The sequence below is a fragment of the Anaeromyxobacter sp. genome (genome assembly GCA_016718565.1).
GTDB lineage: Bacteria > Myxococcota > Myxococcia > Myxococcales > Anaeromyxobacteraceae > JADKCZ01.
Window position 1 is genome coordinate 170777 of the sequence record JADKCZ010000005.1, and the last position, 56057, is coordinate 226833.

Here is a 56057-nt window from a genome sequence, read left to right on the forward strand (position 1 = left end):
CTCCACCACCGCGCTGCTGGGCGCGGCGGCGAGCCACTCCGACCTGCGCCTCTTCCACCTCGAGGAGATCGGCCCGCACTACGCCCGCACCCTGCGCGAGTGGCGGACCCGGCTGGTGGCCCGCTGGGCCGAGGCGAGGGCGCAGGGGCGCGACGAGCGGTTCCTGCGCGGCTTCGAGTACTACCTGGCCAGCTGCGAGGCCGGCTACGCCACCCGCTACCTGGGCAACGTGCAGCTGCTGTTCGCCAGGCCCGAGGCCACCCGGGCGCCCATCGTCCCGCCGCTGGACGGCTGAGGCGCGGGCGGCGGGTCCGGGCCGGAGGGGACCTGGCGCCCCGCCCCCGGCCGCACCCCTCCGCTTGCCGGGCCCGCCTCCCACATGGGAATGTGCCTGCGCCCGCCGGGGGACCCGCATGCGCATCGTCGAGACCACCCAGTACTGGAACGAGTCCCACTACTTCGAGGAGCGCGTCCGGAACGCGCTGCGCTACGCGGACCTGCTGGTGATCTCGGAGGCCGAGGACGCCTTCTCGCAGAAGGCCTCCCGCCCGTTCGAGGTGCCGGGCCTGCTGGCCCGGCTGCCGGCCGAGCTCCGCCCGCGCGTCCTCTTCGACCCGGTGGACCTGAAGCCGCACGCCCACCTGGGCCACTTCGAGCGCGAGGCGGTGGTCCGCAACTCGGCCTTCAGGCGGCTCAGGCGCGAGGGGCTGGTGCGGCCCGAGGACCTGGTGCTGGTGCAGGACTTCGACGAGTTCTTCGACCCGGCCTGCCGCGAGGCGCTGGTGCGCCACTTCGACCGCTGGTGGCGCCCCTACGTGCACCTCACCTACCGGTGCACCTACTACTTCCTCGACAACCAGATCGTGGCGCCGGCCAACCACCGGCGCTGGCGCCACCAGGTGGCGTTCCGCGCCAGCTACGGGGCGCGCGACGGCTTCTGCATCCACCGGCTCCGCACCGGGCGGCGCTGGCGGCGGACCAGCCAGGTGATGGGCTGGCACCACTCCTACCTCGGCTCCTTCGACTTCATCGCGGCCAAGGTGCGGGCCTTCGCCCACGCCGACGACCGCTTCCTGAAGGACCTGCCGGACTCGGCGCTGGCCGAGCGGATCGCCCGGGGCGAGGACCTCTTCGGCCGCGCCTTCAGGTTCCAGGTGCTGGCCGACTACGCGGCGGTGGGGATCCCCGACCTGGCCGGCCGCCGCGACCTGTGCGCGCCGACCCGTCCTGCCGACGCGGCGCGCCTGCCGGCCTGAGCGATGGCGGGAGCCCCCGCCACGGGCGCGGGGGCTGGCCGCGGCCCGGCGCGCGGCCGCGCCCAGGCTCACCCGGCGCGGGCCGGCCCCGTCGACGGCTGGCCGGAGCGGGCCGCGGCGACGTGGGGCGCCCAGAAGGCCAGGTGCCGCCGCTTGTACCAGCCGTGCGCCGCCATGGGCAGCCGCTGGCCGGCCAGCTCGAAGAGCCGGGCCGGGTTGATGTCGAAGGCGAAGGCCAGCGCCTCCTGGGCCGAGGGCGTCCGGTGGGGGTGGCCCCTCCTGGAGGGCTCGATCGACCAGAAGACGTCCTCGTGGAAGTGGTGCGTCCCCTGGTTGGCCAGGTAGTGCCGGATGGCGTCGGCCATCACCACCGAGAGGTGGTGGTGGGTGGCGGTCTTGCGCAGCGAGAAGCCGCCGTTGCCCACCCGGTCGCGCGTCTCGTGGCTGCGGACCTTGCCCCTCCCGCCGGGCAGGAGCCGGGCGGCCAGGCCCTTGAGCCGGTGCACCTGCGCGCTCAGCGCGCTGCCGGAGATCCAGGGGGCGCCCACGTAGTCGTAGCCGCGCTCCACCCAGGCGGCCAGGTCGTCGTGGAAGACGAACACGTCGAGCTGGCACACCAGCAGGTACTCGCTCTCCAGGAACCGCTGGTAGAAGCCGGTGGAGAGGAGCAGGCGGTTGTAGCCCTGGATGGACCTGAAGTAGTCCGGCGCGAAGGTCTCGACGGCGGCGAACGGGTAGCGCGCCTCGAGCGCGCCGGTGTCGAGCCCCTCCGGCTTCACCATGACGAGGTGGTGGCCGCCGAGCACGCGGAAGGTGGAGTCGAGCGAGACCTGCTCCTCCTCGTCGAGGGTGGGCCGGTAGACCGGCACGGCGATGGTGAGCCGCTGGCGCGGCAGGCCGGCCGGGCCAGGGCTCACGGGGCGACCGCCGGGGCGGGCGCCGTCCCCGCGGGGGGAGCGCCCGGCGCCGGGGCCGCCGCGCCCCGCCCGAAGAGCTTGAGGATGCGGGGCGCCGCCGCCGAGAAGCGGGCGTCGCCGTCCGGCAGGGGCCGGTCGAACGGATCGGTGATGGTCACCCCGCCCAGCCCGGCGTCCATGCCGTAGAAGGAGACCTTGAGGTCCTTGCCGATGGCGGCGTAGCGCGGCTCCCAGCCGAGCGACGCGAGGACGAAGCGGTCCTGCGGGGCGTCGAACATCGAGACGCCGTCGGAGTAGAGCGCCGGCGGGTGGCGGTCGCCCAGCAGCGAGAGCAGGGTCGGCACCACGTCGGCGTGGCTGGTGGGGGCGTCGCGCCGGCCCACCGGCACCCCGTCGCCCAGCACCACCATGGGCACGTGCAGCTGCTGCACGGTCAGCGCCGAGCCATGGCCCAGGTGCCCCTGCTCGCGCATCTCCTCGGCGTGGTCGCCCGTCACCATGACCAGCGGCCGCCGGCCGCGCGCCTGCTCCATCCAGGTGAGGAACTCGTCGAGCTTCCAGTCGGCCTCGAAGACGGCGTTGCGGGCCCGCGCCAGGATCAGCTCGCCCGGGGCGCCGCTGCCCTTCAGGACCCCCTCACCGTCCCACACCGGCGAGAACCTCGCCGAGCGCGGCGGGTACGAGTAGTTGAAGTGGGGCCCGACGAAGAAGAGGAACAGGAAGACCGGCTGGTCGCCCACGGTGGAGACGAAGCGCCTGGCCTCGTCCAGCATGGCGCCGTCCTTCTGCTCGCCGGTGAGGCCGGCCGGCCAGTCGGTCTCCAGCGACTGCTGCACGTCGCCGAAGACCTGCTCGCGCAGCCCCATCCAGTCCACCGAGGAGGCCGCCAGGAAGCGCGAGGCGTAGCCGTTGCGGGTGAAGGCCGGGAAGAGCTCGGGCCGCCGCCCCGAGGCGATGACCGCGTCGAGCTTGTGGGCCTGCAGGCCGAAGAGCAGCCCGAAGACGGTGAAGTAGGTGGAGGAGGAGAGGGCGTAGTGGCGCTCGAAGACGGTGCCGCCGGCCTGGGCGCGGGCCAGCAGGCGCGGCATCACCTCCGGCACCAGCGAGTCGGCGCGGGTGGACTCCAGCAGCACGAAGACCACGTCGGGCCGCCGCTCGAAGACGATCTGGGCGGGGGGCACGCCGGGCGGGAGCTTGAGGGCGCTCTCGCCCGCCACCCCCTTGAGCGGGCTGGAGAGGGCCTGGCGCCCGGTGATCCGCTCCCACGCCGCGCTCATGCGGACCGGCACCTGCAGCGGCAGCACCTGGCCGGCCGCGAAGACCCCCGGGCCGCCGAAGAAGGCCAGGCTGGCCACGTAGGTGCGCTCGACCCCGGCCAGCAGCAGCAGCGCCAGCGCCACCCGCCAGGCGCGCTGGCGCCCGGCGAAGCGGCCCAGGAACCAGCGCCCACCCACCAGCTCGAGGGCCAGCCAGCCCAGGCTCTGCCCCGCCAGCACCAGCACGTCGGACACCGGGATGCCGGTCTCGGCCAGGGCGCCGGGCTGCACCGCCACCCGCAGGAAGAAGCCGTTGATGTGGAACCCGACCGACGCGTAGGTCCGGGCGTCCACCGCCAGGATCACCGTGGCCAGCCCGGTGGAGAGCGGCACCGCCCAGCGGTAGGCGCGCGGCCAGAAGGAGAGCGGCAGGGTGATGACCCAGAGCGCCAGCGCCAGCAGCGCCGCCTGGGCCGGGAAGGTGGGCCACAGGCTGACCGCGTACCAGGTCGGCAGCCCGCGCAGCGCGTGGCCGATGGAGCCGGCGAAGAGGCCCAGGGTGACCGGCACGTGCAGCAGGCCCCACAGGAGGGCCGGCCAGCGCAGCGCGCCCGGCTCGTCGGAGGAGGGGCGCAGGGGGGTGAGGTACGTCATCGGGGCGGACCCTACACAACGAGGGCGGCTCGTGGCCACCCTTAGGGGGGCGCGCGCTGGTGACGTCCCAGGCGGGCCCGACTTGCGGACGGGGGGTTCGGGGTCCACTGTTTGACTACACGCGCCCACCGCGGAGCCAGGGCACGCCACGCCTCCGCGACCATCAGGATCCTCATCATGGCCACCCAGCCCCAGCTCCAGTCGCCCCGCCCCCGCCTGGGCGACGTCCTCGTCGGCGCCAAGCTCATCACCCGGGAGCAGCTCGACCTGGCGCTGCGCGAGCAGTCGTCGTGGGGTGGCCGGCTCGGCCAGAACCTGCTCTCGCTCGGCTTCATCGACGAGGAGCGGCTCACCGCCGCCGTGGCCGCCCACCTCGGCCTGCCCACCGTGGACCTGGACCGCGCCCAGCTGCCGCCGGAGGTGAACCGGCTGCTGCCGCTCGAGCTGTGCGAGCGGTACGGCCTCATGCCGCTGGGCGCCCGGCCCCGCGAGGGCAAGCTCTGGCTGGCCTGCTTCGACCCCACCCACCAGGAGGCGCAGGCGGCGGTGCGGCGCGCCAGCGGCCTCATCCCGGTGATCCACGTGGCCACCGCGTCGTCGGTGGATCGCGCCATCCGCAAGTACTTCTACGGCGAGGCCACCCCCACGCCGTCGCCGGGCAGCCCGCTCTTCACGGTGACCCGCAACACCATGGAGACGCCGCTGGAGGCGGCGCCGCACCGCGACCTCCTGGCGCGGGTGGCCGACCTCGAGGCGCAGGTGGCGCGGCTCACCTCGCTGGTGGAGTCGATCTCGAACCGGCTGCCGGGCTAGGTCGACGCCGGCCCCGGCAGCGGCGCGCCGGCGCGCCTGCGGGCGGGCGGTGGTGCCGGCCAGCCAGCGCGGCGGCCACCGCCCGGCAGGTCGCTCAGTTCCTGCGGACGTTCGGGTTCGGCATGGTCCGCAGCATGTCCTGGGTGCGGGCGCGGTCCTGGTCCGCCTTGTCCTTGGGCCGGCAGACCTGCTCCGGGATGTTCGAGCCGATGGGGCGCTCGTAGTAGCAGACCCAGTCGTCGCCCTTCTTCTTCTTGGCCTGGGCGGCCGGATCGGCGGCGACCGCGCCGTCGGCGGCAGCCACCTGGGGGGGCGGCGGGCGGGCGGGCGAGCCGGCGCCCGAGGTGGTGGCGCAGGCCGCCAGGACGGCCAGGGCGGCGAAGGCGACGAGGGCACGCAGCATGACGACCTCCAGGTCGACGGCCGCGCCCCCGTCCACGACGGTGGACCGATCAGGCGCGGCGGTGAGGCCGAAAAGCGTAGCGCACTCCGGCCCGAAAGCCACGCCGCCCGGCGGCGCGCGGCCGGGCGGCCCCCGCCGGGGGCCACATCCCCTACAATCCCCCGGCGTGCCCCCACCCGAACGGATCTTCGCGGCCTGCGCCCCTGGGCTCGAGCCGGTGCTGACGGCCGAGCTCACCGCGCTCGGCCTCGAGGCCCGTCCGCTCTCGGGCGGCGTGGAGGCCACCGGCGAGGCGGCCGCGGCGGTGGCCTGCCTCGGCTCGCGGGTGGCCGACGCGGTCCGGCTGCGCGCCTTCGACGGCCCGGTGGCCGACCTCGGCAGTGCCCGCGCCGAGGCGGCGGCGCGCTACGGCGCCGCGGCCGAGCTGCTGGTGCGGCGCGACGGCGGGCGGGCCACCCTGTCGGTGGAGGCGGCCGGCGCGCCGCTCTACAAGCGCGGCTGGCGCGCCCGCGTCGGCGCCGCCCCCCTGCGCGAGACGCTGGCGGCCGGCCTCCTGCTGGCCTGCGACTTCACCGGCGACCGGCCCTTCCTGGACCCCATGTGCGGCTCGGGCACCCTGGCCATCGAGGCGGCGCTGCTGGCGGGCCGCCGCGCCCCCGGGCTGGGCCGCACCTTCGCCTTCGAGGGCTTCCCCGGCCACGACCGGCGCGCCACCGAGCAGGTGCGCGCCCGCCTGGCCGCGCAGGCCCGGCCCATCACCTGCGCCATCCACGCCTCCGACCGGAACATGGGGGCGCTCCGGCTGGCCATGAAGAACGCCGCCGCCGCCGGCGTGGAGGCGGCCATCCGCTTCACCCGCGCCGACGCCGCCGAGGTGGAGCCGCCGCCCGGCGGGCCAGGGCTGTGCCTGGTGAACCCGCCCTACGGGGTGCGCCTCGACGACGACGCCGCCGCGGCCTGGCGCGCGCTGGGCCTGCTGCGCCAGCGGCTGGGCGGGTGGGAGGTGGCCGCCATCGGGCCCGACCGCGGCTTCGAGCAGCTCCTCTCCGAGGCGCCCGCGGCGGCGCTGGAGGTCCAGAACGGCGGCATCCGCTGCCGCCTGCTCCGCTGGAGGTCCGCCGGTGCACCCTGACGACCACCTCCCCCTGGCCCTGCTGGTGGTGGCCGCCGGCGCCACCGCGCTCTCCGGCGTCGGCCCCACCGACCGCGCCACCTGGCTCATGGAGGTGGCGCCCACGCTCGTGGCCCTGCCGCTGCTCCTCGGCACCTACCGGCGCCTCCGGCTCACCTCGCTGCTCTACGTGGCGCTCTGCGCCCACGCCTGCATCCTGGCGCTGGGCGGCCACTACACCTACGCCGAGGTGCCGCTCGGCTTCTGGGTGCGCGACGCCTTCGGGCTGGCCCGCAACCACTACGACCGGCTCGGCCACCTGGCGCAGGGCTTCGTGCCGGCGCTGGTGGCGCGCGAGCTCCTGCTGCGCACCTCGCCGCTCCGGGCCGGGCGCTGGCTCTTCGCGCTGGTCACCCTGAGCTGCCTCGGCATCTCCGCCTGCTACGAGCTCCTCGAGTGGTGGGCCGCGCTGGCGCTCGGCCAGGGGGCCGAGGCCTTCCTCGGCACCCAGGGCGACCCCTGGGACACCCAGTGGGACATGTTCCTGGCCGGCGTGGGGGCGGTGCTGGCGCAGGTGGCGCTGGCTGGCTGGCAGGACCGGCAGGTGGCGCGCCTGACCCGCTCGCCTGACCAGCGCTCGCCTGACCCTGGGTAGTCGCATTCGGCCGTGTTCCCGGGCGGTTGCCTGGTGCGGCCCAGCCTCCCCGGACCTGGGCCCCCCAGCGTCACGGGCCGCGCCGGACCACCCCGCCCCGGCGGGCCTCCCCGTCACGCACTCGTCGCAGCGCCGCCCTCGCCGCGACACCGGCCCCTGCCAAGCTCGCGCTCGCGATGGAAGCCCTCCGAGACCTGAGCCCGCTGCCCCGCCTGGACGCGGACGTGGCGGCCACCCCCGACGGCGACGACTCGCCTGCCGGCGACTGGTTCACGCGGCTCCTCGAGTGGGACGAGGCCACCCTCCTCGCGGCGCGCCGCTGGCGCACCCCGGGGCGGACCCTGGCCGCGCGCCTGCTCACCCGGCTCGGGGACGCCTCGAGCTGGACGGTCATCGGGCTCGGCTTCTTCGCGACCTCCACCACCACCGGCACCACCCTCGGCCTCAGGCTGGCCGTCGGCGCCGGCCTGGGCACCCTGCTCTCGCAGGCGCTCAAGCGGACCCTCACCCGGACCCGCCCCGACCTCGCCATCGACGGCTTCGAGCCGCTGGCCCGCAACCCCGATCGCTTCAGCTTCCCCTCCGGCCACACCACCGCCGCCTTCGCGGTGGCGGCCGCCTTCGCCGGCGCCCCCTTCGGCCTCGGGCCGGCGGCGCTGGCCCTGGCGCTCGGCATCGCCGCCTCGCGCGTCTACCTGGGCGCCCACTACCCGCTCGACGTGGCGGCCGGCGCCCTGCTCGGCACGCTCTCCGGGCTGGTGGCGCACCTGGTCGGCTGACCGGTGACCCGGCACCCCGACCTCGACGCCCACGGCGACGTGGGGGCCCTGCCCTTCCGCCTCACCGGCGCGGTGCGCCGCGCCCTGGCGGCGCACGCCCGGCTGGCCTTCGTGACCCGCCTGCTCCGGCACGCCGCCGCCCAGGCCGAGCAGCCGGCGCTCGACCCGCTGGACCTCTCGGCCGAGCGCGAGGCCGCCGGGCTGGACGACGCCACCCTCGACGACGTGGTGGCCGGCTGCCGCCTGGTCGACGGCGCCTTCCGCCTGCCGCAGGCGGCGCGCCTCCTCCGGCTCCTCATCGAGGCCGTGGAGGCGCTGGTGGTGCCGCTGGCCGTGGCCGACGCCGAGGGCCGGCGTGGCGGGGCCACCGCCTTCCACGAGCGGTCGCGCGCGCTGCTCGACTCCCTGCCGGCCCTGGAGGGCGACCTGGTCCCGGAGCGCTGGCTGGAGCTGCTCTCCGGCGACGGGCCCGAGGGGCTGCCCCGCCTGGCCGCCGACCTGCGCACCGCGCTCGAGGTGCTGCAGCGCTCGCTGGCCCAGGAGGACGTGGCCGGCGCCACCGCCTTCGGCCTGGAGGGCGAGGACCGGGGACACCTGGCGGCCTTCATGGCCGGGCTCAACCGGACCGCGCCGCTCAAGCTCGACCAGCCGGGCCTGGCCACCCTGGCCTCCCGGAGCGGCGGCGACCTCTTCGTGCAGGTGGAGGTGGTGCCGGACGAGCCGCACGTCCTCACCGTGCAGGTCGACGGGCTCACCTGCCACCTCGCCTACCTCGACCCGCACCTGCAGCGCGTCCGCTTCTTCCAGGGGCTGCTGGCCTCGCACGGGCTGGCCTGGACCGAGACCCGCGCCCGCGAGGCGCGCGGCGCCGACGGGCGGGAGACCCAGTACCACGCGGGCGCCCGGCTCACGCTGCCGGACGAGGCGGCCCTGGCCCGCTTCCTCGAGGCGCTGGGCAGCCGGCTGGTCTTCCTCATCGACTGGAACCGGGCCCGCAAGCGGCTGCGCAGCTTCGTGGACGGCCCGGCCAGCCTGGACCTGCTGCGCTGGGCCGCCGACCAGGGCGTGGGCCACCGCGCCTTCCTGGCGCTGGGCGGCGAGCGGCTGGTCTACGAGGCCATCGAGGGGGCCTCCCCCACGCCGGTGCGCTACGGCCAGCGGCTCGACGAGCTGCTGGGGCGCGAGGCGGCGGTGGACTTCCTGCGCTTCGTCTTCCGGGCCGCCTCCGACGGGCTGCAGCGCGGCCGCTCCGAGCGGTTCATCCGCGACGAGATCCGGGCCGATCTGCTGGGCCGCTTCGAGACCCTGGAGCACGGGGTGCTGGCGCTGGCCTCCGAGCACGCCCTGCTGGTGGCCGAGTTGGCCGGCGCGGTGCGCGACACCCTGGCCTTCGAGGCCGGCGCCGATCCGGCCCTGGCGCGCCGCGCCGCCGACTGGGAGTCCCGCGCCGACGGGCTGGTGGAGCGGGTGCGCACCCTGGCGCGGCGCTCCCCCCGCGCCAAGCTCTACGCCCGCCTGCTCGGCGAGGCCGACGACGTGGCCGACGACCTCGAGGAGGCGGCCTTCCTGCTCACCCTGCCCCCGGCGCGCGCCGGCGGGCCGGCCCGCGACGCCCTGCGCCCCCTGGCGGCCCACCTGGTGGCCGGCGCCGCGGCCTGGAGCGAGTGCCTGCGCGCCTCGGCCCACGTCACCCGCGGCGGCGCGCGGGAGGACCTGCAGACCTTCCTGGAGGCGGTCGACCGGCTGGTGACCCTGGAGCACCAGACCGACGAGGCGGAGCGGGCGGTGACCGGCCTGCTCTTCGGCGAGGGCGTCGAGCCCCGCCAGCTGGTGCTCTTCCTCCGGGTCGGGCAGGCGCTGGAGCAGGCCGCCGACGCGCTGGCCCGCGGCGCCCTGCTGCTGCGCGACCACTTCCTCACCGAGGTGATGACGGGCTGAGGCCGGGCCGACCCGCCGGCCGCCCCGGCGAGTTCGCAGGATCGTCGCACGCCGCACGCGGGATCGTCGCGCGGCCCGGGCAGCCTGGCGCCATGGCCCACGCGCTCGCGCTCACCCTCCTCGCCGCCGCCGGCCTGGGGACGGCCCTGCTGCTCCTGCAGCTGGCCGCCCTGCGCCGCCACTTCCGGATCCCCGCCGCGGCACCGCGCGGGCGGCCCGGCGTCTCGGTCCTCAAGCCCCTGTGCGGCGTGGACGACGACCTGGCGGCGAACCTGGAGTGCTTCGCGGCGCTCGACTGGCCCGACTACGAGGTGCTGCTGGGCGTGCGCGGCCCGGAGGACGCGGCCTGCCCGGTGGCGCGCCGGCTGGTGGCCCGCCACCCCGGGCGCTTCCGGCTGGTCTTCCAGCGCGGCGAGCCCGGGCAGAACCCCAAGGTGAACCAGCTCATCACGCTGGCGCGCGCGGCCCGCCACCCCATCCTGGTGGTCTCCGACTCCAACGTGCGGGTCGAGCCGGGCTACCTGGCCGAGATCGCCGCCTTGCTCGAGGACCCCGGCGTCGGGCTGGTCACCCACGCCATCGTGGGCGTGGGCGAGCGCCGCCTCGGCTCCCTCTTCGACGCCCTGCACCTGGCCGGCAGCGTGGCGCCGGGCGTGGTGGCGGCGCAGGCGCTGGCCGGCCAGGACATCGTGGTGGGCAAGTCGATGGCCTTCCGCCGCGAGGACCTGGCGGCGCTGGGCGGCTTCGAGGCGGCCAAGGACGTGCTGGCCGAGGACTTCGTGCTGGGGCGCCGGGTCTCGCAGGTGCTGGGCAAGCGGGTGGCGCTGGGCCACCGCCCCATCCAGAACGTCAGCGTGGGGCGCGGGGTGGGCGACTTCCTGGGCCGCTACGGCCGCTGGGCGGTGCTGCACCGCACCGTCACCGGGCGGCTGGTCCACCTCTCGCAGGCCTGCCTGAACCCGGTGCTGCTGGGCGCCGCGGCGGTGGCGGCCGATCCGGGGGCGGCCACCCTGCTGGCCTTCGGCGGGGTCTGCGCCGCCAAGATGGCCATCGACGGCGCCTGCGGCCGGGTGCTGCGGCCGGGCGGCTTCCGGCTGGGCCAGCTCGGGCTGGTGCCGGTCAAGGACCTGGTCTACGGGCTGGCCTGGGCGCGCGGCCTGGTCCGCAGCAGCGTCACCTGGCGGGGCACCCGCATCCGCGTCCGCGCCGGCACGCGCATCGAGGCGGCGGGCCTCGAGGCCGGGGCCGAGGCGCTCGACCCGGCGCCGCGCGCCTCATGACCCACTGGCGCGCCCAGGCGGCGCCCCTGGTGGTGGCGGCCGAGATGGGCTACGGCCACCTCAGGGCGGCGCTCCCCCTGGCCGACGCGCTGGGCGTGCCGCTCCTCCTGGCGGACCGGGCGCCCCTGGCCGGGCCGCAGGAGCAGGCCCAGTGGGACCGGGTGCGCGGGGCCTACGAGCTCACCTCGCGCCTCTCCCAGCTGCCGCTGGCCGGCGGCCCGCTGCGGTGGGCGCTGGACCAGCTGACCGGCATCCCGGGCCGCTACGCCGAGGCCGACCTGACCGGCCCCACCGGCGGCCTGCGGCTGGTGGAGCGGCTGGCCCGGCGCGGCCTGGGCGACGGCCTGGTGACCGCGCTGCGCGAGAGCGGGCGGCCGCTCCTCACCACCTTCTACGTGCCGGCCCTGGTGGCCGACCGCGCCGGGCTGGAGAGCGACCTGTGGTGCGTGGTCACCGACACCGACGCCAACCGGGTCTGGGCGCCCGTCGACGCCGCGGCCACCCGGCTGCGCTACCTGGTGCCCACGCCGGACGTGGGCCGCCGGCTGCGGCAGTTCGGCGTGCCGCCCGACCGCATCCACTTCACCGGCTTCCCCCTGCCCCACGAGCTGGTGGGGGGCCCGTCCTACCCGGCGCTGCGCCGCAACCTGGCCGGGCGGCTGGTGCGGCTCGACCCGCACCGGGCCTTCCGCCGCGAGGTGGGCGACGACGTGGCCGCCTTCCTGGGGCCGCTCCCGGCCGCGGAGGAGGGCCGGCCCCCGCTGCTCACCTTCGCGGTGGGCGGCGCCGGCGCCCAGGCCGAGCTGGCCAGGCGGTTCCTGCCGTCGCTGCGCCCGGCGGTGGTGGAGGGGCGGCTCCGGCTGGCCCTGGTGGCCGGGGTGCGCGGGCCGGCGCGCGACGCGCTGCTCGAGGCGGTGGACCACGCGCGGCTGGGCGCCGCGGTGGGCTTCGGGATCGAGCTGCTGCACGACCCCGACCTGGCCACCTACGTGCGCCGCATGAACGAGCTGCTGGCCCGCACCGACGTGCTCTGGACCAAGCCGAGCGAGCTCACCTTCTACGCCGCCCTCGGCCTGCCCATCGTCTGCGCCCCGCCGGTGGGCGTGCACGAGCGGCGCAACCGGCGCTGGGTGCGGGAGAGCGGCGCCGGGTTCAAGCAGCGCGCCCCGGAGCGGGCCGGGGCCTGGCTGCTCGACCTGGTGGCCGAGGGGCAGCTGGCCGCGGCCGCCTGGTCGGGCTACGTCCGCCTGCCCAAGGGCGGGCTCTACCGCATCCTGGAGACGGTGCGCGGGCGCGCCGAGGCGGGGGAGGCGGCCCGCGCCCTGGGGTGAGCGGCGCCGGCCCTCACCCCCGCGCCAGCGCCGCCAGCGCCAGCCCCTCGAAGAGCAGGTGGGCCGCCAGGTGGCAGGTCAGGTCGGCGTGGTCCAGCGCCGGGCAGACCTCCACCAGATCCATGCCGACCAGCCGCACCCCGGCCAGGCCGCGCAGGAGCGCCAGCAGCTCGCGCGAGGTGAGCCCGCCGGGCACCGGGGTGCCGGTGCCCGGGGCGAAGGCCGGATCGAGGACGTCCACGTCGAGCGACAGGTAGAGCGGCCGGTCGCCCACCGCCTGCCGCACGGCCCGCGCCACCGCGTCGGCGCCCGCGGCCGCCAGCTGGTCCGGCGTCACCAGGCTGGCGCCGTGCTCGGCGCCGAGGTCGCCGTCGCCGGCCGTGCCCCAGGGGCCGCGGATCCCCACCTGGTGCAGCTGCCCGGGCAGGACCAGCCCCTCCTCGACGGCGTGGCGGAAGGGGGTGCCGTGGTGGAAGGCCTCGCCCCAGACCTCCGGGCCGCTGGTGTCGAGGTGGGCGTCGAGGTGCAGCACCGCCACCGGCCCGTGGCGGCGCGCCACCGCCCGCAGCGCCGGCAGCGCGATGGAGTGGTCGCCGCCCACCAGGAAGGGCACCGCGCCGGCGCCCACCACCCGCGCCACCTCGGCCTCGACGCGGGCGCGCACCGCCGCCCCGTCGAAGGGCGGGAAGACCACGTTGCCGCCGTCCACCGCGGCCAGCCGCTCGAAGACCATCAGCTGGTGCAGCGGGTGCCAGCCCTGCACGAAGGCGCTGACCCGCCGGACGTGGAAGGGGGCGAAGCGGGCCCCGGGCGAGGCGGTGGTGCCGCCGTCGTAGGGCACGCCGAGCAGCACCGCGCCGGTGCCCTCCGGCAGGGGCGCCGGGCGGGCCACCGCCGGCAGGCGGAAGAACGGGACCTGGCCGTGGGCCAGGTACTCCAGGGCCGCCTGCTGGCTCACGGCAACCCCTCCAGCAGCGCCGCCACCCGGGCTCGCACCTCGGCGGCCACCTCGGCCGCGTCGGCGTGGCTGGTGGCCAGCACCGGCTCGCCGAAGCGCAGCGCCACCCGCGAGGCGCCGCGCGCCGCCAGGCGGAGGTAGTGCGGGAGGAAGGTGGCGTCGCCGGTCCAGGCCAGCTCGGCCGGCTGGTAGCGCAGCGCCACCGGCACGGCCGGCACGCCCAGCCGGGCCGCCAGCCCGAAGAGCCCCTTGTGGAAGCGCAGCACGCCGGCGCCGTCGGTGGTGGTCCCCTCGGGGAAGTTGAGCACCGGCAGGCCGGCGGCGAGCGCCACCTCCACCTGGCGCAGCACCCGGAGGCCCGAGCCCTGGTCGCCGCGGGCGTGGAAGATCACCCCCAGCAGCCCGGCCAGCCCGCCCACCAGCGGCCAGCCGCGCACGTCCAGCTTGGAGATGGGCGCGCAGGGCACGCTGGCCGCCACCACCAGCGGGTCGAGCCAGCTGACGTGGTTGCAGGCCAGCAGGAGCGGCCCGGGCGGCAGGCCACCCTGCACGTCCACCGCCACCCCGTGCAGCCGCAGCGCCGCCCGGCAGCCGTCGCGCAGCACCCGGGCCCGCTGGCGCGCCGGCGAGGGGACCGTCAGGCCGGCCCGCAGCGCCAGCCGGTCGGTGGCCCCGCCCCGCCCCACCCCGCGGGCGCGCGCCGCCACCAGGGCCGCGGTGGCGCCGGTGGCCGCCAGGCGCGCCCCGGCCCGCACCACCCCCACCCCGCCGGCCGCGGCCGCCGCCAGCGCCGACATCAGGCCACTCCCTGCAGCGGCTCGCGGTCCACCAGGCCGAGCTTCTCCATCCGGCCGCGCAGCCGCTCGAAGCCGCCCCGGTCGATGCGCGACACCAGCCGCCGGTCGCCGGGGCCGTAGAAGTCGTCGCGGAAGCCCTGCTCGGTGGCCCCCAGGGCGGCGTGCAGGGAGCGGGCCTGCAGGTTGTCCTCCTTGACGGTGAACCAGACCGAGTCCACCCGGTCGAGCAGGGCCGCGGTGAGCGCCCGCAGGAGCTGCAGCGCCACCCGCGACCCCTGGCGGCCAGGGGCCACCGCCAGCGTGGTGCAGTAGGCCTCGCGCCCCTTGAGGAAGCAGAGCACGTAGCCCACGATGCGGCCGCCCTCCAGGGCGGCGAAGCAGCTGTCGGGGAAGAACTCGCAGCAGAGCCGCACGTAGTAGGCGCCCAGCACCCCCTCGCCGGCGGCGCCGAAGACCTCCTCCTCGATCGACATGAGCGCGGCGAAGTCGTCCTGGCGAAGCTGCCTGATCTCGCGGTGGGCCATGGGGTTCCTCCTCGGGTGTGAGGGGAGCGTGCCGCCCCGGCGTGACGGGGCGGTCGCGGCCAGGCGACGGGTCGGTGGCGCCGTCACAGTTCACCCGGCCGAGCGGCGGCGGTCGCCGGGCCGTCACCGGCGGCGTGTTGACTGCCGCGCGAGCCAAGGAGGCGAACGCGTGCACGGCACCCTGGTCCACCTCTCCGATCTGCACCTCGGCCGCGGGCCGGCCGAGGCCGTCGCGCTGCGCCACATGGTGAGCGCCATCCTGGCGGCGCGGGTGGACCAGGTGGTGGTCACCGGCGACGTCACCGACCACGGCCGCCTCGACGAGCTGGCCACCTTCCGGCGGCTCACCGCCCCCATCGCCGACCGGCTCACGGTGGTGCCGGGCAACCACGACCGGCTCGGCGAGGACGCCGGCCGGCGGCTCATGAGCGGCCGGGTGGCGGTGGAGCGGCGCCCCGGGCTGCACCTGGTCCGCCTCGACTCCACCGCGCCGCACAACCGGCGGCTGCTCGACAGCCACGGCCTGGTGACCGCGGCCGACCTCGACGCGGTGGAGGCGGCGCTCTCCGGGGCCGGGCCCCGCGACCTGGTGGCGGTGCTGCTGCACCACCACGTCCACCCCCTGCCGGGCGACGACCTGTGGGAGCGGCTGGCCGGCCTGGTGGGCCTGCCCTGGACCGCCGAGCTGTGCGCCGGCGCGGCCCTGCTGTCCCGCCTGCGCGGGCGCTGCGACCTGGTGCTGCACGGCCACCGCCACGTGCCGGCCGAGCGGCTCCTCGACCCCGGCGCGGCCCGCCCGCTGCGGGTGGCCAACGCCGGCTGCACCCCGGCGCTGGGGCGGGCCCGCCTCTTCGTGCACGCGGACGGGCGGCTCACCGGCGAGGGCTGGCTCACCGCCGGCGCGGCCCGGCCGGCCGTCACGCCGGTGCAGGCCGCCGCGGCGGACCTGGGGGCGGACGTGGCGGCGGCGGCCTAGCTGCGGCCCCTGGTCGGGCCGCTCCGGCGGCGGCGCCACCCGCAGCGCCGGTGGCCCGGGCGCCGGCCGCCCGCGGGTGGCCAGCTCCACCAGCTCCTGCTGGCTGCGCACCATCCCGGGCGCCGGCGGATCGCGCAGGTAGCGGCCGTCGGCCTGCAGCCGCCGGGCGCGCGCCGTGTCCTTGAGCGCCAGCCCGAGCACCTCGTCCACCAGGCGCGCCTTCAGCTCCGGCGCCTCCACCGGGAACATGACCTCGACGCGGGTGTTGAAGTTGCGCGGCATCCAGTCGGCGCTGGAGAGGAAGCACTGGGCCTCCGGCCCCACCCCGAAGGCGAAGACCCGGCTGTGCTCCAGGAAGCGGTCCACCACCGAGACCACCCGGATGCGCTCGGAGAGCCCGGGCACCCCGGGCTTGAGGCAGCAGATGCCGCGGATCAGGAGGTCGATCTCCACCCCGGCCCTGGAGGCCGCGTAGAGGGCGCGGATCACCGGCGGGTCCACCAGCGCGTTCATCTTGGCCACGATGCGGCAGGGCTCGCCGCGCTCGGCCTTGGCCCGCTCGCGGTCGATGAGCCTGAGGATGCGATCCTGCATGTCGCCCGGCGCCACCACCAGCTTGTTCCAGCGGGGCGGCTCGGCGTAGCCGGTCAGCACGTCGAACAGGTCGGCCACGTCCTCGCAGAGCCCGGAGTCCACCGAGAAGAGCGACAGGTCGGTGTAGCCGCGGGCGGTCTGCGGGTTGTAGTTGCCGGTGCCCAGGTGCACGTAGCGGCGCAGCCTGCCGCCCTCGCGCCGCACCACCAGGGCCATCTTGCAGTGGGTCTTCAGCCCGGGCACGCCGTACACCACGTGCACGCCGGAGTCGGCCAGCTTGCGGGCCCAGCGGATGTTGCGGTCCTCGTCGAAGCGGGCCTTCAGCTCCACCAGCGCCGTCACCTGCTTGCCCTCCTCGGCGGCGTGGGAGAGCGCCCGCACGAAGGGCGAGTCGCCGCCGGTGCGGTACATGGTCTGCTTGATGGCGATGACGTCCGGGTCGTCGGCCGCCTCCTCGATGAAGCGCACCACCGGGTCGAAGCTCTCGTAGGGGTGGTGCAGCAGCTGGTCGCCGCGGGCCACCGCCTCGATGACCGGGGTCTCCTCGTCGAAGGCCGGCGGCACCACCGGGGCGTGCGGCGGCACCCTGAGCTCGGGGCGCAGGTCGGCGTCGGCCAGGGCCGCCACGTCCTGCATCTCCAGCGGGCCGGTCACCGGGTAGACGTCGGAGGGGCCCAGGGTCAGCTCGTCGGTGAGCCGGGCCACCAGCACGTCGGGCGCGCCCGCCCCCACCTCCAGCCGCACCGCCGCGCCGCGGTCGCGCTTGCGCAGCTCGTCCTGCACGGTGGAGAGCAGGTCCTCCGACTCCTCGTCGTCGATGTCGAGGTCCCAGTTGCGGGTCACCCGGAAGATGGCCCGGTGCACCACCGCGAACCCCGGGAAGAGCTCGCCGGCGTGGTCGGCGATGATCTCGTCGAGCAGCCCGTGGGCCAGCCCGGCCGCGCTGGGCAGCTTCACCAGGCGCGGCAGCACCGCCGGCACCTGCACCACCGCCAGCAGCTCCTCGGCGCCCTTGGTCTTGCGGCGGCCGCCGCGGCGCAGCAGCAGCGCCACGTTGAGCGACTTGTTCTTGAGCTGCGGGAAGGGGTGGCCCTGGTCCACCGCCAGCGGCGTGAGGGCCGGGCGGATCTGGGCGTTGAAGTGGGCCCGGGCCGCCGCCACCTGGTCCGGCGTGAAGTCCTTGGGCGCCGGCAGGAAGAGCCCGGCCTCGGCCAGGCGGGGCAGGAGGTCGTCCCGCCAGGTGGCGCACTGCCGGTCGATGAGGGCGTGGGCCTTCGCCGAGACCGCCTCCAGGGCCTCGGCCGGCAGGAGGCCGTCCACCGAGATCTTGGCCACCTGGTTGGCCAGCTGCTTCTTCATGCCGGCCACCCGGACCATGAAGAACTCGTCCAGGTTGGAGGAGACGATGCCGAGGAACTTGACCCGCTCCAGCAGCGGCAGCGAGGGATCCTGCGCCTCCTCGAGCACCCGCTCGTTGAAGGCCAGCCAGGAGAGCTCGCGGTTGAGGAAGAGGGCCGGATCGGGGGTCTCGGCCTGGCGCTTCTCGGCGTCGGCGGGGACGGAGCTGGGAAGGATGGGGGACATTGGGGGGTGCCGGGGCGCCAGGGGGCGCTGCCCGTCCTTCGAGCATGGACCGGCGACGGCGCAGGAACGAGCTTTCCAGCGTGACAATTCGGTGTCCGACCCTTGCGGGGGGGCCGCCGGCGCGCACCCCGGCCCGTCCGGCTGGGGCTAGACTGCGCGCCGCATGAAAAACGGCTCGGACCGGCTGCTCGCCGCCATCGACGTGGGGACCAACGCCGTCCGGCTGGAGATCGCGCGGCCGCTCCCCGACGGCACGCTCGAGACCATCCACCAGGAGCGAGACCCCATCCGCCCCGGCGAGGGGGTCTTCACCAGCGGCGTCATCGCCAAGCCGGTGGCCGACCGCCTGCTGGCCACGCTGCGCCGCTACGCCGCCCTGTGCCGCCGCCACCACGCCCGGGTGCGGGCGGTGGCCACCAGCGCGGTGCGCGAGGCGCGCAACCAGGCGGAGATCGTCCGGCGGGTGCGCCTCGAGACCGGCCTCTCGCTGGAGGTGGTGTCGGGGCGCGAGGAGGCGCGGCTCATCTGCCTGGGCGTGCTCGAGGGCCGGGCCGCCAGGGCCCGCAGCCTGGTGCTGGACATCGGCGGCGGCTCCACCGAGGTGGCCTTCGGCGTGGGCGAGAAGCCCTCGGCGCTCCACTCGGTGGCGGTGGGCGCGGTGCGGCTCACCGAGATCTTCGGCACCTCCGGCAAGGTCTCGCCGGAGCGGCTGGCGGTGATGCGCTCCTTCGTGGCCGAGGCCTTCCGCGACCAGCTGCCCGGGGGGCTGCCGCGCGCCGGCGTGGCCCTGGGCAGCTCCGGCACCATCAACGCCATCGTGGCGGCCGGCTCGGAGTCGCGCCGCCTGACCCGGCGGCGGCTGGAGAAGACGGTGACCGAGCTGGCCGGGCTCAGCCTCTCCGAGCGGCGGCGCCGCTTCGAGCCCAGGCGGGCCGAGATCATCGTGGCCGGCGCCGTGATCCTCGAGGCGGCCATGCGCCACCTCGGCCTCGACGCGGTGGTGGCGGTGGACACCGGCCTGCGCAACGGCGTGCTGCGCGACCTGGCCCGCCGCACCCCGGCGGCGGCGGCCATGGCGGCCGAGCAGCGCACCCGCTCGGCGGCCGCGGTGGGGCGACGCTTCGGCTTCGACGAGAAGCACGCCCGGCAGGTGGCCCGGCTCTCGCTGCAGCTCTTCGACCAGCTGGCGGCGGTGCACGCCCTGCCGGCCTCGGCGCGCAGCCTGCTCGAGGCCGCCGCCCTGCTGCACGACGTGGGGCACGCCGTCTCGCCGCAGCGCCACCACAAGCACACCCTCTACCTGGTGCAGAACGCCGACATCGCCGGCTTCTCCGACCAGGAGCGCCACCTGGTGGCGCTGGTGGCGCGCTACCACCGGCGCACCCCGCCCGACCGCACCCGGCCCGACCTGGAGGGGCTCTCCGCCGCCCAGCTCAAGCTGGTGCGGCAGCTGGTGGCCATGCTGCGGGTGGCCGACGCGCTCGACCGGAGCCACCACCAGCCGGTGACCGACCTGCGCGCCGCGACGCGCGGACCGCTGGTGCGGGTCTCGGCCCGCACCCGCGCCGCCATCGACCTCGAGCTGTGGGACGTGGCCCGCGAGGCGGCCTACTTCCGCTCGGCCATGGGCAAGCGGCTGGAGGTGGCGGCGACGCGGCGCTGATGAGGCCGGGGTCGCGCCGGGGTGGGGGGAAAGGTGCGTGGCGCGCCCACGAGGGCCCGCCGCCTCCGGCTCGCCTCCCCGATCGTTCGCCGGCTCGTCACAGCCGGGGGCGCCCAGGTGGGGCAGGCTGGTTGACCCATGCCTGCCGGCCCAACCTACCAGGACGACGTCAGCGGCCAGCCCGTGGGCGGGCTGCTGGTCTCGAAGGGCGAGGTCTCGCCGCGCCAGCGGACCCGGGAGGTGGCCGAGCGCTTCTTCGCCGACCCGCAGCTCGAGGCGCTGGCGCTCACCGAGGACGGCCGGCCGGTGGGGCTCATCACCCGGCCCCGGCTCTTGCTCACGCTGGCCCGCGGGTTCGGGTACGAGCTCTACGCCCGCAAGCCCATCGGCCGCATCGCCGACCCGGCCCCGCTCGTCGTGGCGGAGGGCACCGACGTGGTGGCGGCGGTGGACCTGGCCCTGGCCCGGCCGCCCGGGACGGTCTACGACGAGGTGGTGGTGGTGGACCCGGCCGGCCGCTACCGCGGCCTGCTGCCGGTGCGCCAGCTGGTGCTGCACCAGGGGTACGCCCTGGCCCGCAGCGCCCTGCAGCGCGAGGCGGCGCTGGCCCGCTCCTCGGACCTGGAGAAGCTCGATCGGCTGCGGTCCCAGTTCCTGGCCCACGCCACCCACGAGCTGCGCTCGCCGGTGAACGTGGTGGTGGGCGTGGCCGAGCTGGTGCGGCGCCACGCCGAGAAGGGGGCCTGGCACCAGGTGGCGGAGCGCCTGCCCCTGCTGCAGCGGTCCGCCGCCACGCTGCGCGCCACGGTCAACAACATCCTCGACCTCTCCAAGCTGGAGGCCGGCCGGGCCGAGGTGTCGCTGGCCCGCGTCGAGCTCAGACCCATCCTGGAGGACGTGGCCGACATGGCCCGCCTGCTGGCCGGCGAGAAGCCGGTGCCGGTGGTGCTGGAGCTCGACGAGGCGCCCGACGTGGTGGTCAGCGACGGCCAGAAGCTGCGCCAGATCCTCACCAACCTGGCCTCCAACGCCGTCAAGTTCACCGAGCGGGGGCGCGTCGTCATCGGCGCGGCCGCCCAGCCGGGCGGCCTCCGGCTCTGGGTCACCGACACCGGCGTGGGGATCCGCCGGGAGGACCTGGACCGCCTCTTCACGCCCTTCGGGCAGCTCGCCGACGCCCTGGTGAAGCAGCACGAGGGCACCGGCCTCGGCCTGGTCATCACCCGCTCCATGGCCCACCTGCTCGGCGGGCGCATCGAGGTGGCCAGCCGGCGCGGCGCCGGCTCCACCTTCACCGTCCACCTGCCCTGCCCCGAGGAGGGGCCACCATGACCACCGCCCGCGTGCTGCTCGTCGACGACGACCGCTCCCACCTCCTCACCACCAAGGAGCTGCTCGAGGACGAGGGCTACCAGGTGACCGTCCAGCTCGGACCCTTCGGCGCCACCGAGCGGATCATGACGACCCGGCCGGACCTGGTGCTCCTGGACGTCAACATGCCGGCCCTCTCCGGCGAGGCGCTGCTGCCGCTGCTCAAGGCGCGCCAGCAGACCCGCGACGTGCCGGTGGTGCTGCACAGCTCCAACGACGAGGACGCGCTGCGCCGCTCGGCGTCGCGGCTCGGCGCGGCCGGGTACGCCTGCAAGGGCGACGTGCGCGGCCTGCTCAGGGTGATGGAGCAGGTGCTGGCGGCCCGCCCCGCCCCGGCCCCCGCCGCCGCCCCCGGCGCCGGCGACCACCCCGCAGCGTCGCCGCGACCCCTGATCGTCACGCCCTCGGCGCAGGCCCGCCGCCTGGGCGGCGGCGGTCCCTGGACGACACGCCCCGCCCGCGCCGCCGACACCGCGGCGCCCCACAGCCTTCACGCAACCGCTGCGGTGTCCGCCGGCCGCCTGCCGCATCGTGTGGGCGTCCACTTCAGGACCGGAGGTCACCTTCCATGATCCGCAGCCCGCTCACCGCGGCCCTGGCGCTCGCCGGGATCGCCCTCTCACTCGCCGGCTGCGCCGGCGACACCGGCGCCGCCGGCCCGGCAGGCGCCAACGGCCCCACCGGTCCTGCCGGCGCGACCGGCCCCACCGGTCCCGTCGGCCCGACCGGCCCGGTCGGTCCCACCGGCCCGGTCGGTCCCACCGGCCCGGTCGGCCCCACCGGCCCTGCGGCCGCCACGCCCCCCGGCCCCAACCTGCCCTCGATGGTCGCCCTGGCCTACACCGGCGCCGGTGACCTCCCCACCCACGTGAAGGGGCTGGTCGCCGACGTCGCCGCCGGCACCCGCACCGCCGCCTCGGCCTTCGTGGCGGCCACCTCCACCGACGACCTGCGCGCCCTGGCCGGCGTGTCGCCCAGCGTGGTGATCTCCTGGCTCGACCCCATCGCCTTCGGCACCACCGCCTCGACGCCCCGCTTCGGCGCCAACAACGACTACATCGCCTACTTCGGCGACGGCTGGGACGCGGTGGCGGGCACCCCGCCGCAGTGGAACGGCTCGGGCACCGCGGGCTGGGTCTTCGTGAACCACGAGTACATCTCCAACGGCGGCCCGAGCCTGACCGCCGCCCCCACCGGCCAGCACCTGCAGCTGGCCCGTGAGCTGGCCCGCCTCGGCGTCCTCACCAACGACGTGACCAAGGCCTTCGACGCGGCCTCGCTCTCGACCTACACCCGCGAGTACAAGCGGCAGCTCGGCGGCACCTGGATGCGCATCGTGCAGGACCCGGCCACGCTGGCGTGGCAGGTGGACCTGACCGCCGCCAACAAGCGCTACGACGCCACCAGCGACACGCTCTTCGCCGTCACCGGTACCGTGGTCGGCTCCGGCATCGGCAGCCTCGACGACGGCACGGCGCTGCCGGCCGGCGTCATCCCCGGCACCGCCTCCAACTGCTCGGGCGCCCAGACGCCCTGGGGCACCGTCCTCTCCGGCGAGGAGAACCCGCAGGACATCGTGGGCGACCTCGAGCCGGTCTGGAACTCCTCCAACCAGTTCGTGGCCGCCAAGGGCTTCGACCCGGGCGCCAACGTCACGTTCAACTACGCGGCCGATCCCGCCTCGGCCTTCGGCCAGAACCCCACCGCCACCGCCGTGCACCCCAAGGACTACCTCGGCTACCTGACCGAGATCGACCCGGGCGTGGCCGCCGGCGAGTACTCCGGCAAGACCACCCCGGGCACCGGCCACCGCAAGCTGGGCGCCTTCGGCCGTGCCCGCTGGGAGAACGCCACCTTCGTCACCGACGCCGACTGGAAGCTCCCCGCCGGCAAGCAGGTCGTCATCTACGCCGGCGACGACCGTCGCAGCGGCCGCATCTACAAGTGGGTCTCCGCCCAGCCCTACACGGCCGGCATGACCAAGGCCCAGGCCCGCGCGCTGCTCGACACGGGCTCGCTCTACGTGGCCCAGTTCGACGGCGTGGACAACCTCACCGGCCTCAAGATCCTGCCGGCCGGCGGCGGCGCCGCGGTGACCCCCACCGAGACCACCCGCGGCGCGGGGCGCTGGCTGCTCCTCTCCACCACCTCCACCGACGTGGCCCCCAACGCCGGCGCCGGCACCTTGCCCGCCGGCACCACCATCGGCGACGCGCTCAAGAGCACCACCTGGAACGGGCTGGGCGGGTTCCCGGACGACGACGCCATGCGCCGCGCCCTCTTCACCGCCTCCAACAAGATCGGCGTGATGGAGCTCAACCGGCCCGAGGACCTGGAGTGGAACCCCAGGGACCTCTCGGGCACCCCGCGCCTCTACGCGGCGCTCACCAAGAACGGCACCCGGCCGGCGCTGAACCAGGCCGGCCTGCTGACCGCCAGCCAGCCGGTCCGGCCGGATCCCTACGGCTCGATCTGGGCCATCGAGGAGGCCAACGCCTCGGATCCGGTGGCGTCGTCCACCTTCACGTTCTGGATCCCCTGGGCCGGCACCCCCGGCGCCACGCTGCACGATGCCTCCTGCCCCGACAACCTCGTCATCGACGGCGCGGGCGGGGTCTGGTTCGGCACCGACGGCAACTACGCCACCAACAAGACGTCCGACGCCGTCTACTACCTGGACGTCGATCCGGCGCACCGGGCCGGCCAGCCGGGCGTGACCAGCGCCACCTACGGCCTGGCCTTCCGCGTGGCGTCGGTGCCGAGCGACGCCGAGGCCACCGGGCCGGCCTTCTCCTCCGACATGCGCACGCTCTTCATCAACGTGCAGCACCCGGGCGAGGACGCCTTCAGCGCCTGGCCCCGCGGCAAGTAGGCGCTCCGTGGCCTCACCCGCGCCGGCGCAGACCGGCCGGCGCGGGGTGATGCGGCGCGGCCGCCGGTGACCCGGCGGCGAGACTCGAGGGGCGGGCCCGGCCAGGGTCCGCCCCTGCTGCTGTGGCGACCTGGCCGACCGGGGCGCCGCCGCCGCGGCGGCGACCGCTTCCCTACCCGCCCCCACACGCGGCAGGCCGCCGCGCCTGTGCCGGGGCCGGTGCGTCAGGGCCGGTCGCACCGCGGGCGCGTGCTACCCTCACCCCGCGCGTGGCCCCCTCCCTGGTCGAGAAGTACGAGAAGATCCTCGCCGCCGATCCACGCTCCCGGGTCTTCGTGGAGCTGGCGCGGGCGCTCGTGGAGCGCGGCCAGCACGCCCGCGCCGTGGAGACCTGCCGCCGCGGGCTGGAGCACCACCCTGGCTCCATCCTGGGGCGCGTCACCTGGGGCCGGGCCCTGCTGGAGGCCGGCGACGCCCGCGGCGCCCAGGACCAGTTCGAGATCGCCATCGGCATCGACCCCGCCAACCCCTACGCCTACAACCTGGTGGGCGACGCGCTGGTGAGTCGAGGGCGCTACCGCGAGGCCTTGCCCGTGCTGGCCCGCGCCGCCGAGCTGCAGCCGGCCGACGCCCGCCTGAAGGCGCTGCTCGAGGAGGCGCGGCAGCGGGCTCGCGCCGGCACGGCGAGCGCGCTGCCGGCCGCCGCGGAGCCGCCGCCGGCCGAGGTGCTCCCCGCCGACGGCGCGCCGCCGCCCGCCGCGCCACCCGCGCCGCCGCCCGCCCACACCGACCGCTTCGAGCAGGTCGGCGCTCCGCAGGCGGCGCCACCGCCCCCCCCGGCGCCACCCCCGGCGCCGCCCCCGGCCGTCGAGGAGAGCACGCTGCTGCTCTCGTTCCCGGCCGATGGCGAAGAGACGGAGGTGTGGGAGGAGGAGGAGGGGGAGGAGCAGGTCCCGCTCGCCGCGCTCCAGGCCGAGGACGACCCGGACCACGAGCCGCGCCAGCCCGGGCAGGTCGAGCCGGGCTCCAAGGCGCCGGACCCGGACCCACGCGCCGAGCCGCCCGGCGCCGCCCCCGCCGCCGCCGCCGCGCCCCCCGTGCTGCCCCGGGTGGCCGGCCGCCCCGGCCCCGCCGCGAGCCACTCCGCGCCGGCGAAGGCCTCCCGCCCCGCCGCGCCCACGGCGGCCGAGGCGGCGCGCATCGCCGCCGCCTACGAGCAGGAGCTGCGCGCGCAGGCCGCGCGCCGCGCCCAGGACGCGCCGCCGCCGCCGCGCCACCGCGCCCTGGTGGCCGGGGTGGTGCTGCTGGTGGTGGCCGGCGCCTCGGCCTGGGCCTACCTCGCCGTGCGCGAGCGGACCCGCACCGAGGTGGCCACCCGGGCCGTCGAGGCCGCCCGCGCCGGCCTGGCCCGCGACACGCTGGCCTCGCTCGAGCGGGCGGCCGAGGTGCTGGCCTCGGCCCGGGCCGAGCCGCCGCGCTCCGAGGCGCTGCACGGGCAGCTCACCTCGCTGGCGGCCCAGGTGGCGGCGCTGCGCGCGGCGGATCACGGCCACGCGCCGTCCCGGGCGCTGGCCCTCGACCTGGCGTTCCAGCACGAGGTGGGCGAGGGCAGCCTGGTGGTGCGAATGCTCCTGGTCGAGCGGCCGGAGGAGCGGGCCGCCGCCGAGGCCGCCGTGCTGGGCGCCCCGCCGGGCGACGCGCCGCTCCTGCAGCGGCTGGCCGGCCGGATCCTGCTGGCGCGCGGCGAGGTGGCCGGCGGGCGCGGCCGGCTCCGCATCGCCGCGCAGGCCACGCCGCCGCTGCTGGGCGCGCTCGCAGAGCTCGGCGACAGCCACCTCACCGGCGGCGAGCCGGAGCAGGCCCTGCCCTACTTCGAGGCCGCCCTGGCGGCCCACCCCACCCACCCCGGCGCGGTGGTGGGCGCCGCCGAGGCTCGGCTGGCCCTGGGGCGTCCGCTCGAGACCTCGCGGCGCGAGCTCCTGGCCGTGGAGCAGGATCCGGGCAGCGCCCCGCCGGCCGCGGCGAAGCGTCGCTTCGAGGTCACCTTCTCCCGCGTGCTGGCCGCCACCGGCGAGATCACCGCCGCCTCGCGCCGGCTCTCGCTGGCCGCCGCCGCGCTGCCCGAGCCGGCCGGCCTGCAGGCGGAGCGGGCCCGGCTGCTGCTGGCCGCCGGCCAGCCCGAGGGGGCCGAGGAGGCGGCGGCGCAGGCGGTGCGGCTGGCGCCCGGCGTGGCCGAGCACCTGGTGCTCCTGGCCCGGGCCCAGCTGGCGCTGCACCGCGACGGGGCGGCGCTCGAGACCCTGCGGCGCGCCGACGGGCGGGAGGCCTGGCTGTTCCGCGGCGTGGCGCTGGAGCGGCTCGGCCAGCACGCCCAGGCGCGCGCCGCCCTGGAGCGCACCGCCCGCGCCGGCCGGCTGACCACCGAGGCCGCCACCTGGCACGCCTTGACCGGGCTCGGCACGGGGCGGGGGGCGCAGTCGCTGGCGCTGCTCGAGACCCTGGCCGCCGCCCCCGACGCCACCGCCCTGGTCCACGCCGCCCACGGCCGCGCCCTGGCCGCCGCCCGCCGCTTCGAGGAGGCCGAGGCCGCCTGCGCCCGGGCCGTGGAGCGCGCCGCCACCGCGCCGGAGGGGCCGGTCTGCCTGGGCGCGGTGCGGCTGGCCGCCGGCCGGCGCGCCGAGGCCGTCGCGCCGCTCACCCGGGCGCTGGAGCTGGATCGGCGGGATCCGGAGGCCAAGGGGCTCCTGGCGGCGGCCCAGGCGCCCGAGCCGAAGCGGGTCGTGAAGGGCGGCGCCAAGCGGGCCCCGGCCAAGGCGAAGCCACCGGCCAGGCGCCGCTGACGCGGGGGCCTCACCCGCCAGGCCCCGCGGCGCCGCTCCTCCGCACGGCGTCCAGCCGCCCTCAGCGCCGCCAGCGTCCGGCCTCCACGAACGAGTAGTACCCGCCCGCCGCCACGATGACGTGGTCGCGCGCCAGCACCCCCACCAGCTCGGCGGCGGCGCGCAGCCGCTCGGTCAGGTCGGCGTCCTCGGGGCTGGGGGCGGGATCCCCGCTGGGGTGGTTGTGGGCGAAGACCACCGAGTGGGCTCCCTCGCGGACCGCCGGCCGAAGCGCGTCCCTCGGCGACACCGGGCACTGGGTCAGCGACCCCTCCGCCACCTGCACCGTGCGCAGCAGCCGCCCGCGCACGTCGAGCAGCACCACGTGGAACCCCTCCCGCTCGGCGTGGGCGGCGTGGCGCAGGAGCTCGTGGACCCGGCCGGGGTCGAGGCAGCGCTCACCCCGGCGCGGCGGCGCCCAGCCGGAGCGGCGCCCCAGCTCGAAGGCGGCCGCCACCGCGGCGGCGCGGGCCTCGCCCAGGCCCGGCCAGCCGGCCACGGCGTCGGCCGGCGCCCAGGCCAGCTCGGCGAGCGGCACGGCCTCCAGCAGCGCCAGCGCCGTGGAGCGCGCCGAGCGGCCGGCCGAGCCGGTGCCCAGGATCAAGGCCAGCAGGTCGGCGTCGGAGAGCGAGCGTGGGCCGTCGGCCAGGAGCCGCTCGCGGGGTCGGTCGGAGGACATGCCGTCCCGCCAGAGCAACCGGCGTGCCGCGGGGCGCTCCGGCCCCCTCAGCGCCGCAGGAACCGCTCGTAGACCCGGTACCCCTCCGCCAGCGCGGCCACCTCGATCCACTCGCCGCGCTGGTGGGCCTGGGCGGTGGCGCCCGGGCCCAGGTTCACCGCCGGGATGCCGTGGGCGTGCAGGCGGGCCACGTCGGTCCAGGCCTGCTTGGGCTCGGCCGGCACGCCGGTGCGCTCCAGCAGGCGCCGCACCAGCGGGTGGTCGCCGAAGGCCGGGCAGGCGGGCGAGAGGTCGGTGAGCTGCACCTCGGCGCCGTGGCGCGCGCCCAGCGCCGCCAGCTCCGCCGCGGCGTCGCCCAGGGCCTTGTCGGGCGCGAAGCGGAAGTTGAGGTTGAGCCGGCACTCGTCGGGCACCACGTTGCGGGCCCGCCCGCCGTCGATGCGCGTCACCGTGAGCACCTCGCGGTAGGCCTGCCCGCCCGAGCGCGCCTCCCGCGGCGGCCGGGCGTGCAGCTCGGCCAGCAGCGCGCCGGCGCGGTGCACGGCGTTGTCGCCCTGCCAGGGCCGGGCCGAGTGGGCCGCCCGCCCGCGGAAGGTGAGGGTGGCGTGGATGGAGCCGACGCAGCCGAGCTGCAGCCGGTTGTCGGTGGGCTCCAGGCACAGCGCCAGCGCCACGTCGCGCAGCTCCGGCGCGGCCGCCAGCACGTCCTCCAGCTCGTTCTCCAGGTAGGGCCCCTCCTCGCGCGCGTAGAACACCAGCACGAGGTCGCAGAAGCGCTCCGCCGCCGGCAGCGCCTCGCCGAGCGCCATCATCAGCGCCAGCCCGCCCTTCATGTCGGAGGCGCCCGGCGCCACCAGCCGCCCACCCTCGCGCCGCGGCCCGCCGCGGTCGTCGGCGTGCACCGGCACGGTGTCGAGGTGGCCGCACAGCGCCACCAGCGGGCGCCTCGGCCCCGCCGCCGCGGGCGGGTCCACCTGGACCACCAGCGAGTCCTTGACGCGCCGCACGGCCGGGAAGCGCCGCCCCGCCCAGGCCTCGACCTGGTCGCACAGCACCCGCTCCTCGCCGATGGGCGAGAGGTAGCCGCACAGGCCGGCGGTCCGCTCGGCCAGCAGCTCGGCCAGCGCGCGGTCCGCCTCGGCGCCCGACCCGTCCGCCGGCCCGCTGCTCACACCTGCACCTCGAAGTCGCGCAGCGCCTGGTTGAGCGAGACCTTCTTGTCGGTGGAGGCGCTGCGCCTGCCCACGATGAGGGCGCAGGGGATCTGGTAGGTGCCGGCCGGGTACCGCTTGGGCCGCGTGCCCGGGATGACCACCGAGCGCGCCGGCACCCGGCCCTTGTAGACCACCTCCTGCGGGCCGGTGACGTCGATGATGGGCGTCGAGCCGGTGATGGTCACGTTGGCGCCCAGCACCGCGTCCTCCTCCACCAGCACCCCCTCCACCAGGATGCAGCGCGAGCCCAGGAAGACGCCGTCCTCCACGATGTTGGGGCGGGCCCCGGGCGGCTCGAGCACGCCGCCGATGCCGCAGCCGCCGGCGATGTGCACGTTCCGGCCCACCTGGGCGCAGGAGCCCACCGTGGCCCAGGTGTCCACCATGCTGCCGGTGCCCACCCGGGCGCCCACGTTGACGAAGCCGGGCAGCACCACCACGCCCGGCTCGAGGAAGCTGCCGAAGCGCACCACCCCGCCCGGCACCAGCCGCACCCCGGCCGCCTCCAGGTCCTTCTTGAGCGGGATCTTGTCGCGCGTCTGGAAGGGGCCGAAGTCGGTGGTCTCCATCGAGGTGATGCCGAAGTAGAGGTTGACCGCCTGCATCAGCCAGGCGTTCACCCGCCACTCGCCGTCCACCTTCTCGGCCACCCGCACGGCGCCGCGGTCCAGGCCGTTCATGGCCTCCATCACCGCCGCCCGGTAGGCCGCGTCGGCCAGCCTGGTCCGGTCGGCGAACGCCGCCTCGACCTTGACCCGCACCTCGTCGAACCCGCTCATGGCTCCGCCTTCCGCCAGGCCTCGATGGCCTGGCCACACTCGTCGAGGGTGGGCACCAGCGCCACCCGCACGTACCCCTCGCCCGCGCCGAACGCCGTGCCCGGGGCCACCACGATGCCGGCCTCCAGCAGCCGGAGCGCGTAGCCGGCCGCGTCGAGCCCGGCCGGCACCCTGACCCACAGGTAGAGGGTGGCCTCCGAGCCGTGCACCTCCAGGCCGCGCTCGCGGAAGAAGGCCAGGAAGAGCTCCCGCTTCCTCGCGAAGATGGCCCGGCGCTCGGCGGCGTGGTGGTCGTCGCCCCAGGCGGCGGTGGCCGCGGCGGTGACGAAGTCGGGCGAGGCCACGCCGGGGTGCGAGCGCAGCCGCTTCAGGATGGCCACCAGGTCGGCGTCGCCGGCCACGAAGCCGGAGCGGTAGCCGGTCATGCCGCTGCGCTTGGAGCAGGAGTGGATGGCCAGCACGTTCTCCACCTGCACCTCGAGCATGGAGCAGGGGGGCGCGCCGAAGTAGACGTCGGCGTAGCACTCGTCGGAGACCACGATGAAGCCGTGGGCCCTGGCGGCCGCGCCGACGCGCTCGAGGTAGTCGCGCGGCGCCAGGGCGCCGGTGGGGTTGTGCGGGTAGCTCACCCAGAAGAGCAGCGTCCGGTCCAGCACCTCGGCGCCCAGCGCCTCGGGCTCCACCAGGAAGCGGTTGGCGGCGGTGAGCGGCACCTTGAGCGGCGACAGCCCGGCGAAGCGGGCGCCCACCTCGTAGGTCGGGTAGCCCGGGTCGGGCATCACCACCGTGGTGCGGCGCGGGTCGCCGCAGAAGGCGAACGGCAGGTGGAAGATGGTCTCCTTGGCCCCGGTGGCCGGCAGCACCTGGCGGTCCGGGTCGAGCGACACCCCGAAGCGGCGCGAGAGGTAGCCCACCACCGCCTGGCGCAGGGCGGGCGTGCCCATGGGGCTCGGGTACTGCGAGGTCTCGGGCACGGCGGCGCGCAGCGCCTCGCGCAGGAAGGGCGGGGTGGGCTCCCGGGGATCGCCCAGGCCGAAGTCGAAGAGCCGCTTCCCCTCGGCGCGCAGGCGGGCCTTGCGCTCCTCCAGGGCCACCATCAGGTTCTTCTGGAGCTGCCCCAGGACGGGGTTCTCTGGGGGGGCGCGCACGGGCGGCGAATTATGCCCAAGAGCGGGAAAACACGCTATGAGCGGACCCATGCTCCGCTACGACGTGGTCGTGATCGGATCGGGCCCGGCGGGCGAGAACGGCGCCCTCCAGGCAGCGGCCCTCGGCAAGAAGGTGGCGCTGATCGAGAAGGAGGCCGTGCCCGGCGGCGCCTGCGCCAACACCGGCACCATCCCCTCCAAGGCGCTGCGCGAGACCGCCCTGGCCATCCAGCAGGCGCGCAGCCGCGACGCCCACGGCATCGAGCTCAAGGTCTCCGCCACCGTGACGGTGCCCGAGCTGATGGGCCGCCGCGGCCTGGTGACGGCCCGCGAGCACAGCCGCATCCGCGACGGCCTCTCCCGCGCCGGGGTGGAGTCCTTCCGGGGCAAGGCCAGCTTCGTCGATCCGCACACCGTCCGCATCACCACCCCGGGCGGCTTCGGCATGCAGGAGATCGGCGCCGAGGTGGTGCTGCTGGCCACCGGCACCCGCCCCTTCCACCCGCCGCAGTACACCTTCGATCACGCGCGGGTCTACGACTCCGACACCATCCTGATGCTGGACCGGGTGCCCCGCTCGCTGGCCATCCTGGGCGGCGGCGTGGCCGGCTGCGAGTACGCCTCCATCTTCGCGGCGCTGGGCGTGCACGTGCACATCGTGGACTCCAAGGACCGGCTGCTGCCCTGGCTGGACGCCGAGATGTCGCTGGCCATGCAGGAGTCCTTCGTCACCGCCGGCATCGAGCTGCACCAGCGGCTGCGCGCCACCCGGCTGGAGCCGGGCGAGCGCGACGTGCTGGTGACGCTCTCCACCGGCTCGCGCATCGTGGCCGAGAAGGTGCTGGTGGCCGGCGGCCGCGTCGGCAACGTGGAGGCGCTCAACCTGGAGGCGGCCGGCCTGGCCGCCACCGAGAAGGGCATCCTGGAGGTCAACGAGCACTACCAGACCAAGGTGCCGCACGTGTACGCGGCCGGCGACCTGGTGGGCTTCCCCGGCCTGGCCTCGGCCTCCATGGAGCAGGGGCGCGTGGCCATGCTGCACGCCTGCGGCGGCGTCCGCTCCAAGCTGGCGGAGCTGCTGCCGGTGGGCATCTACACCATCCCGGAGGTCTCCTGCGTCGGCGAGACCGAGGAGCAGCTCTCGGCCAAGTTCGTGCCCTACGTGGTGGGCAAGGCCAGCCTGATGGGCAACGCCCGCGCCAACCTGATCGGCGAGGCGGTGGGCTTCGTGAAGCTGCTGGCCTCCAAGGCCGACGCCAAGATCCTCGGGGTGCACTGCATCGGGCCGCACGCCTCCGAGCTGGCCCACCTGGGCCACGCCGTGATGGCGCTGGGCGGGGACCTGCACTACTTCGCCGAGGCGGTCTTCAACTACCCGACGCTGGGCGAGGCCTACAAGTACGCCGCCTTCGACGCGCTCGACCGGCTGCAGGGGCGCACCCCCTCGCCCTGAGGGTCGCCGCCGCCCACGAAATGAACGGGGCGACCTCGCGGCCGCCCCGTCCCCCCTCCCGCTTCGCTCACGCGAGGCGCGTCACTGCAGGTGCCGGGCCTCGAGCTGGTCCATGGGGACGTCGAGCAGGCGTCCGTTGGGCAGCAGGTTCGACGGCACCGGCTTCGCGGTGGCCGCGAGCTGGTAGCGCTCGCAGCGGTCGAAGCTGCCGTCGCAGTAGTAGGCCTGCCAGAGCCGGAGCGACGCCTTCACCGTGAACTGGGCGAAGAGCGGGCAGGCGCTGACGCGGGGGCACGAGAGCATGCGGTGAGACGCCTCCTAGACCTGCCGAGCGTAGGGGGAGCCGCACTCCGGGAGAATCCCCGGCCCGCCCGACGCGGCAAGACGTCGCAGGGGCTGGCCGGACCCGGCCAGGCGCCTGCCGCGGCGCGTCAGCGGCGGTCGGCGGCGCTACCCGAGCCGCGCCCGCGCCTGCGACAGCGCGGTGTGCACCTGCTCGAGCGCCCGCTTGGCCGCGTCCAGCTCGTCGCGGTCGCGGCGCAGCCCCACCAGCTCGGCGTGCAGCCCGTCCCGCTCGCGCGACAGCTCGCCCAGGGCCGCCCGCAGCCGCGCGCCGTCGGTGGCGGCGTCGCGCAGGTCCTCGGTGAGCCGCTCCACCTCCAGCTCGCGGTCGGCCCGCCGGCGCGCCTCGTCGTCGGCGCGGCGCGACACGTCCTCCAGCAGCCGGGCCCGCTCCTCGTCGAGGGCGGCCACGGCCTGGGCGCGCCGCAGCGCCTCGTCGCGCTCGGCCTCCAGGCCGTTCAGCTCCGCCAGCAGGTCGGCCAGCACGCCGCGCTTCTGCTCCAGCTCGCCCTCGGTGGCGCGCAGCCGCTCGCCGGCGCCGCGGGCCTCGGCGGCGGCGCGGCTGGCCTCGCCGCGGGCCGCGTCCAGGTCGGCGCGCAGCGCCTCCTCGCGCTCGCGGGCGCGCGCCAGCTCCTGCTCGAGGTCGCGGGCCAGGCCCAGCACCTTCTCGGCGGCCCGGGCCGGGTCGCCGGGGGCGGGCTCGACGCGCACGGCCGGCCTGGCGGCCTCGGCCACCCGGGCCTTGATCTTGTCGAGCCGGGCGCGCCGGGCGCCCACGTCGTCGGCCGGCGCGGCCGCCTCGGGCGCGGCGGCCAGGGCGGCGGCGATGCGGGAGGTGGCGCTGGTGATCTCGGCACCCCTCACCCCGGCCCTCTCCCCGGAGGGGAGAGGGGGAGCAGACGTGGAGGCCTCGGCGCCCCTCACCCCGGCCCTCTCCCCGGAGGGGAGAGGGGGAACAGCACCCGGGGTGGAGGCCAGGGGCCCTGCGCCTCCTCCCTCTCCCCCACGAAGTGGGGGAGAGGGTCGGGGTGAGGGGGCGCCGCTCGCCCCTGCCCGCTCCGCGGAGGCGGTCGCCACCGGCGCGGCGGCCGCGGCGGCCGCCTGCGCCGCCAGCACCAGCGCGGCCGACGGGTTCGACTCGGCGCGCGGCGAGGTGAAGGGGACGCGCACCATGTGCGGCGCCTCGTCCACCTGCCCCTCCAGGTCCAGGGTGGCGTCCGGCGCGGCGCTCTTGAGGCGCGGCTTCAGCTTGGGGACGTTGGCGTCGAAGGCCTTGCGCATGGTCATGCTCCCGCGGCGCCGGGGCGCGCCGACTTCGAGATGCGGGCGAGGATCTCGAGCTGCATGGCCTCGAGATCGGTGGCGCCCTTGGAGTCCGGGTCGTACCCGAAGATCGGGCAGCCCTCGCTGGAGGCCTGGGCGAACTTGGTGCACTGCCGCACCACGCTGGCCAGCAGGTACTCGGCGTAGTGGGTCTTCAGGGCCTGCAGCGCCTCGCGGGCGATCTTGAAGGTCTGGTTGTAGGCGTTCACCACGATGAAGATGTGCTCCAGCTGGTGCGACAGGTCGGTCTCCAGCCCCTGCACGGTCTCGAAGAGCAGCCGCAGGCCGTCGTAGGAGAGGAAGTCGGCCAGCACCGGGATGATGAGGTCCTGGGCCGCCATCAGGGCGTTCAGGTTGAGCAGGCCGAAGGACGGCGGCGCGTCGAGCACCACGAAGTCGTACTGCGGCAGCACCTCGTCCACGGCCCGCTTGAGCCGGAACTCCCGCCCCGCCATGGGCATGAGCGAGAGGTCGATGGTGGACATGGCCAGGTTGGCCGGCACGATCGACAGGCCCGGCATGCGGGTCGGCAGCGTCACCTCGGCCAGCGGCGTCTTGCGCACCAGCACGTCGAAGAGGGTGCGCGAGGCCTCGCCGCCCTCGTGGCCCAGGCACTTGGTGGCGTGGCCCTGCGAGTCGAGGTCCACCACCAGCACCTTGTAGCCGCGCTCGGCCAGCCGGTAGGCGTAGGAGGAGCTGAGCGAGGTCTTGCCGGTGCCGCCCTTGAAGTTGAGGAACAGCTGCACCCGGGGTGCGGCCACCGGCTTGGGGTAGCGCTTGAGCTTCTCGCGCAGCTCCGGCAGCACCTCCGGGCCGTAGGCGTCGCGCTTGCCGAGCGCCCCGTCCACCTGGCGGGGCGTGGCGCCGACGATCTCGGCGAGGCGCTTCACGGTGTAGCGGAGGTTCTCCATGGCCTTCCTCAGGTGAACCACCAGCGCTCGCCGCGAGGCGTGAGCGCGCCGCGGGCGTGCAGCGCCGCCAGGGTGGCCGCCACCTGGGCCGCCGGGGCGTCGAGCGCCACCTGCAGCTCGCCGGCGGTGCGGCCGCGCAGGGCGCCGCGCACCTCGAGGAGCAGGGCCTGCTCGAAGGCCTCGTCGCCGCCGGGGCCGGCCGGCTGCCCGGCCGGCGCGACGGCCGGGGCCACCTCGAGCACGGCCAGAGCGGTGCGGCCGTGCGAGGTGGGCGGACGGATCTGGGCGGAGCGGTAGTAGGTCGCGGCCGGAGTCGCGGTCGCGGTCGCGGTTGCGGTCGCGGTCGGGGTCGCGATCTCGGTCGGGGTTGCGGTCTCGGTCGGGGTCGCGATCTCGGTCGGGGTTGCGGTCTCGGTCGGGGTCGCGGTCTCGGTCGGGGTTGCGGTCGCTGCCGGGATTGCGGTCGGGGTCCGGACCGCGGCCGCCGCCTGCTCGGTGCGGCCCGGCGCGTCGGCCAGCTCGTCCCGCCGGGCCAGCGCGCGCCCCTGGGCTCGGGCCTCCCGGTTGGTCTCGTGGCGCAGCAGGGCCCGGCGCACCAGCTCGCCCGGCCGGCCGGACAGCGCCACGCTGGCGGCCCGCGCCACGCCGGCGTCCGGGTCGCGCAGCGCCGCCACCAGCGCCTCGTCCACCACGGCCCCGCGCGTCCCGTTCAGCAGCACCGCGGCGCGCCGGCGCACCAGCGGGCTCGGGTCGGCCAGCGCGCCCACCAGGCGCGGCTGCGCCTCGCCCTCGGCCAGGGTCGAGAGCGCGGTGAGCGCCGCGGCGCGCACCTCGGGGCGGGCGTCGCCGAGCTCGCGCGCCGCCAGCGCGGCGGCGAACGGCTCCTCGAAGCGGGCCAGCGCCTGCAGCAGCGCCACCTTCACGCCGGCGTGCGCCTCGCTCCCCAGCGCGGTGGCCAGCAGCGGCGCCGAGGCCCGGGCGCCCAGCGCCTCCAGGTGGGCGATGGCGCGGAGCCGGTCGGCCGGCTCGGCGGCCGAGAGGTCCCCCATGGCCCGCTCCCACAGCACCTGGTCGGAGCGGGTGGTGAGGAAGGCCTTGAGCTTTGCGGTGTCGGCGCGGCCCAGGCCGGTGCGCCCGCCGTCGCGGAAGGCGCCCGCCAGGGCGTCCAGGGTGCCGGCCGGCACCGCGGCCGGGCGCGCCAGGTGGGCCGCCGCGCCCGGCGCCGCCAGGTCCGGGGCGCCGGCCAGCGCCGCCGCCTGCCAGGTCCGCAGCGCCTCGATCTCCGCCCGGAGCTCGGCGATGAAGGAGGCCAGGTCGGCGCCGCCCTCCTCGGGCCCCGGGGCGCCGTCGGCGCCGGCGGCGCCGCCCAGCCGGGCCCGCTCCACCAGCCCCCCCATGAGCCGCTCGCGCTCGGCCTCCAGCAGGCGGACGCGCTCGGAGAGCTCCACCTCGCTGAGCGACAGGCCGGCTTGCGCCTCGCGCAGGGCGGCCAGCTCACGCGCGGCCCCGGCCTCGGCGGTGCGGGCCGTGGCCGCGTCGGCGCGCGCCCGCTCCGCCACCTGGCGCGCCGCCAGGAGCTCCGCCTCGAGCTGCGCCACGCGGCACTCGAAGAAGACGATCTTCTCGAGCGCGCTCCGCAGGAGCTCGCCTGGATCGATGGATCTCTCGCCCGGAGGCCGCCCGCCCATGAACCCGCCACCCACCCTTGCCACCCGTTGGAGATCCCGCCCAGATCACGGGACCTTGCTGCGATATCGCACACTATCCGCTCGGGATCCGCATGGCAAATTTCTTGACGCGCCGCATGAGGCCGTGGATCGGGCGCGGGCCGCCAGGTTCACCGGGAGGCGAGGTCCCGCGACCGGTCAGCTGGCCAGCTGGTCGTGGCCGCGGTTCTCGTCGCCGATGGCCCGGCGCAGCGGCGCGTAGAGCGCCACCATGAGCACGCCGGTGACCAGCGAGATGGCCGCCAGCATCAGGAAGAAGCTGCCCTTGGTCATGGTCTCCCAGAAGGTGCCCAGCCAGCCGGACAGGTAGTTGCCGAAGAAGCTGGAGAGGTACCAGAAGCCCATCATCATGGAGACGATGCGCGGCGGGGAGATCTTGGTGACCAGCGAGAGCCCCACCGGCGAGAGGTAGAGCTCACCCAGCGTGAGCATGGCGGTGGAGCCGATGAGCCACCACATGCTGGCCAGCTGGCCGGCGTCCACCACCCGGGCCGGCAGCAGCATCACCAGGAAGGAGGCGCCCAGCACGCCGCAGCCGATGGCCATCTTGGCCACCGAGGAGGGCTCGGTGCCGGCCCTGGCCTGCCTGGCCCAGAACACGTTGATGAAGGGGGTGAAGGCGGCGATGAAGAACGGGTTGACCGACTGGAACCAGGTGGCCGGCATCTCCCAGCCGATCCCCAGGAAGGCCAGCACGTGCCGGTCGGAGTTGGAGTCGGCCCACAGGGCCAGCGTGTTGCCCTGCTGCTCGTAGACCGCCCAGAAGGAGATGTTGAGGCCGCACAGCACCACCAGCGCCAGGATGCGGCTCCACTCGGCCTTGCTGAAGGGTGCCCGGTCCGCCGGCGCGGCGTCGGCCTGGGCCTTCATCCGGTTGTCGGGCGCCAGGTACTTCTGGCCCAGCAGGTACTGCACCAGGCCGGCCAGCATGCCCACCCCGGCCGCGCCGAAGCCCCAGTTCCAGCCCCAGGTCTCGCCGATGGCGCCGCACACCAGGCCCGAGAAGAAGGCCCCCATGTTCACGCCCACGTAGAACCAGTTGAAGGCCCCGTCGCGCCGGGGGTCGCCCGGCGGGTAGAGCCCGCCCACCTGGGTGGAGATGTTGGGCTTGAACATGCCGTTGCCGATGATGAGCAGCAGCAGGCCCGGCAGGAACAGGCTGGGCACCATGAGCACGAACTGGCCGACGGCCATGACCACGCCGCCCGCCACCACGGTGCGCCGCTGCCCCCAGTACCGGTCGGCCAGCCAGCCGCCCAGGATGGGCGTGAGGTACACGAAGCCGGTGTAGAGGCCGTAGATCTGCGAGGCCAGCTGCTGCGTGGACATGGGGCCGAAGAGCCCCTCCAGCGCGCCGCGGAAGGAGGCGAAGCCCGCCACGTGCTCCACCTGGCCCGGCAGCAGGAGCTGCTTGGTGAGGTAGTAGACCAGCAGCGCCCGCATCCCGTAGTAGCTGAAGCGCTCCCACATCTCGGTGAGCGAGAGGGTCCACAGGCCGAAGGGGTGGCCGAAGAGCTCGCGCTTCGAGGCGGGGGGGACGTAGCGGGGGGCGGGCGCGGAGGGACCGGACATCCGGGCGTTCTACGACGGCGGCGCGCCGGGGAGAAGCGGGCCGGCCCCGCCGACGCGCCGGGGCCCGTGCCCGAGGCGTCAGGGCGTCGGGGTCGAGGTCGAGGTCGGGGTCGAGGTCGGGGTCGGGGTCGAGGTCGGGGTCGAGGTCGGGGTCCGGGTCGGGGTCGTGTTGGCCTCGAGGAACCCCACCACCCGCTGGTAGAGCCGCAGCCGCGCCGCCTCGTCGTAGAACCCGTGCCCCTCGGTGGGCTCCACCAGCCACCCGGGCGGGCGGCCCTGCCCGGTGAGGGCCTCCTTCAGCCGCTCGGCGTGGGCCAGCGGCGTCCGCTCGTCGCGGCCGCCGTGGGCCAGGAAGACCGGCGCGGTGAGCCGGGCGGCGTTGTAGACCGGCGAGAAGGCCCGCAGCGTCGCCGGGTCCTCGCCGACGGCGCGCTTCACGTAGCCGCGCCCCAGGCCGGACCAGGAGATGTCGCCGCGCCAGTCCATCATGGTGAGGTCGTAGACGCCGGAGAGGCCGGCGGCGCAGCGGATCAGGTCCGGCGCCAGGATGGCCGCCTGCATGGCCGCGTAGGCGCCGAAGCTGGTCCCCATGGCGCAGACCCGGGTCCCGTCCACCTTGCCCTTGCGCGCCGCCCAGCGGGCGGCGTCCACCACGTCCTGCACCATCCGGTCGCCCCAGTGGCGGTAGCCCGCCTCCTGGAACGCGGTGCCGTAGCCGCCCGAGCCGCGGTAGTTCACCTGCAGCACCGCGAAGCCCTGGCTGGCCAGGAGCTGGGCCTCCCAGTCGAAGCGCCAGGAGTCGCGCACGAAGTGCGGACCGCCGTGCGGCATGACCACCAGCGGCGGCGGCGCCGCGCCGGGCCTGGCCGCCGGCAGCGTGAGGTAGCCGTGGATGCGGAAGCCGTCGGAGGCGGCGATGTGGAAGGCCTGCACCTCCGACATCTCCTCGGGCCGGATCCAGGGGCGCACCTCCACCACCGGCTCCGCGGTCAGCTTGGCCACGTCCACCACCAGGAACTGGCCGGGGTGACGGTCGCCGGAGACGTAGGCCACGGCCACCCGGTCGTCCTCGGTGGTGTCGATGAGCTGGACGTGCTGGCCCGGGTAGGCCGCCAGCAGCCCCTCCAGCGCCCGCGCCAGCGGGTGCTCGGGCGCCACCACGTCCCAGGTCGGCAGGTCGGGGTGCGACTCGACGGCCACGGTCCGCCGCGTCTCGCGGTCGCGCAGGAAGGCCGTGGGCTCGGACAGGTCGAAGGCGGCCAGCAGCGTGCGCTGGCCGGTCTCGAGCGACACCCGGAAGAGGCCCAGCCCCTTCTGGTGCGGCTCGACCACCTCCACGGCCTGGTCCTTGGCCAGGAAGGCCACCGGGACGCTGTCCCGGTTGAAGCCGGCCAGGCCGGTCAGCTCGCGCCACTCCCGCTCCGGCGTGCGCAGCCAGGAGTGGGAGGTGAGGGCCTGGTCGATCCCGACCGCCAGCCGCAGCTCCCCGTCGGCGTCGGTGAGCAGGCCGGCCCGGGCCACCGGGGCGGCCCCCACCTCGGTCTTCAGCCCGGTGTCGAGGTCGAGCTTCCAGAGCCGCTCGGCCCGGTCCCCCGCCTCGAGCATGGAGGTGATGGCCACCAGGATGCGCCGGTCGTCGCCGCGCAGCGTGTCCACCACGCGGGCCCAGGCCGCCTCGGGGGCGGCCTTCTTGATGAGCGACCCGGTCTGCATCTCCCCGGCGCGGTAGCCGAAGACCAGCTTGGTCTTGCCGCTCGAGGCCCACACCGTGGCGAGCTCGCCGCGGCTCACCGGCGCGGCCAGCGTGCCGTCCTGGTCGGCCAGCTCCACCACCACCCGGGCGTCGCTGGCCCAGTGGAAGTCGCCCGCCACGGTGGTGCCGGCCGGGTTGAAGCTGGAGACCACCGCGCGGGTGGTCAGGTCGATGAAGACGATGGCCCGGCGCCCCTCGTGCAGGGCCATGACCGCCAGGTAGGTCCCCCTGGGCGAGATCTTGGCCGAGCGGAACCGGTCGTGGTCGGTGAAGCGCGCCAGGCCGACGGGGGCCGGCGAGCCCTCCGCCGCGGCCAGGGCCGGCGGCGCCAGCCCGGCCACCACCAGGGCCAGCGTGGCCAGGCGCCTGGCGTGGGCTGCGGCGATCGGGGCGTGGCGGCGCATGGGGGCTCCTCCTGGCGCCGGCTGGGCGGAGCCCGGTGCAGCCGCGCAGCATACGTTCGGTACGGCCGGCCCGCCACCCCGAGGGGCGCAGTCACCGACGGCCGGTCCTGGCACCCCGCGTGCGGCCGGGGCCGCCCGGCCCCGCGCTCAGGCCCGGTCCAGGTCCTCCTTGCCGATGACCGGGGCCCAGGGCAGCAGCTCGTACTGGGCCACGCCGGCCTTCACGAACGGATCGCCGTCGCGCACCGCCAGCGCCGCGGCGTCGTACCCCTGGTCGGGCAGGCGCAGGAGCAGGCCGCCGCCGAAGCGCGGCTCGAACGGCCCGGAGGCCACCAGCGTGCCGGCCGCCTTGAGCGTCTTCAGGTAGGCCCGGTGCTGGTCGATGACCGCGAGGACCTCCTCGAGCGGCTTGCGGTAGCGGATGATGGCGATGACGTACATGGCTGGCTCCTGGGGACGGTGGGTTGGATCGAGTGAGGGAACGCGGGGCCCCTCACCCCGGCCCTCTCCCCGGAGGGGAGAGGGAGACTCAACGGGGCGCTCAGCATGCTCTGCTCGCTCTCCCCGGAGGGGAGAGGGAGACTCAACGGGGGGCTCAGCATGCTCTGCTCCCTCTCCCCCAGCTCGCTGGGGGAGAGGGCCGGGGTGAGGGGGCCGCCGGCTCGCCACGCACTGCGCTCTCCCTGCGGGGGAGAGGGAGCTCCTCCATCGGGTTCGGGCTCGGGGGTCAGGCCTTGCCCTCGGCGGAGGGCCTGGCGGCGCGGGCGGCCCGCACCCGCGTCACCTTGCGCGGGTCGGCCTCGCTCACGGTGAAGACCCAGCCGCGCCAGAAGAAGCGGTCGCCGCGCGCCGGGATGGCGCCGGCGATGGAGTTGAGGAAGCCGGCCAGCGTCTCCACGCCGCCGTCCTCGGGCAGGTCGGCGCCGGCGGCGCGGTTGAACTCGGCCAGCGGGGTGGAGCCCACCACCGTGAAGGAGCCGTCCGGGTGCGGCTCGACCGCCCGCCCCTCCTCGGCGTCGAACTCGTCGTGGATCTCCCCCACGATCTGCTCCAGGACGTCCTCCAGGGTGCACAGCCCCATGACCCCGCCGTACTCGTCCACCACCAGCGCCATGTGCAGCTTCTTGCGCTGCAGCTCGCGCAGCAGCTGCTCCACCGGCTTCGACCAGGGCACGAAGTGGGCCGGGCGCAGGAGGTCGCCGAGCAGGATCAGCTCCGGGCTGGCCAGGAGCGGCACCAGGTCGCGGGCGTGCAGGACGCCCACGATCTGGTCGAGGTGCTCGCGGTACACCGGCACCCGCGAGTGGCCCTCCTCGGCCAGCAGCCGCAGGATCTCCGGCACCGGGGTGCCGAGCTCCACCGCCAGCACCTCGGTGCGCGGCACCATCACGTCGCGGGCCACCTTCTCGCGGAACTCGAAGACCGCGTGGATGAGCTCGCTGGTGGCCGCCCCCTGGCCCTGGGCCTTGGCGTACTCGCTCAGGGCCCGCTCCATCTCCGCCAGCGGTGGGCGCGGCAGCGTGAAGCGGGCGTGGCCGGCGCCCAGCAGCGCCAGGAGCTGCCCCACCGGGCGCAGGAGCACCCGCAGGCCGCGCACCGGCACGGCCAGGGCCAGCGCCACCGCCTCGCCGTGGGCCGCCCCCAGCCCGCGCCCCACCGCCGCCAGCAGCAGCGAGAGCGCCGCGCCGAGCAGGGCGGCCAGCAGGCCGGCCGCGAAGGCGGCCCGGTCCGGGAAGAGGAGCACGCCGGCGGTGCCGGACATCAGGCCGGCCAGCAGCACGGTGCTGGTCTCCACCACCCGGATGGTGGCGCCGGTGCCCTCCGGGTCGCGCGCCAGCGCCGCCAGGCAGCGGGCCCGCCGGGTGGCGCCGGGGGGCGCGCCCAGCGCCAGGGCGCGCGGCTGCCCGGTGGCCACCAGCGCCGCCTCCACCGCGGCCGCCAGGGCGCGCAGGACGACGAGCAGCAGCACCGCGCCGAGCGCCTGGAGCGCCTTGGTGACCTGCGGGTCCATGAAGCCCGAGAAGCTACCAGAACGGGGCCGGCCAGACGTCGGCACGGGCGGGGCGCGCCGCCACCCCCGTCCGAGCCGGGGGGGGGCCTAGAAGCGGCCGCCCACCGTCAAGAGCCCTCCGCCCGGCACCGGCGCGGCGCCCGCCGACACCTCGACCCCCTCCTCGACGGCGGCGCTGGCCCGGGCCCCCGGCGCGGCGGCGTCCGGCGGCCGGGCGGCGCGCGCGTCCTCCACCATCGCGGAGTAGAGCAGCCAGCCCCCGCCCAGGGCGGCCACCCCGGCCACGCCCCAGGAGACGTTGGCCAGCATGGCCTGCGAGCGGGTCTGGTCGGCCAGGTCCACCGCCACCGAGCGGCTGGTGGCGGCCTGGTAGTCGTCGTGGCTCCGGCGCGACTGGACGCCGAAGTAGACGGCCGAGATGGTGGCCGCGCCGGCCACGCCGGCCGAGACGAAGCCCCAGGTCCAGAGGCGCGAGCGGGCCGCCTCGCCCAGCAGCTGGATGGGGATGAGGTCCACCTCCACCGGCACCGTCTGCCCGGCCGTCACCACCACGGTGGACGACCAGCGGACGAAGCCGGCCTTCTGCACGGTGATGGCGTGGGGCCCCTCCAGCACCCGCGGCGCGGCCGTGAGCGGCGAGCTGCCCAGCGCCTTGCCGTCCAGGGTGATGGTGGCGCCCGGCCGGTCCACCGCGATGCGCAGCACGCCGGTGGTGTCGAGCCGCTTGCCGGTGATGGCCTCGTGGGCCAGCCGGCGCGCCCCGTCCACCAGCTCCTGCTCGCTGGCGTCGAGCAGCGTGGCGGTGGTGCGCGCCAGGGTGCGGCTCCGCTTCACGTCGATGAGCCGCACGGTGAGCAGCGAGGTGCGGTCCAGGATGGTCAGCGAGCCGGCCAGCAGCCGGTCGGAGTCGAGGGCGCTGGCGAGGTCCGCCTGGCACCCCTGGTCCTCGGTGCAGCCCAGCATCTGGCGGGTCCGCTCCAGCCCGAGCATGGCCGCGATCTCCCCCTGCGACAGCACCTGGTGGCCGCCCGCGGCGGCGGCGCCGGCGGCCGCGGCGTCGGCCAGGACCCGGGCCAGGTCGGGGTGGGCCGAGCCGGCCAGGGCGAAGTCGAGGGCCGCCAGCCGGTGCGGCATGGGCGGGCGGGCCGCGGCCCTGGCCGGGGCCGGCGTGGAGGCGGGAGCGGCCGGCTCGGCGAGCTTCTCCTGGGCGGGCGCGAGCGACGGGGCGGCGGCCAGGAGCGCCGCGGCGAGGAGGATGGTCTTCACGGCAGGACCCCCGTGTCGCAGGCGGCTCGGGCGCCGTCGCTGGTGCAGGTGAGGCCGGTGGTGCAGGGCGGGAGGCAGCGGCCGGGCAGCGGGGCGCCGGTGGCCTGGCGGCAGGCCGGGCTGGTGGGATCGGGATCCGCGCAGGTGCAGAGGCCCACCACCCCCGGCCCGGCCTGGCAGGCCTGCGGCTGGCCGATGTAGGCGCAGGAGGCGCAGAACGGCACGCCCGCCCCGGCGTTGCCGCTGTCCGGCGGCGCATAGTCCTGGCAGCTACCGGCGGAGCAGGCCTGCCCGCCGCAGTCGTCCGGCGCGGCGCAGGCCAGGCGGGCCTGCAGCACGGCCAGGTCGGAGACCACGTAGAGCGAGCCCACCTCGGCCACCTGCCCGGACAGCACCACCGCGGTGGCCGCGGGCGGCCGGAGCGGCGAGCCCGGCAGCGCGGCGGCCAGGCGGGAGGCCGGGCCCACCGCGGGCGCCGAGGCCAGCCCGCCGCCCGAGAGCACGATCTGCCAGGCCCCCTCCGGCACCGTCTCGTCGATGAACCCCTGCGAGTCCTGCCCGAACGGGCCGAGGACCGTGGCGCCGTCCACCAGCGTGGCGGTGACGGCGCCGATGACCACCGAGGCGTCGCCCACCTCCTGCACGCGGAAGCGGACCCGGCCGCCCGCGCTGGCGACCCGCCCGGCCAGCACCCCGGCCGCCACCTGGACCTGGTCGGCCTCGGCCACCGTCACCGGCGCCTGCCCGCCCACCCACCGCCCGCCCAGGGCGTCGGTGGCGCCCACCTTGAGCAGGTGGGCGCCGGCGCCCAGCGACGGGAAGCGGAAGGTGGCCTGGTGCGGGCTGGCCGGCACCGGCTGGAGCAGGGCGGTCAGGCCGGTCCGCTCGTCCACCACCACCCCGCCGGCCAGCGCGTTGCCGGGCAGGATGCCGAAGATCCCCTCCACCGCCGCGGCGTACCGCAGCACCACCACCCCCACGTCCACGCCCTCCGGCTGCCCGTCCTTGCCGAAGGCGATCTCCACGTCGCGCTCCAGCGACCAGGCGGTGCCCCGGCGGAAGAGGAGCGTGTGGCGCCCCACCGGCAGGTCGAGCAGGGCGAAGCGGCCCGTCTCGTGGGTGGTCTGGTCGAAGACCGCCCCCTTGAGCGAGACCGAGACCCCGGGGAACGGATCGAGCGCGCCGGTGGCCGTGCGGTCGGCCAGCACGCGGCCGGTGGCCTCCCCGGCGCGCAGCACCTCCGCCGGGTTCTTGAAGTCGTAGACGCAGCCGGCCAGCAGCGCCGGCGCGGCGAGGAGCAGCAGGCGCCGGGCGGCGCGGCGGGTGATCACGGGAGGGCTCCTTGCGCGGGGCACCGGGATGCGGCAACCAGGGAGCATACCGGGAACGACGCGCGGTGCGCAGCAGCCGGGCACGGGACTGCGACGCGCGGGACCGTGGGCGAGAGGGGGCACATGGGCGGCATCGACCTGGAGGGGCCGGCGGGCCGGCTGGAGGGGCTGCTGGAGGAGCCGGCCGGGGCGCGCTTCGCCGCCCTGGTCTGCCACCCCCACCCGCAGTTCGGCGGCACCATGCACAACCACGCCACCTACCGGCTGGCGCGCGGCCTGCGGGCGGCCGGCGGCCTGACGCTGCGCTTCAACTTCCGCGGCGTGGGGCGCAGCGCCGGCGCCTACGACCGCGGCCGCGGCGAGGCGCTGGACGCCGCCGCCGCCCTGGCGCTGCTGGCCTCGCGCCACCCCACCCTGCCCCGGCTGGCCTGCGGCTTCTCCTTCGGCGCCTTCGCCGCGCTCGGCGCCGGCCTCGGCGATCCCGGCGTGGTGGGGCTGGTGCTGGCCGGCCTGGTGGTGCGGCCCCGCGACGACCTGCCGCGCGGTCTGGGGCCGCTCCTGGCCACGCCGCTCCCGGTGGCGGTCCTCCAGGCCGAGCGGGACGAGTTCGGCTCGCCCGACGAGGTGCGGCTGGCGCTGCAGGGCTCGCTGGGCGCGCGGCTGCTGTCGCCCGTCGACGGGGCGACCCACCTCTTCACGGAGCGGCTGGACGAGCTGGAGCGGGCGGCGAGCGCGGCCGCGGCCTGGGTGCTGGCGGCCTAGAGGTGGACGGCGGCCAGCCCGGCCGACCCGGCCAGCCGGCGGACCGCCGAGGTGAGGTCGTCGAGGCTGAACGGCTTCGGCAGGAAGCCGGCCACCGCGAGATCGGCGACGCGCCCCAGGGCGGACACCACCAGCACCGGGATGGCGGCGATGGCCGGGTCGCGCAGCTGGGCCCGGCGGAAGTCCCAGCCGTTCATGCCGGGCATCATCAGGTCGAGCAGCACCAGGTCCGGGCGCAGCTGGCGGCACCGGACCAGCGCCTGCTCGCCGTCGCTGGCGGTGAAGACCTCGTGCCCCTCGAACGAGAGGAACTCCGACACCGCGTCGCGGATGTCGAGGTCGTCGTCGACGATGAGGACCCTGGCCACGGGACAGAGATAGACAATGCACGCGGGGAAAGCCACGCCCCGCCGGGAGATCGGCACCATCAGGGGCCTTGGCCGGAGGGGCGTCAGCGCGGTGACACGCCCCTGGAGCAGGGCGTGGGGGGCGCGTCACGCACGCACCGTCCGGCCGAGGCTCGACCGGGCGCGTCAGGTGCCGGCCAGCTGCACGCCCTCGAAGACCAGCGTGGGCGTGCGCAGCGTGGAGTACGGGTAGGGGTCGTCCCCCACCGCGGCCAGCCGCTTCCAGAGCTCGCGGTGGTTGCCCGAGACGTTCATCTCGCCCACCGGCTCGGCCAGCTGGCCGCCGCGCACCGCGAAGCCGCGCACGCCCAGCGAGAAGTCGCCGGTGGTGCCGTTGGAGTTGCCGCCCAGGAAGCCGGTCACCAGCACCCCCTCTCCCACCTCGGCGCACAGGGCGTCGCGCCCCAGCCGGCCGAGCCGCCAGGTCAGGTTGGAGGCCGAGCCGGTGGTGGGCTCGAGCCCCAGCTTCCGGCCGTAGTAGGTGTCCACGTAGTAGCCGCGCAGCACGCCGTCCTCCAGCATGCGGCGCGGCCGGGAGGCCAGCCCCTCCCCGTCGTAGCGGTGCGAGCCGAAGGCGCGCGGCAGCAGCGGGTCGTCGGTGAGGTCGAGGCGGGGGCTGCCGATGGCCTCGCCCAGCTTGCCCTCCAGCCAGGAGCGCTTCTGCTGCAGCGACCCGGCCGACATGGGGCCGAGCAGGTAGCCGACCAGCCGCCCGGCGGCGCGCGGCTCCACCACCAGGGTGGTGAGCCCGGAGGGCCCCTTCACCGCCCCCAGCCGGGCGTGGGCCCGCTCGGCGGCCCGCCGCCCCACCAGCTCGGGCGCCTCCAGCGCCGCCACGAAGCGGCTCCCGCTGGCGGCGTACTCCTCCGGGCGGCGGCCGTCCGGGTCCTGCACCGCCACCTCGGCCCCCATCCAGAAGCTGGTGCCGGCGCGGCTGCCCTCGAAGCCGTTGGTGTGGACCAGCGCGCTCTCGCCCTGGGTGTCGGACACCGAGGTGGAGACCGAGAGGATGCGCCCCGCCCCGGGGGTGGCCCGCGCCGCCACCTCGATGGCCTCGGCCAGCCGGCGCCGGCCGGGCGCGTCCACCGCGGCGTAGGCCGGGTCGGCCAGCTCGAGGTCCAGCGCGCTCTGGCCCAGGTAGAGCGCCGGATCCGGCAGGCGCCGGTGCGGGTCGGGGGCCAGCGAGCGCGCCAGCGCCACCGACTCCTCCACGAACCGCTCCAGCGCGTCGGGCCTGAGGTCGCTGGTGCTCACCGCCGCGTAGCGCCCGTCGACGTAGAGGGAGAGCCCCACCCCGCGGGTGGTGGCCTCCGCCACCTTCTCCAGCCGGCCGTCGCGCCAGGCCACCTCCACCTGGCGGGAGCGGTGCACCCCCACCGCCGCCTCGGCCGCCCCCTTCGCGAGCGCCAGCCCCGCCGCCTGCCGGGCGATCTCGAGCAGCGTCACGCGCCCCTCCCGCCCACCGTCATCGAGGCCACCCGCACCGTGGGCAGCCCCTGCGAGACCGGCACCGACTGCCCGTCCTTGCCGCAGGTCCAGCCGCCCTCGTCGATCTCCAGGTCGTCCGCCACCATGTCCACCTGCTCCAGGGCCTTGGGGCCGTTGCCGATGATGTTCACGTCCTTGATCGGCCGGGTCAGCTTGCCGTCCTCGATGAGCCAGCCGTTCTTCACGTAGAAGGTGAAGTCGCCGGCGCCGATGTTGACCTGCCCGTTGGAGAAGTTCTGGCAGTAGACGCCCCGCTTCACGCTGGCGATGATCTCCTCCTTGCGGTGCGGCCCGGGCAGCATGTAGGTGGAGCGCATGCGCGGCAGCGGCGGGTGCCGGTAGCTCTCGCGCCGCCCGTTGCCGGTGGGGGCCACGCCGTAGTGGCGCGCCGAGATGGCGTCGTGCAGGTAGGTGGCGAGCACCCCGCCCTGCACCAGGTGGGTCACCCCGGCGGCGTTGCCCTCGTCGTCCACGTTGATGGCGCCGCGCGCCCCCTGGCCGGTGGCGTCGTCCACGATGTTGACGAAGGGCTTGGCGATCACCCGGCCGATCTTGTCGGCGTAGATGCTGGTGCCCTTGCGGTTGAAGTCGGCCTCCATGCCGTGGCCGATGGCCTCGTGCAGCAGGATGCCGGAGGAGCCGGCCGCCAGCACCACCGGCAGCTCGCCGGCCGGCGGGGCCCCGGCCTCGAAGAGGATGGCGGTGCGGGCCACCGCCTCGCGCACCACCCGGCCGAGCCGCTCCGGGGTGTAGAACTCCAGGCCGGCCCGCCCGGCCACGTTGTAGCCGTTCTGCTCGCGCCGGGCGCCGTCCTCGGCCAGCACCGAGACCGAGAGCACCGTCATGGGCTGCGAGTCCTCCACCAGGCGGCCGGTCGAGTCGGCCATCAGCACGCTGCTGGCCGAGGAGGCCAGGTGGACGCTCACCTTGCGGATCCGCGGGTCGGCGGCGAAGGCCTGCTCGTTGAGCCCCGCCAGCAGCGGCAGCTGCTCCTCGGGCCGCACCTCGTCCCAGGCGCGGGCCAGCGGGTAGCGGTCGGGCAGGTCGCGCCGCACGTGGAACACCCCGGGCCCCGGGCGGGCCGGGCCGTCGGCGATGGCGGCGGCGGTGCGGGCGCAGTCCAGCAGGGCGGCCGCCGAGAGGTCCTCGGTGTAGCCGTAGCCGGTCTGGTCGCCCCGCACCACCCGCACCCCCACCCCGAGGGAGACGGCCGAGTAGGCGCGGTTGACCGCCCCGTCCTCCAGCCCGAGGTTGGTGCCGGTGGCGTGCTGGAAGTAGACGTCGGCGAAGTCGCCGCCGCGGGACAGGGCGGCGGAGAGGGTCTCTCGGATCATCCGCTCGGTCACCCCGAAGCGGTCGAAGGCAGTCATGGGTCCATTCTTAAGGGTGGTCGGCACCGAACGCGAGATGTGCTTACGATCCGCCCCATGCCCACCCTCACCGTGAACGGCTGCGACCTGCACTACCTCGACGTCGGCCACGGCCCCAGCGCCGTGGTCCTCCTGCACGCCTTCCCGCTGCACGGCGGGATGTGGGCGCACCAGGTGGCGGCCCTCTCGAAGCGCCACCGGGTGCTGGTGCCCGACTACCGCGGCCTGGGGCAGAGCGGCTCGCCGCCGCAGGCCACCACCATGGCGGTGCTGGCCGAGGACGTGCTGGCCCTGCTGTCCCACCTGCGCCTGGAGCGGGCCGGCGTGGCCGGGCTCTCCATGGGCGGCTACCTGGCCCTGGAGCTGTGGCGGGAGGCGCCCGGCCGGGTGCGCGGCCTGGCCCTGTGCGACACCAAGGCCGGCGCCGACTCCGCCGAGGGGGCGGCCGGGCGCGAGGCCTTCGCCCGGAGCACGCTGGACCACGGCCTGGCCTGGGTGGCCGACCAGATGACCCCCAAGCTGCTCAAGCCCACGCCCGACCCGGCGGTGGTCAAGGTGGTGCGGTCCCTCATCGGGGCGGCCACCCCCGCCGGGGTGGCGGCCGCCCAGCGCGGCATGGCGAGGCGCCCCGACTCCACCCCCGACCCTGGCCACCGTGACCGCGCCCACCCTGGTGGTGGTGGGCGAGGAGGACGGCCTCACCCCTCCCGCGGAGGCCGAGAAGCTGGCCGCCGGCATCCGGGGCGCCAGGCTGGTGCGCATCCCCGGCGCCGGCCACCTGCCCTGCCTGGAGAACCCGGAGCCGTTCACCGCCGCGCTGGCGGCGTTCTTCGACGGGCTGCCGGCCTGAAAGGCGGTAGATTCCCCACCCCATGACCGGAAACCTCCCCCGCCTCGCCGTGGTCACCGGCGCCTCCTCCGGCATCGGCCTCGAGCTGAGCCGCGCCCTCTCGCTGCGCGGCCTGGCCGTGCTGGCCGTGGCCCGGCGGGCCGAGCGGCTCGACGACCTGGCCGCCGAGGCGCTGGCGGCCGGCCGCGCCCCCATCCACGCCCTGGCGCTCGACCTGACCCGCGACGGCGCCCACCTGCTGGTGGCCGCCGAGGCCCGCCGGCTCGGGGTCCCGTCGCTCCTGGTGAACAACGCCGGGCTGGGCGCCTACGGCCGCTTCGACGAGGCCGACCCGCTGCGGCTGACCGCCATGCTGCGGCTCAACTGCGAGGCCCTGGTGCTGTGCACCCACGCCCTGCTGCCCGACCTCGCGGCGGCCGGCGACGCGGCGGTGCTCAACGTGGCCAGCGCGGCCGGCTTCCAGCCCACCCCCTTCATGTCGGTCTACGGGGCCACCAAGGCCTTCGTCATCTCCTTCACCGAGGGGCTCGACGAGGAGCTGCAGGGCTCCGGCGTGCGGGCCCTGGCCTTCTGCCCCGGGCCGGTGGCCACCGAGTTCGGCGAGGTGGCCGGGGTGGGCGAGCGCTTCCGCGAGGTGCCCGGCACGCTCACCGCCGAGGCGGCCGCGGCCGCGGCCCTGGCGCAGCTCGACGACCGCGAGGTGGTGGTGGTGCCCGGCCCCTGGAACAAGGTGACCACCACCCTCTCCCAGTTCCTGCCGCGCAGCGTGGTGCGCCGGCTCTCCTCGCAGGTGCTGCGGCCCAGGAAGGGGTCGCGGTGAGCCGGCGGCGCGGGCGCGGCGACGAGGCCGGCGCGGCGGGCGGGCTGCCGCCCATCTACGAGGGGCCGGAGGCGCTGGAGGCCCTGCTGGTGCGGGCCGGCTCGTCGGTGACCGGCGAGGAGGTCATCGCCCGCTTCACCCGCGCGGTGGCGCAGAAGGAGGCCCGCAGCGCCGTCATCCCCGGCCTCTTCACCGAGGAGCCGCGCTTCGCCTCGCCCGAGGAGGCCCGCCGGCTCTACGGCAACCTCTTCGGCCTGTGGGCCAGGCTGGAGGCCGGGCTGGGCGCCCACGACGACGCGCCCGACGTGGTGCCCGAGCCGCCGCCCCCGGCGCCGCTGCCCGAGCGCGGCATGACCCCCGGCACGGCGCTGCCGGCCGACCTGGTCGAGGCCATCTGGAAGCACCTGGCCGCCGCGCCGCCGCGCGAGGTGGCGCGCCGCCGCGACCGCTTCGCCAACCTGCAGCCCGACCTGGCCGCCTGGCTCGACGACGTCCCCCTGCCCGACTCCGGCGCGCTGGCCACCACCGACCTGGCCTTCGAGGCCTGGTCCATGTTCGACCAGGGCTTCGGCGAGCGGCTGGTCGCCGCCGACTGGCGCGCGCTCAAGCGGCTGGAGCGGGAGCCGCCCCCGCTGACCGCCACCCAGCCGGCGCTGGCCGCCTACGTGGCCGAGGCGCTCGACACGCTGGAGGGCGAGGACGACGCCTTCGATCCGGCGGCGCGGGCGCAGGTGGAGAAGGTGGTGGCCACGCTGGTGGCGGCCCTCACCGCCGCCCTGCGCCAGCCGAGCTGAGGCCACGCCCCGCGCGCAGGGCCGGCGGAGCTGGCCCGCAGTCGAGGGACGCCCCCAGCTACCTCCCCGGCGCCGTCCCCACCCGCCGCTGGAACTGGCCGAGCAAGAGCGCCGCCCGGGCCCGCTGGGAGGGCGAGAGCCCGGCGGTGGCCCGCTCGGTGAGCTCGGCGTCGAGCGCCTGCAGCGCCGCCTGGGCCGCCAGCAGCCGGGCCAGGGCGCGGTCCACCGTGGCGGCCTCGACCTCCGGCTGGCCGGCTGCCAGGCGCAGGACCCCCAGCGCCTCCTCCTGGTCGCGCCGCAGCGGCTCGCGCCGGCGGTCGAACTCGCGCACCAGGCCGTCGAGCCGGGCGGTGGCCGCGGCGTCCAGCCCCAGGAGCTCGGCCAGGCCGCCCACGAAGGCCGGCGTGCCCTCGGACACCGCCTGGACGGCCGCCGCCTGCGCCTCGGTGATGCGGGGCGGCCGGTGGCTGAAGGCCGGGGCCATGAGGAAGCCAGCCGCGGCCAGCACCAGGCAGGTCACCCCCACCAGGATGAGCCAGGTGTGGCGCGGCGGCAGCAGCTGCTCCGGCGGGCGCCCGGCGCCCTGCCCGCCCCCCGGGAGCACGCGCAAGATCGGCCGCTGGCGGTGGCCCTGCTCGCCCATGCCTTCACCGTAGTCACGACCGCGGGGACTTGCCCGCCGGCGGGTTCGGCGCGAATACTAGCGCCCCTTTCGAACACCTGCACCCCAGGGAGAATCCGCACCCATGCTCGACCTCAAGGCCGTCGTCGCCGACTTCGACGGGTTCGCCGCCCGCCTGGCCCGGAGGGGTGAGGCCGCCGCGGCCGCCCTGGCGCCGGTGCGGCCCCTGGCGACTCGCCGCCGCGAGCTCAACGTGCTGCTGGAGCGGCAGAAGAAGGAGCAGGGCGAGGCCAACGGCAGGATCCGCGAGCTGATGAAGGCCGACAAGGCCGCCGGCGAGAAGGCCCGGGTGGAGCTGCGGGCGCTGGGGGACGCGGTCAAGGCCAGCGAGGCCGAGCTGACCCAGCTGGAGGCGGAGATCTCGCGGCTGCTCCTGCTGGTGCCCAACCCCCCGCACGAGTCGGTGCCGGCCGGGGCCGACGAGCAGGCCAACGTGCTGCTGCGCACCTGGGGCGAGAAGGCCAGCTACCCCTTCGCGCCGAGGCCGCACTGGGAGCTGGGCGAGGCGCTCGGGGTGCTGGAGTGGCCGCAGGCGGCCAAGCTCTCCGGCTCGCGCTTCACCATCTACAAGGGGGCGGCGGCGCGGCTCGAGCGGGCCATCGCCAGCTTCTTCCTCGACGTGCACGTGTCGCGTGGCTACACCGAGATCCTCCCGCCCTACCTGGTGACCGGCGAGACCATGACCGGCACCGGGCAGCTGCCCAAGTTCGAGGAGGACCTCTTCAAGACCGGCGGGGAGACGCCGCTCTACCTCATCCCCACCGCCGAGGTGCCGGTCACCAACATGCACCGCGACGAGATCTTCGAGGCGGGCGTGCTGCCCATCTCCTACTGCGCCTGGACCCCCTGCTTCCGCGCCGAGGCCGGCGCGGCCGGGCGCGACACCCGCGGCCTGATCCGCCAGCACCAGTTCCACAAGGTGGAGCTGGTGAAGTTCGCCACCGCCGAGGGGTCGTACGCCGAGCACGAGAAGATGGTGGAGGACGCCTGCGAGGTGCTGCGCCGGCTCGGCCTGCACCACCGGGTGGTGCAGCTGTGCACCGGCGACATGGGCTTCAGCGCCGCCAAGACCTGCGACCTGGAGGTCTGGTGCCCGGGGCAGGACGCCTACCGGGAGATCAGCTCGGTCTCCAACTGCGAGGACTTCCAGGCGCGCCGCATCCGGGTCCGCTACCGCGGGCCGGACGGGAAGCCCAGGCTGGCCCACACCCTCAACGGCTCGGGCGTGGCGGTGGGGCGCACCGTGGTGGCCATCCTGGAGCAGTACCAGCAGGCCGACGGGACGGTGCTGATCCCCGAGGCGCTGCGGCCGTACATGGGCGGGCTGACGCGCATCGAGCAGGGCAGCTTCCCGCGGGGCGTGGAGCGGTGACGTCCCACCCCTCTCCCCTCCGGGGGTGAGGGCCGGCGGGCGCCCCCTCACCCCGACCCTCTCCCCCAGCAAGCTGGGGGAGAGGGGGCTGGCCGTGTTGAGCCTGCCTGGAGGAGTCTCCCTGGTTGAGTCCCCCTCTCCCCTCCGGGGAGAGGGCCGGGGTGAGGGGCGGCGGCTCAGTCGACCGGCAGCTCCAGCACCAGGCAGGCGCCCACCTCCTGGTCCTCGGCGCGGGCCACGCCGCCGTGGCCGCGCGCCACCTCGCGCGCGATGGCCAGCCCCATGCCGGCCGGGCTCCAGCCGTGCGGGCCGCGGTTGAACGGCTCGAAGACCTGCTTGCGCCGCTCGCGCGGGATGCCGGGCCCCTCGTCGTGCACCGCGGCGCGGAGCAGCGCCCCCTCGCGCGCCAGGGTGAGGCGCACCACGCCGCCGGCGCGGCTGGCCTGGATGGCGTTGCCGGTGAGCTCGGCCAGGGCCTGGTGCAGCGCCGCCGCGTCGCCGCGCAGCGGCAGCGCCTGCGGCGCCTCCAGCCGGAGCGTGACGCCGCGCTGCTGCGCCGCCGGCAGGGCCTCCTGGTAGACCTGCCTCACCAACACGGCCAGGTCCATGGGGACGCGCTGCACCGCCCGGGCGATGGCGCCGAGCGTGGCGATGCGGCTGGAGAGGCGCGCGATGCGCTCCGCCTCCTGCTGCGCCCCGCGCAGGGCCGCGGAGAGCTCCGGCACCTCGGCGCGCCGGCGCAGCGCCAGCTCGAGCGAGGTGGCCAGCAGGCCGAGCGGCCGCTTCAGCTCCTCCAGCGCCCGGACGAAGAGCGCCTCGCGCGCCACCCGGTCCTCCAGCAGCCGCTGCTCCATGGCGTGGAAGGCGCGGACCAGGTCGGCCAGGTCGTCGCGCCCCGCCAGCACGTCCGGGCTGGTGAGGGCGCGCGCCGGCAGGCCGGCGGCCAGGTGGGCGGCGCGGGAGGAGAGCCGCCTGAGCCGGTCGGCGTGGCGCCGGCCGCGGGCCAGCCGGGCCACCAGCAGCGCCAGCGCCGCGCCGAGGGCGAAGGCAAGGAGGATGGCCGTGATCGAGCCCCGGAGCTGGGTGAGGAGCGTGTCCACGGCCGGCCATCCTGGCCTGCTGGGGCTGGTGGGACAAGGCGGCGGCCAGGCGGCCGACTCCTGCGGGGGCGGCGCTCCCGGCCGCCCGCCCCGGGGCGGCCCGGCGCGCCGCGGGAGCGGGGGGCGCCTGATCGGGCTTGATCCCGCAGCGCCCATCCTCTATACAGGGCGGCTCCTGAGCCCTCCTGGACGGTTTCCCCCGGGACGGCGGCAGGTTGACGGGACTGCGGCGGATTGAAGGGGCGGATTCGGAGGAGTGGCCGAGCGGTTTAAGGCGGCGGTCTTGAAAACCGCTGAGGGTTCACGCCCTCCGAAGGTTCGAATCCTTCCTCCTCCGCCAGTGACGAGGAGCGAAGAGTCTTCAGGAAAGGTGGCCGAGAGGCCGAAGGCGCTGGTTTGCTAAACCAGTATACGGGGTGACCTGTATCGAGGGTTCGAATCCCTCCCTTTCCGCCAGTGAGCCCGCCGCGTGCGGGTGCCGGACGACATGACGAGTTGGGCCCTTAGCTCAGATGGATAGAGCGTCGGACTACGAATCCGAAGGCCACTGGTTCGAATCCAGTAGGGCCCGCCAGTAGAGAGAAGCCCCCATCGGGAGACCGGTGGGGGCTTCGTGTTTTCTTGGATGGGCGGCGACCTCACGTCGCCAGCAGCACCTCGGCCGGGATGCCCAGGTCTCGGTGCAGCCTCCGGATCATGTCGAGCGTGAGCCGCCGCCGGCCGGAGCGCACCCCGGAGCCGCGGGTGCTCGGGCGTGCCCGGCTTGCTGCCGGTCCTGGCCGCCTGGCGCCTGCAGCGCACCGGCACGTCCGTCTTCCCGACCCGCGACGGCGGCTTGCGCTGAGCCTGGGGACGCCATCACCCTGCCCGATGTGGCCGAGTGACCTGCCCCCCCAGCCCCAGGCCGCCCCGGATGCAGCCGAGTCGTGCCGACCTCCGAGGCCTTCACCGCTGCGATGCGGAACCGATGACCGGCCCCACCCGGGACGAGTAACCATCCCGCGACCCGCGAGACCAGACCCCATGCGCGCCCTCGCCGCAGCTGCCGTGATCTCGCTCGCCGGCTCCACGACGGCCACCGCGCGCCCCCGGGATGGGGCGGCTGGTCGTCTCCGTCCAGGGGTCGGACGGCGATCCGGTCCTCGTTGCGCTGGAGGTCTCCCGGCCATGAGCCCCCTCCCCCCCAGGTGGCTCCTGGCGCTCCTGCTCGCCTCGCTGGCCCCGGCAGCCCGCGCCCTCGACCTCGGCGCCCGGCTCGGACAGGAGGCCTCGGCCTCGGTCGCGGTCGCCTCGGGACGCGCCACCGCCGCCGCCTCCTGGCTGCTGGTCCTCGAGCCCCTGCCCGGGCGGCTCCAGCTCGGCGCGGGCGCACGGCTCATGGGCTTCGGCGGCTTCGAGCCCATCGACTTCTCGACGGGGGACCCGGAGCTCATCGCCAGCGGCCAGACCACCTCGCTGGCGGTTTCGGACGCCAGGGTCCTCTCGCTCAACCTCGTGGTGCAGGCGGTGGTCCGGCTCGTCGGCCCGCTCGAGGCCGGCGCCAACATCGACCTGGCCGGCTTCTCCCTCGGTCCCGAACGGACCGGCGACCACCGCACCAGCGATCCCGCCTTCGCCGGGCCCCGGCCCGCCCGCGTCTCCAGCCCGAACCTCCTCCTCATCGGCGACCGCGATCGCGGCCAGCTCGACTCGGAGTTCTTCCTCGGCTGGCGCGTCACCGAGGCGCTGACGGTGCGGGCCGGCCTCGGCCACGTGGCCACCGAGTACCTGACGCTCGACCCGGTGGACTCCGGCAACCGCCGCTTCCGCCGCTTCACCAACCAGCCGTTCCTGGGCCTGGCCTGGCGCCTGCGCTGAGACGACCGGGCGCGCAGGGGCGGTCCTCGAC

The 56057-nt window shown here is 76.2% G+C and carries 46 protein-coding genes, 3 tRNA genes and 2 pseudogenes (1 of these 51 cut by a window edge); 25 read left to right on the top strand and 26 right to left on the bottom strand.

Features of this window, described 5'->3' with window-relative positions; genetic code table 11:
* Nucleotides 1-295, top strand: partial view of a class I SAM-dependent methyltransferase gene (locus IPO09_13225; GenBank protein ID MBK9518284.1) — the 3' portion only. Its footprint begins 239 nt before the window's first position; the window shows 295 of its 534 coding nt (coding positions 240-534); the start codon falls outside the window, past its left edge; it ends in the stop codon at nucleotides 293-295.
* 118 nt (nucleotides 296-413) lie between these two features.
* Nucleotides 414-1256, top strand: coding sequence for a hypothetical protein (locus IPO09_13230; GenBank protein MBK9518285.1), 843 nt, complete (start codon nucleotides 414-416; stop codon nucleotides 1254-1256).
* A gap of 68 nt (nucleotides 1257-1324) precedes the next feature.
* On the opposite strand, the gene IPO09_13235 is transcribed toward IPO09_13230, so the two are convergent.
* Complete coding sequence (locus IPO09_13235; GenBank protein MBK9518286.1) at nucleotides 1325-2173, bottom strand: hypothetical protein; 849 nt, start codon at nucleotides 2171-2173, stop codon at nucleotides 1325-1327.
* Nucleotides 2170-4083: a sulfatase-like hydrolase/transferase gene (locus tag IPO09_13240; GenBank protein ID MBK9518287.1), complete on the bottom strand. Its 1914-nt coding sequence runs from the start codon at nucleotides 4081-4083 to the stop codon at nucleotides 2170-2172. Before IPO09_13240 ends, IPO09_13235 begins: the two co-directional genes overlap by 4 nt.
* Nucleotides 4084-4260: 177 nt before the next feature.
* Here IPO09_13240 and IPO09_13245 point away from each other — a divergent pair, with 177 nt between their 5' ends.
* Nucleotides 4261-4896: a hypothetical protein gene (locus IPO09_13245; GenBank protein ID MBK9518288.1), complete on the top strand. Its 636-nt coding sequence runs from the start codon at nucleotides 4261-4263 to the stop codon at nucleotides 4894-4896.
* A 94-nt stretch (nucleotides 4897-4990) separates the two neighbouring features.
* Here IPO09_13245 and IPO09_13250 read toward each other — a convergent pair whose 3' ends face one another.
* The gene (locus tag IPO09_13250) at nucleotides 4991-5299 is read right to left on the bottom strand and encodes a hypothetical protein (protein MBK9518289.1); all 309 of its coding nucleotides are present in this window, start codon (nucleotides 5297-5299) and stop codon (nucleotides 4991-4993) included.
* Between IPO09_13250 and IPO09_13255 the strand changes: the two genes are divergently transcribed.
* The 6 genes from IPO09_13255 (at nucleotide 5298) to IPO09_13280 (ending at nucleotide 12393) form a co-directional block, all read left to right on the top strand.
* Nucleotides 5298-6431: an RNA methyltransferase gene (locus tag IPO09_13255; GenBank protein ID MBK9518290.1), complete on the top strand. Its 1134-nt coding sequence runs from the start codon at nucleotides 5298-5300 to the stop codon at nucleotides 6429-6431. The genes IPO09_13250 and IPO09_13255 overlap by 2 nt on opposite strands.
* An 88-nt stretch (nucleotides 6432-6519) precedes the next feature.
* The gene (locus IPO09_13260; GenBank protein ID MBK9518291.1) at nucleotides 6520-7065 is read left to right on the top strand and encodes a DUF2238 domain-containing protein; all 546 of its coding nucleotides are present in this window, start codon (nucleotides 6520-6522) and stop codon (nucleotides 7063-7065) included.
* Nucleotides 7066-7241: 176 nt separating this feature from the next.
* The gene (locus tag IPO09_13265) at nucleotides 7242-7844 is read left to right on the top strand and encodes a phosphatase PAP2 family protein (protein MBK9518292.1); all 603 of its coding nucleotides are present in this window, start codon (nucleotides 7242-7244) and stop codon (nucleotides 7842-7844) included.
* A 3-nt stretch (nucleotides 7845-7847) separates the two neighbouring features.
* Nucleotides 7848-9782, top strand: coding sequence for a hypothetical protein (locus tag IPO09_13270; protein MBK9518293.1), 1935 nt, complete (start codon nucleotides 7848-7850; stop codon nucleotides 9780-9782).
* A gap of 92 nt (nucleotides 9783-9874) precedes the next feature.
* Nucleotides 9875-11062 (top strand): glycosyltransferase, encoded by a 1188-nt coding sequence (locus IPO09_13275; protein ID MBK9518294.1) that lies wholly within the window; start codon nucleotides 9875-9877, stop codon nucleotides 11060-11062.
* Entirely contained in the window at nucleotides 11059-12393 is a 1335-nt protein-coding gene (locus tag IPO09_13280) for a hypothetical protein (protein ID MBK9518295.1), read from the top strand. The genes IPO09_13275 and IPO09_13280 overlap by 4 nt, the downstream gene beginning before the upstream one ends.
* A 13-nt stretch (nucleotides 12394-12406) precedes the next feature.
* Here IPO09_13280 and speB read toward each other — a convergent pair whose 3' ends face one another.
* Genes speB through IPO09_13295 form a run of 3 tightly spaced genes read right to left on the bottom strand, consistent with a single transcriptional unit; the run spans nucleotide 12407 to nucleotide 14672 of the window.
* Nucleotides 12407-13351, bottom strand: coding sequence for an agmatinase (speB, locus tag IPO09_13285; protein MBK9518296.1), 945 nt, complete (start codon nucleotides 13349-13351; stop codon nucleotides 12407-12409).
* On the bottom strand, nucleotides 13348-14148 hold the full coding sequence (locus IPO09_13290) for a 1-acyl-sn-glycerol-3-phosphate acyltransferase (protein MBK9518297.1): 801 nt from the start codon (nucleotides 14146-14148) through the stop codon (nucleotides 13348-13350). Before IPO09_13290 ends, speB begins: the two co-directional genes overlap by 4 nt.
* Nucleotides 14148-14672 (bottom strand): GNAT family N-acetyltransferase, encoded by a 525-nt coding sequence (locus IPO09_13295; protein ID MBK9518298.1) that lies wholly within the window; start codon nucleotides 14670-14672, stop codon nucleotides 14148-14150. Before IPO09_13295 ends, IPO09_13290 begins: the two co-directional genes overlap by 1 nt.
* 169 nt (nucleotides 14673-14841) lie before the next feature.
* On the opposite strand from IPO09_13295, the gene IPO09_13300 reads away from it, so the two are divergent.
* Nucleotides 14842-15648 (top strand): metallophosphoesterase, encoded by an 807-nt coding sequence (locus IPO09_13300; protein ID MBK9518299.1) that lies wholly within the window; start codon nucleotides 14842-14844, stop codon nucleotides 15646-15648.
* Between the two features lie 72 nt (nucleotides 15649-15720).
* Here the strand turns inward: IPO09_13300 and ppk1 are convergent.
* A pseudogene (ppk1, locus tag IPO09_13305) lies at nucleotides 15721-17826 on the bottom strand (polyphosphate kinase 1).
* 163 nt (nucleotides 17827-17989) lie between these two features.
* On the opposite strand from ppk1, the gene IPO09_13310 reads away from it, so the two are divergent.
* The 5 genes from IPO09_13310 to IPO09_13330 all read left to right on the top strand — a co-directional run bounded on the left by IPO09_13310 (nucleotide 17990) and on the right by IPO09_13330 (nucleotide 26572).
* Nucleotides 17990-19489 (top strand): Ppx/GppA family phosphatase, encoded by a 1500-nt coding sequence (locus IPO09_13310; protein MBK9518300.1) that lies wholly within the window; start codon nucleotides 17990-17992, stop codon nucleotides 19487-19489.
* Between the two features lie 138 nt (nucleotides 19490-19627).
* Nucleotides 19628-20821, top strand: coding sequence for a sensor histidine kinase (locus IPO09_13315; GenBank protein MBK9518301.1), 1194 nt, complete (start codon nucleotides 19628-19630; stop codon nucleotides 20819-20821).
* Nucleotides 20818-21432, top strand: coding sequence for a response regulator (locus IPO09_13320; protein MBK9518302.1), 615 nt, complete (start codon nucleotides 20818-20820; stop codon nucleotides 21430-21432). The genes IPO09_13315 and IPO09_13320 overlap by 4 nt, the downstream gene beginning before the upstream one ends.
* Nucleotides 21429-23732 (top strand): DUF839 domain-containing protein, encoded by a 2304-nt coding sequence (locus tag IPO09_13325; GenBank protein ID MBK9518303.1) that lies wholly within the window; start codon nucleotides 21429-21431, stop codon nucleotides 23730-23732. The genes IPO09_13320 and IPO09_13325 overlap by 4 nt, the downstream gene beginning before the upstream one ends.
* A 269-nt stretch (nucleotides 23733-24001) precedes the next feature.
* Nucleotides 24002-26572: a tetratricopeptide repeat protein gene (locus IPO09_13330; protein ID MBK9518304.1), complete on the top strand. Its 2571-nt coding sequence runs from the start codon at nucleotides 24002-24004 to the stop codon at nucleotides 26570-26572.
* Between the two features lie 61 nt (nucleotides 26573-26633).
* On the opposite strand, the gene radC is transcribed toward IPO09_13330, so the two are convergent.
* Genes radC through dapC form a run of 4 tightly spaced genes read right to left on the bottom strand, consistent with a single transcriptional unit; the run spans nucleotide 26634 to nucleotide 30482 of the window.
* A complete protein-coding gene (gene radC / locus IPO09_13335; GenBank protein ID MBK9518305.1) occupies nucleotides 26634-27290 on the bottom strand; it encodes a DNA repair protein RadC in 657 nt (218 codons plus the stop codon).
* 47 nt (nucleotides 27291-27337) lie between these two features.
* Nucleotides 27338-28414, bottom strand: coding sequence for a succinyl-diaminopimelate desuccinylase (gene dapE / locus IPO09_13340; GenBank protein ID MBK9518306.1), 1077 nt, complete (start codon nucleotides 28412-28414; stop codon nucleotides 27338-27340).
* Nucleotides 28415-28458: 44 nt separating this feature from the next.
* Complete coding sequence (locus IPO09_13345; GenBank protein ID MBK9518307.1) at nucleotides 28459-29283, bottom strand: 2,3,4,5-tetrahydropyridine-2,6-dicarboxylate N-succinyltransferase; 825 nt, start codon at nucleotides 29281-29283, stop codon at nucleotides 28459-28461.
* A complete protein-coding gene (dapC, locus tag IPO09_13350; GenBank protein ID MBK9518308.1) occupies nucleotides 29280-30482 on the bottom strand; it encodes a succinyldiaminopimelate transaminase in 1203 nt (400 codons plus the stop codon). The genes IPO09_13345 and dapC overlap by 4 nt, the downstream gene beginning before the upstream one ends.
* Here dapC and sthA point away from each other — a divergent pair.
* Nucleotides 30481-31884 (top strand): Si-specific NAD(P)(+) transhydrogenase, encoded by a 1404-nt coding sequence (sthA, locus tag IPO09_13355; protein MBK9518309.1) that lies wholly within the window; start codon nucleotides 30481-30483, stop codon nucleotides 31882-31884. The two genes, dapC and sthA, sit on opposite strands and share 2 nt — an antisense overlap.
* 81 nt (nucleotides 31885-31965) lie before the next feature.
* Here sthA and IPO09_13360 read toward each other — a convergent pair whose 3' ends face one another.
* The 10 genes from IPO09_13360 to IPO09_13405 form a co-directional block, all read right to left on the bottom strand.
* On the bottom strand, nucleotides 31966-32187 hold the full coding sequence (locus IPO09_13360; protein ID MBK9518310.1) for a hypothetical protein: 222 nt from the start codon (nucleotides 32185-32187) through the stop codon (nucleotides 31966-31968).
* Between the two features lie 147 nt (nucleotides 32188-32334).
* A complete protein-coding gene (locus IPO09_13365; GenBank protein ID MBK9518311.1) occupies nucleotides 32335-33507 on the bottom strand; it encodes a hypothetical protein in 1173 nt (390 codons plus the stop codon).
* Nucleotides 33508-33509: 2 nt separating this feature from the next.
* Nucleotides 33510-34460 (bottom strand): ParA family protein, encoded by a 951-nt coding sequence (locus IPO09_13370; GenBank protein ID MBK9518312.1) that lies wholly within the window; start codon nucleotides 34458-34460, stop codon nucleotides 33510-33512.
* Nucleotides 34461-34468: 8 nt separating this feature from the next.
* Nucleotides 34469-36148, bottom strand: a complete 1680-nt coding sequence (locus tag IPO09_13375; GenBank protein ID MBK9518313.1) for a HEAT repeat domain-containing protein — start codon at nucleotides 36146-36148, stop codon at nucleotides 34469-34471.
* A gap of 177 nt (nucleotides 36149-36325) precedes the next feature.
* Nucleotides 36326-37759, bottom strand: a complete 1434-nt coding sequence (locus IPO09_13380) for a peptide MFS transporter (GenBank protein ID MBK9518314.1) — start codon at nucleotides 37757-37759, stop codon at nucleotides 36326-36328.
* Between the two features lie 78 nt (nucleotides 37760-37837).
* Nucleotides 37838-39916, bottom strand: coding sequence for a S9 family peptidase (locus IPO09_13385; GenBank protein ID MBK9518315.1), 2079 nt, complete (start codon nucleotides 39914-39916; stop codon nucleotides 37838-37840).
* A gap of 147 nt (nucleotides 39917-40063) precedes the next feature.
* On the bottom strand, nucleotides 40064-40357 hold the full coding sequence (locus IPO09_13390) for a hypothetical protein (protein MBK9518316.1): 294 nt from the start codon (nucleotides 40355-40357) through the stop codon (nucleotides 40064-40066).
* A gap of 286 nt (nucleotides 40358-40643) precedes the next feature.
* Nucleotides 40644-41927, bottom strand: coding sequence for an HlyC/CorC family transporter (locus IPO09_13395; protein ID MBK9518317.1), 1284 nt, complete (start codon nucleotides 41925-41927; stop codon nucleotides 40644-40646).
* Nucleotides 41928-42014: 87 nt separating this feature from the next.
* Entirely contained in the window at nucleotides 42015-43193 is a 1179-nt protein-coding gene (locus IPO09_13400) for a PEGA domain-containing protein (protein ID MBK9518318.1), read from the bottom strand.
* On the bottom strand, nucleotides 43190-44524 hold the full coding sequence (locus tag IPO09_13405) for a hypothetical protein (GenBank protein MBK9518319.1): 1335 nt from the start codon (nucleotides 44522-44524) through the stop codon (nucleotides 43190-43192). Before IPO09_13405 ends, IPO09_13400 begins: the two co-directional genes overlap by 4 nt.
* Nucleotides 44525-44647: 123 nt before the next feature.
* Between IPO09_13405 and IPO09_13410 the strand changes: the two genes are divergently transcribed.
* Nucleotides 44648-45286 carry an alpha/beta hydrolase gene (locus IPO09_13410; protein ID MBK9518320.1) on the top strand — a complete coding sequence of 213 codons (639 nt, stop codon included), beginning with the start codon at nucleotides 44648-44650 and terminating at the stop codon, nucleotides 45284-45286.
* On the opposite strand, the gene IPO09_13415 is transcribed toward IPO09_13410, so the two are convergent.
* The 3 genes from IPO09_13415 to IPO09_13425 all read right to left on the bottom strand — a co-directional run bounded on the left by IPO09_13415 (nucleotide 45283) and on the right by IPO09_13425 (nucleotide 48551).
* The gene (locus IPO09_13415) at nucleotides 45283-45654 is read right to left on the bottom strand and encodes a response regulator (protein ID MBK9518321.1); all 372 of its coding nucleotides are present in this window, start codon (nucleotides 45652-45654) and stop codon (nucleotides 45283-45285) included. The genes IPO09_13410 and IPO09_13415 overlap by 4 nt on opposite strands.
* 165 nt (nucleotides 45655-45819) lie before the next feature.
* A complete protein-coding gene (locus tag IPO09_13420; GenBank protein MBK9518322.1) occupies nucleotides 45820-47139 on the bottom strand; it encodes a TldD/PmbA family protein in 1320 nt (439 codons plus the stop codon).
* Complete coding sequence (locus IPO09_13425; protein MBK9518323.1) at nucleotides 47136-48551, bottom strand: TldD/PmbA family protein; 1416 nt, start codon at nucleotides 48549-48551, stop codon at nucleotides 47136-47138. The genes IPO09_13420 and IPO09_13425 overlap by 4 nt, the downstream gene beginning before the upstream one ends.
* A gap of 57 nt (nucleotides 48552-48608) precedes the next feature.
* Here IPO09_13425 and IPO09_13430 point away from each other — a divergent pair.
* The 3 genes and pseudogenes from IPO09_13430 (at nucleotide 48609) to IPO09_13440 (ending at nucleotide 51015) form a co-directional block, all read left to right on the top strand.
* A pseudogene (locus IPO09_13430) lies at nucleotides 48609-49401 on the top strand (alpha/beta fold hydrolase).
* Nucleotides 49402-49423: 22 nt separating this feature from the next.
* The gene (locus tag IPO09_13435) at nucleotides 49424-50221 is read left to right on the top strand and encodes an SDR family NAD(P)-dependent oxidoreductase (protein ID MBK9518324.1); all 798 of its coding nucleotides are present in this window, start codon (nucleotides 49424-49426) and stop codon (nucleotides 50219-50221) included.
* The gene (locus IPO09_13440; protein MBK9518325.1) at nucleotides 50218-51015 is read left to right on the top strand and encodes a hypothetical protein; all 798 of its coding nucleotides are present in this window, start codon (nucleotides 50218-50220) and stop codon (nucleotides 51013-51015) included. Before IPO09_13435 ends, IPO09_13440 begins: the two co-directional genes overlap by 4 nt.
* Nucleotides 51016-51073: 58 nt before the next feature.
* Here IPO09_13440 and IPO09_13445 read toward each other — a convergent pair whose 3' ends face one another.
* Nucleotides 51074-51625: a periplasmic heavy metal sensor gene (locus IPO09_13445; protein ID MBK9518326.1), complete on the bottom strand. Its 552-nt coding sequence runs from the start codon at nucleotides 51623-51625 to the stop codon at nucleotides 51074-51076.
* A gap of 136 nt (nucleotides 51626-51761) precedes the next feature.
* On the opposite strand from IPO09_13445, the gene serS reads away from it, so the two are divergent.
* Nucleotides 51762-53069: a serine--tRNA ligase gene (serS, locus tag IPO09_13450; GenBank protein MBK9518327.1), complete on the top strand. Its 1308-nt coding sequence runs from the start codon at nucleotides 51762-51764 to the stop codon at nucleotides 53067-53069.
* 176 nt (nucleotides 53070-53245) lie between these two features.
* On the opposite strand, the gene IPO09_13455 is transcribed toward serS, so the two are convergent.
* The gene (locus IPO09_13455) at nucleotides 53246-54169 is read right to left on the bottom strand and encodes a HAMP domain-containing histidine kinase (GenBank protein MBK9518328.1); all 924 of its coding nucleotides are present in this window, start codon (nucleotides 54167-54169) and stop codon (nucleotides 53246-53248) included.
* Between the two features lie 250 nt (nucleotides 54170-54419).
* Between IPO09_13455 and IPO09_13460 the strand changes: the two genes are divergently transcribed.
* The 4 genes from IPO09_13460 to IPO09_13475 all read left to right on the top strand — a co-directional run bounded on the left by IPO09_13460 (nucleotide 54420) and on the right by IPO09_13475 (nucleotide 56026).
* A tRNA-Ser gene (locus IPO09_13460) sits at nucleotides 54420-54509 on the top strand.
* Nucleotides 54510-54533: 24 nt separating this feature from the next.
* Nucleotides 54534-54625: transfer RNA gene (locus tag IPO09_13465), tRNA-Ser, on the top strand.
* 41 nt (nucleotides 54626-54666) lie between these two features.
* Nucleotides 54667-54743 (top strand) — tRNA-Arg (locus IPO09_13470).
* A 593-nt stretch (nucleotides 54744-55336) separates the two neighbouring features.
* Nucleotides 55337-56026 (top strand): hypothetical protein, encoded by a 690-nt coding sequence (locus IPO09_13475; GenBank protein ID MBK9518329.1) that lies wholly within the window; start codon nucleotides 55337-55339, stop codon nucleotides 56024-56026.
* The last annotated feature ends 31 nt before the right edge of the window (nucleotides 56027-56057 follow it).

What these genes read in the sequence shown, in the direction of transcription:
- IPO09_13230 (MBK9518285.1), top strand. Translation starts at nt 414, where the DNA reads ATGCGCATCGTCGAGACCACCCAGTACTGGAACGAGTCCCACTACTTC.
- IPO09_13240 (MBK9518287.1), bottom strand. Translation starts at nt 4,083, where the DNA reads ATGACGTACCTCACCCCCCTGCGCCCCTCCTCCGACGAGCCGGGCGCG.
- IPO09_13245 (MBK9518288.1), top strand. Translation starts at nt 4,261, where the DNA reads ATGGCCACCCAGCCCCAGCTCCAGTCGCCCCGCCCCCGCCTGGGCGAC.
- IPO09_13255 (MBK9518290.1), top strand. Translation starts at nt 5,298, where the DNA reads ATGACGACCTCCAGGTCGACGGCCGCGCCCCCGTCCACGACGGTGGAC.
- IPO09_13250 (MBK9518289.1), bottom strand. Translation starts at nt 5,299, where the DNA reads ATGCTGCGTGCCCTCGTCGCCTTCGCCGCCCTGGCCGTCCTGGCGGCC.
- IPO09_13260 (MBK9518291.1), top strand. Translation starts at nt 6,520, where the DNA reads ATGGAGGTGGCGCCCACGCTCGTGGCCCTGCCGCTGCTCCTCGGCACC.
- IPO09_13265 (MBK9518292.1), top strand. Translation starts at nt 7,242, where the DNA reads ATGGAAGCCCTCCGAGACCTGAGCCCGCTGCCCCGCCTGGACGCGGAC.
- IPO09_13275 (MBK9518294.1), top strand. Translation starts at nt 9,875, where the DNA reads ATGGCCCACGCGCTCGCGCTCACCCTCCTCGCCGCCGCCGGCCTGGGG.
- IPO09_13280 (MBK9518295.1), top strand. Translation starts at nt 11,059, where the DNA reads ATGACCCACTGGCGCGCCCAGGCGGCGCCCCTGGTGGTGGCGGCCGAG.
- IPO09_13290 (MBK9518297.1), bottom strand. Translation starts at nt 14,148, where the DNA reads ATGTCGGCGCTGGCGGCGGCCGCGGCCGGCGGGGTGGGGGTGGTGCGG.
- IPO09_13295 (MBK9518298.1), bottom strand. Translation starts at nt 14,672, where the DNA reads ATGGCCCACCGCGAGATCAGGCAGCTTCGCCAGGACGACTTCGCCGCG.
- IPO09_13310 (MBK9518300.1), top strand. Translation starts at nt 17,990, where the DNA reads ATGAAAAACGGCTCGGACCGGCTGCTCGCCGCCATCGACGTGGGGACC.
- IPO09_13315 (MBK9518301.1), top strand. Translation starts at nt 19,628, where the DNA reads ATGCCTGCCGGCCCAACCTACCAGGACGACGTCAGCGGCCAGCCCGTG.
- IPO09_13320 (MBK9518302.1), top strand. Translation starts at nt 20,818, where the DNA reads ATGACCACCGCCCGCGTGCTGCTCGTCGACGACGACCGCTCCCACCTC.
- IPO09_13325 (MBK9518303.1), top strand. Translation starts at nt 21,429, where the DNA reads ATGATCCGCAGCCCGCTCACCGCGGCCCTGGCGCTCGCCGGGATCGCC.
- radC (MBK9518305.1), bottom strand. Translation starts at nt 27,290, where the DNA reads ATGTCCTCCGACCGACCCCGCGAGCGGCTCCTGGCCGACGGCCCACGC.
- IPO09_13345 (MBK9518307.1), bottom strand. Translation starts at nt 29,283, where the DNA reads ATGAGCGGGTTCGACGAGGTGCGGGTCAAGGTCGAGGCGGCGTTCGCC.
- sthA (MBK9518309.1), top strand. Translation starts at nt 30,481, where the DNA reads ATGCTCCGCTACGACGTGGTCGTGATCGGATCGGGCCCGGCGGGCGAG.
- dapC (MBK9518308.1), bottom strand. Translation starts at nt 30,482, where the DNA reads ATGGGTCCGCTCATAGCGTGTTTTCCCGCTCTTGGGCATAATTCGCCG.
- IPO09_13360 (MBK9518310.1), bottom strand. Translation starts at nt 32,187, where the DNA reads ATGCTCTCGTGCCCCCGCGTCAGCGCCTGCCCGCTCTTCGCCCAGTTC.
- IPO09_13365 (MBK9518311.1), bottom strand. Translation starts at nt 33,507, where the DNA reads ATGCGCAAGGCCTTCGACGCCAACGTCCCCAAGCTGAAGCCGCGCCTC.
- IPO09_13370 (MBK9518312.1), bottom strand. Translation starts at nt 34,460, where the DNA reads ATGGAGAACCTCCGCTACACCGTGAAGCGCCTCGCCGAGATCGTCGGC.
- IPO09_13375 (MBK9518313.1), bottom strand. Translation starts at nt 36,148, where the DNA reads ATGGGCGGGCGGCCTCCGGGCGAGAGATCCATCGATCCAGGCGAGCTC.
- IPO09_13380 (MBK9518314.1), bottom strand. Translation starts at nt 37,759, where the DNA reads ATGTCCGGTCCCTCCGCGCCCGCCCCCCGCTACGTCCCCCCCGCCTCG.
- IPO09_13385 (MBK9518315.1), bottom strand. Translation starts at nt 39,916, where the DNA reads ATGCGCCGCCACGCCCCGATCGCCGCAGCCCACGCCAGGCGCCTGGCC.
- IPO09_13390 (MBK9518316.1), bottom strand. Translation starts at nt 40,357, where the DNA reads ATGTACGTCATCGCCATCATCCGCTACCGCAAGCCGCTCGAGGAGGTC.
- IPO09_13395 (MBK9518317.1), bottom strand. Translation starts at nt 41,927, where the DNA reads ATGGACCCGCAGGTCACCAAGGCGCTCCAGGCGCTCGGCGCGGTGCTG.
- IPO09_13410 (MBK9518320.1), top strand. Translation starts at nt 44,648, where the DNA reads ATGGGCGGCATCGACCTGGAGGGGCCGGCGGGCCGGCTGGAGGGGCTG.
- IPO09_13425 (MBK9518323.1), bottom strand. Translation starts at nt 48,551, where the DNA reads ATGACTGCCTTCGACCGCTTCGGGGTGACCGAGCGGATGATCCGAGAG.
- IPO09_13435 (MBK9518324.1), top strand. Translation starts at nt 49,424, where the DNA reads ATGACCGGAAACCTCCCCCGCCTCGCCGTGGTCACCGGCGCCTCCTCC.
- serS (MBK9518327.1), top strand. Translation starts at nt 51,762, where the DNA reads ATGCTCGACCTCAAGGCCGTCGTCGCCGACTTCGACGGGTTCGCCGCC.
- IPO09_13475 (MBK9518329.1), top strand. Translation starts at nt 55,337, where the DNA reads ATGAGCCCCCTCCCCCCCAGGTGGCTCCTGGCGCTCCTGCTCGCCTCG.